General features: G+C 57.7%; 54 protein-coding genes and 1 pseudogene. 34 read left to right on the top strand and 21 right to left on the bottom strand.

Features of this window, described 5'->3' with window-relative positions:
- A partial coding sequence (locus D1841_RS18695; protein ID WP_207709208.1) for a hypothetical protein occupies positions 1-277 on the top strand: 277 nt, incomplete at its 5' end.
- Here D1841_RS18695 and D1841_RS08000 read toward each other — a convergent pair.
- Both D1841_RS08000 and D1841_RS19095 read right to left on the bottom strand, forming a co-directional pair.
- Positions 228-676, bottom strand: a pseudogene (locus D1841_RS08000) (recombinase family protein); the annotation flags it as partial. The gene D1841_RS18695 and the pseudogene D1841_RS08000 sit on opposite strands and share 50 nt — an antisense overlap.
- Positions 677-820: 144 nt before the next feature.
- The gene (locus D1841_RS19095) at positions 821-892 is read right to left on the bottom strand and encodes a hypothetical protein (protein WP_237076263.1); all 72 of its coding nucleotides are present in this window, start codon (positions 890-892) and stop codon (positions 821-823) included.
- Positions 893-972: 80 nt separating this feature from the next.
- Here D1841_RS19095 and D1841_RS07990 point away from each other — a divergent pair, with 80 nt between their 5' ends.
- Positions 973-1,329, top strand: coding sequence for a DUF6551 family protein (locus tag D1841_RS07990; RefSeq protein ID WP_160642758.1), 357 nt, complete (start codon positions 973-975; stop codon positions 1,327-1,329).
- Positions 1,330-1,381: 52 nt separating this feature from the next.
- Here the strand turns inward: D1841_RS07990 and mobC are convergent, their stop codons facing one another.
- Positions 1,382-1,711 carry a plasmid mobilization relaxosome protein MobC gene (gene mobC / locus D1841_RS07985; RefSeq protein ID WP_160642759.1) on the bottom strand — a complete coding sequence of 110 codons (330 nt, stop codon included), beginning with the start codon at positions 1,709-1,711 and terminating at the stop codon, positions 1,382-1,384.
- Entirely contained in the window at positions 1,708-1,884 is a 177-nt protein-coding gene (locus D1841_RS07980) for a hypothetical protein (protein WP_166554241.1), read from the bottom strand. The genes mobC and D1841_RS07980 overlap by 4 nt, the downstream gene beginning before the upstream one ends.
- A gap of 31 nt (positions 1,885-1,915) precedes the next feature.
- On the opposite strand from D1841_RS07980, the gene D1841_RS07975 reads away from it, so the two are divergent.
- Complete coding sequence (locus D1841_RS07975; RefSeq protein WP_237076261.1) at positions 1,916-2,755, top strand: recombinase family protein; 840 nt, start codon at positions 1,916-1,918, stop codon at positions 2,753-2,755.
- A 298-nt stretch (positions 2,756-3,053) separates the two neighbouring features.
- On the opposite strand, the gene sigK is transcribed toward D1841_RS07975, so the two are convergent.
- The 13 genes from sigK to D1841_RS07910 all read right to left on the bottom strand — a co-directional run bounded on the left by sigK (position 3,054) and on the right by D1841_RS07910 (position 16,692).
- Complete coding sequence (sigK, locus tag D1841_RS07970) at positions 3,054-3,749, bottom strand: RNA polymerase sporulation sigma factor SigK (RefSeq protein ID WP_347563966.1); 696 nt, start codon at positions 3,747-3,749, stop codon at positions 3,054-3,056.
- A 175-nt stretch (positions 3,750-3,924) separates the two neighbouring features.
- The gene (locus tag D1841_RS07965) at positions 3,925-5,859 is read right to left on the bottom strand and encodes a thioredoxin domain-containing protein (protein WP_160642761.1); all 1,935 of its coding nucleotides are present in this window, start codon (positions 5,857-5,859) and stop codon (positions 3,925-3,927) included.
- 112 nt (positions 5,860-5,971) lie between these two features.
- Entirely contained in the window at positions 5,972-6,232 is a 261-nt protein-coding gene (locus tag D1841_RS07960; RefSeq protein ID WP_160642762.1) for a carbon storage regulator, read from the bottom strand.
- The gene (gene fliW / locus D1841_RS07955; protein WP_201751265.1) at positions 6,204-6,683 is read right to left on the bottom strand and encodes a flagellar assembly protein FliW; all 480 of its coding nucleotides are present in this window, start codon (positions 6,681-6,683) and stop codon (positions 6,204-6,206) included. Before fliW ends, D1841_RS07960 begins: the two co-directional genes overlap by 29 nt.
- Positions 6,684-6,689: 6 nt before the next feature.
- Positions 6,690-7,304, bottom strand: a complete 615-nt coding sequence (locus tag D1841_RS07950; RefSeq protein ID WP_160642763.1) for a DUF6470 family protein — start codon at positions 7,302-7,304, stop codon at positions 6,690-6,692.
- Between the two features lie 52 nt (positions 7,305-7,356).
- Entirely contained in the window at positions 7,357-8,760 is a 1,404-nt protein-coding gene (locus tag D1841_RS07945; protein ID WP_160642764.1) for a flagellin, read from the bottom strand.
- 29 nt (positions 8,761-8,789) lie between these two features.
- Entirely contained in the window at positions 8,790-10,808 is a 2,019-nt protein-coding gene (locus D1841_RS07940) for a flagellar hook-associated protein FlgK (RefSeq protein ID WP_160642804.1), read from the bottom strand.
- 33 nt (positions 10,809-10,841) lie between these two features.
- Entirely contained in the window at positions 10,842-11,288 is a 447-nt protein-coding gene (gene flgN / locus D1841_RS07935; protein WP_160642765.1) for a flagellar export chaperone FlgN, read from the bottom strand.
- A 3-nt stretch (positions 11,289-11,291) separates the two neighbouring features.
- Positions 11,292-11,591, bottom strand: a complete 300-nt coding sequence (locus tag D1841_RS07930) for a flagellar biosynthesis anti-sigma factor FlgM (RefSeq protein ID WP_160642766.1) — start codon at positions 11,589-11,591, stop codon at positions 11,292-11,294.
- Positions 11,592-12,009: 418 nt separating this feature from the next.
- On the bottom strand, positions 12,010-13,056 hold the full coding sequence (locus D1841_RS07925; RefSeq protein WP_160642767.1) for a chemotaxis response regulator protein-glutamate methylesterase: 1,047 nt from the start codon (positions 13,054-13,056) through the stop codon (positions 12,010-12,012).
- A gap of 112 nt (positions 13,057-13,168) precedes the next feature.
- Complete coding sequence (locus D1841_RS07920; protein WP_160642768.1) at positions 13,169-13,975, bottom strand: protein-glutamate O-methyltransferase CheR; 807 nt, start codon at positions 13,973-13,975, stop codon at positions 13,169-13,171.
- Positions 13,976-13,994: 19 nt separating this feature from the next.
- The gene (locus D1841_RS07915; protein WP_160642769.1) at positions 13,995-14,486 is read right to left on the bottom strand and encodes a chemotaxis protein CheW; all 492 of its coding nucleotides are present in this window, start codon (positions 14,484-14,486) and stop codon (positions 13,995-13,997) included.
- A gap of 109 nt (positions 14,487-14,595) precedes the next feature.
- A complete protein-coding gene (locus D1841_RS07910; protein ID WP_160642770.1) occupies positions 14,596-16,692 on the bottom strand; it encodes a chemotaxis protein CheA in 2,097 nt (698 codons plus the stop codon).
- A gap of 322 nt (positions 16,693-17,014) precedes the next feature.
- On the opposite strand from D1841_RS07910, the gene D1841_RS07905 reads away from it, so the two are divergent.
- From D1841_RS07905 to D1841_RS07835, 15 genes are all read left to right on the top strand, one after another.
- Positions 17,015-18,427: a hypothetical protein gene (locus tag D1841_RS07905; protein ID WP_160642771.1), complete on the top strand. Its 1,413-nt coding sequence runs from the start codon at positions 17,015-17,017 to the stop codon at positions 18,425-18,427.
- Positions 18,414-18,803: an EscU/YscU/HrcU family type III secretion system export apparatus switch protein gene (locus D1841_RS07900; protein WP_160642805.1), complete on the top strand. Its 390-nt coding sequence runs from the start codon at positions 18,414-18,416 to the stop codon at positions 18,801-18,803. The genes D1841_RS07905 and D1841_RS07900 overlap by 14 nt, the downstream gene beginning before the upstream one ends.
- Positions 18,800-19,429 carry a PilZ domain-containing protein gene (locus D1841_RS07895; RefSeq protein ID WP_160642772.1) on the top strand — a complete coding sequence of 210 codons (630 nt, stop codon included), beginning with the start codon at positions 18,800-18,802 and terminating at the stop codon, positions 19,427-19,429. Before D1841_RS07900 ends, D1841_RS07895 begins: the two co-directional genes overlap by 4 nt.
- 94 nt (positions 19,430-19,523) lie before the next feature.
- Positions 19,524-24,578, top strand: a complete 5,055-nt coding sequence (locus D1841_RS07890; protein WP_160642773.1) for an S-layer homology domain-containing protein — start codon at positions 19,524-19,526, stop codon at positions 24,576-24,578.
- A gap of 133 nt (positions 24,579-24,711) precedes the next feature.
- Positions 24,712-25,167 carry a PTS glucose transporter subunit IIA gene (locus tag D1841_RS07885; RefSeq protein WP_160642774.1) on the top strand — a complete coding sequence of 152 codons (456 nt, stop codon included), beginning with the start codon at positions 24,712-24,714 and terminating at the stop codon, positions 25,165-25,167.
- Positions 25,168-25,299: 132 nt separating this feature from the next.
- A complete protein-coding gene (locus D1841_RS07880) occupies positions 25,300-26,067 on the top strand; it encodes a nucleoside phosphorylase (RefSeq protein WP_160642775.1) in 768 nt (255 codons plus the stop codon).
- A 36-nt stretch (positions 26,068-26,103) separates the two neighbouring features.
- On the top strand, positions 26,104-26,928 hold the full coding sequence (locus tag D1841_RS07875) for a sugar phosphate isomerase/epimerase (RefSeq protein ID WP_160642776.1): 825 nt from the start codon (positions 26,104-26,106) through the stop codon (positions 26,926-26,928).
- Positions 26,929-27,218: 290 nt separating this feature from the next.
- Positions 27,219-29,519, top strand: a complete 2,301-nt coding sequence (locus tag D1841_RS07870) for an ATP-dependent Clp protease ATP-binding subunit (protein WP_160642806.1) — start codon at positions 27,219-27,221, stop codon at positions 29,517-29,519.
- A 344-nt stretch (positions 29,520-29,863) separates the two neighbouring features.
- Positions 29,864-30,403, top strand: coding sequence for a phosphoribosyltransferase family protein (locus tag D1841_RS07865; protein ID WP_160642777.1), 540 nt, complete (start codon positions 29,864-29,866; stop codon positions 30,401-30,403).
- A gap of 3 nt (positions 30,404-30,406) precedes the next feature.
- On the top strand, positions 30,407-32,584 hold the full coding sequence (locus tag D1841_RS07860) for a ComEC/Rec2 family competence protein (protein ID WP_160642778.1): 2,178 nt from the start codon (positions 30,407-30,409) through the stop codon (positions 32,582-32,584).
- 1 nt (position 32,585) lies between these two features.
- Complete coding sequence (gene holA / locus D1841_RS07855) at positions 32,586-33,644, top strand: DNA polymerase III subunit delta (RefSeq protein ID WP_160642779.1); 1,059 nt, start codon at positions 32,586-32,588, stop codon at positions 33,642-33,644.
- On the top strand, positions 33,641-34,279 hold the full coding sequence (locus tag D1841_RS07850; protein ID WP_160642780.1) for a toprim domain-containing protein: 639 nt from the start codon (positions 33,641-33,643) through the stop codon (positions 34,277-34,279). The genes holA and D1841_RS07850 overlap by 4 nt, the downstream gene beginning before the upstream one ends.
- On the top strand, positions 34,266-34,628 hold the full coding sequence (locus D1841_RS07845) for a DivIVA domain-containing protein (RefSeq protein ID WP_160642781.1): 363 nt from the start codon (positions 34,266-34,268) through the stop codon (positions 34,626-34,628). Before D1841_RS07850 ends, D1841_RS07845 begins: the two co-directional genes overlap by 14 nt.
- A gap of 12 nt (positions 34,629-34,640) precedes the next feature.
- Positions 34,641-35,171: a GNAT family N-acetyltransferase gene (locus tag D1841_RS07840; protein ID WP_160642782.1), complete on the top strand. Its 531-nt coding sequence runs from the start codon at positions 34,641-34,643 to the stop codon at positions 35,169-35,171.
- A 40-nt stretch (positions 35,172-35,211) separates the two neighbouring features.
- The gene (locus D1841_RS07835; protein ID WP_160642783.1) at positions 35,212-35,781 is read left to right on the top strand and encodes a uridine kinase; all 570 of its coding nucleotides are present in this window, start codon (positions 35,212-35,214) and stop codon (positions 35,779-35,781) included.
- A 47-nt stretch (positions 35,782-35,828) separates the two neighbouring features.
- On the opposite strand, the gene D1841_RS07830 is transcribed toward D1841_RS07835, so the two are convergent.
- Positions 35,829-36,449 (bottom strand): Crp/Fnr family transcriptional regulator, encoded by a 621-nt coding sequence (locus D1841_RS07830; protein WP_160642784.1) that lies wholly within the window; start codon positions 36,447-36,449, stop codon positions 35,829-35,831.
- A 152-nt stretch (positions 36,450-36,601) separates the two neighbouring features.
- Between D1841_RS07830 and D1841_RS07825 the strand changes: the two genes are divergently transcribed.
- The 15 genes from D1841_RS07825 (at position 36,602) to D1841_RS07755 (ending at position 52,836) form a co-directional block, all read left to right on the top strand.
- Complete coding sequence (locus tag D1841_RS07825; RefSeq protein WP_160642785.1) at positions 36,602-37,708, top strand: Gfo/Idh/MocA family protein; 1,107 nt, start codon at positions 36,602-36,604, stop codon at positions 37,706-37,708.
- Positions 37,709-37,911: 203 nt separating this feature from the next.
- A complete protein-coding gene (gene recA, locus D1841_RS07820; protein ID WP_160642786.1) occupies positions 37,912-39,084 on the top strand; it encodes a recombinase RecA in 1,173 nt (390 codons plus the stop codon).
- Positions 39,084-39,695 (top strand): regulatory protein RecX, encoded by a 612-nt coding sequence (locus D1841_RS07815; protein WP_160642787.1) that lies wholly within the window; start codon positions 39,084-39,086, stop codon positions 39,693-39,695. The genes recA and D1841_RS07815 overlap by 1 nt, the downstream gene beginning before the upstream one ends.
- A gap of 58 nt (positions 39,696-39,753) precedes the next feature.
- Positions 39,754-40,629, top strand: coding sequence for a sugar phosphate isomerase/epimerase (locus tag D1841_RS07810; RefSeq protein ID WP_160642788.1), 876 nt, complete (start codon positions 39,754-39,756; stop codon positions 40,627-40,629).
- 612 nt (positions 40,630-41,241) lie between these two features.
- Positions 41,242-41,688, top strand: coding sequence for a low molecular weight phosphatase family protein (locus tag D1841_RS07805; RefSeq protein ID WP_160642789.1), 447 nt, complete (start codon positions 41,242-41,244; stop codon positions 41,686-41,688).
- Positions 41,667-42,137 carry a ribosomal protein S18-alanine N-acetyltransferase gene (gene rimI, locus D1841_RS07800; protein ID WP_237076262.1) on the top strand — a complete coding sequence of 157 codons (471 nt, stop codon included), beginning with the start codon at positions 41,667-41,669 and terminating at the stop codon, positions 42,135-42,137. The genes D1841_RS07805 and rimI overlap by 22 nt, the downstream gene beginning before the upstream one ends.
- A 4-nt stretch (positions 42,138-42,141) precedes the next feature.
- Positions 42,142-43,164 (top strand): tRNA (adenosine(37)-N6)-threonylcarbamoyltransferase complex transferase subunit TsaD, encoded by a 1,023-nt coding sequence (gene tsaD / locus D1841_RS07795; protein ID WP_160642791.1) that lies wholly within the window; start codon positions 42,142-42,144, stop codon positions 43,162-43,164.
- A gap of 220 nt (positions 43,165-43,384) precedes the next feature.
- On the top strand, positions 43,385-43,837 hold the full coding sequence (dtd, locus tag D1841_RS07790) for a D-aminoacyl-tRNA deacylase (protein WP_160642792.1): 453 nt from the start codon (positions 43,385-43,387) through the stop codon (positions 43,835-43,837).
- Positions 43,838-43,858: 21 nt separating this feature from the next.
- Complete coding sequence (locus D1841_RS07785; RefSeq protein ID WP_160642793.1) at positions 43,859-44,770, top strand: acyltransferase domain-containing protein; 912 nt, start codon at positions 43,859-43,861, stop codon at positions 44,768-44,770.
- 245 nt (positions 44,771-45,015) lie between these two features.
- Entirely contained in the window at positions 45,016-45,873 is an 858-nt protein-coding gene (locus D1841_RS07780; RefSeq protein WP_160642794.1) for a sugar phosphate isomerase/epimerase, read from the top strand.
- A gap of 22 nt (positions 45,874-45,895) precedes the next feature.
- On the top strand, positions 45,896-46,900 hold the full coding sequence (locus D1841_RS07775; RefSeq protein ID WP_347563965.1) for a Gfo/Idh/MocA family oxidoreductase: 1,005 nt from the start codon (positions 45,896-45,898) through the stop codon (positions 46,898-46,900).
- A gap of 131 nt (positions 46,901-47,031) precedes the next feature.
- Positions 47,032-48,093, top strand: a complete 1,062-nt coding sequence (mutY, locus tag D1841_RS07770; RefSeq protein ID WP_160642795.1) for an A/G-specific adenine glycosylase — start codon at positions 47,032-47,034, stop codon at positions 48,091-48,093.
- A gap of 250 nt (positions 48,094-48,343) precedes the next feature.
- A complete protein-coding gene (locus tag D1841_RS07765; RefSeq protein ID WP_160642796.1) occupies positions 48,344-50,017 on the top strand; it encodes a polysaccharide biosynthesis protein in 1,674 nt (557 codons plus the stop codon).
- Between the two features lie 45 nt (positions 50,018-50,062).
- Positions 50,063-51,574, top strand: a complete 1,512-nt coding sequence (locus D1841_RS07760; protein WP_160642797.1) for a phosphomannomutase/phosphoglucomutase — start codon at positions 50,063-50,065, stop codon at positions 51,572-51,574.
- A 20-nt stretch (positions 51,575-51,594) separates the two neighbouring features.
- Complete coding sequence (locus D1841_RS07755; RefSeq protein ID WP_160642798.1) at positions 51,595-52,836, top strand: glutamate-5-semialdehyde dehydrogenase; 1,242 nt, start codon at positions 51,595-51,597, stop codon at positions 52,834-52,836.
- A 152-nt stretch (positions 52,837-52,988) separates the two neighbouring features.
- On the opposite strand, the gene D1841_RS07750 is transcribed toward D1841_RS07755, so the two are convergent.
- The 3 genes from D1841_RS07750 to D1841_RS07740 all read right to left on the bottom strand — a co-directional run bounded on the left by D1841_RS07750 (position 52,989) and on the right by D1841_RS07740 (position 54,260).
- Complete coding sequence (locus tag D1841_RS07750) at positions 52,989-53,336, bottom strand: hypothetical protein (protein WP_160642799.1); 348 nt, start codon at positions 53,334-53,336, stop codon at positions 52,989-52,991.
- 128 nt (positions 53,337-53,464) lie between these two features.
- Positions 53,465-53,959, bottom strand: a complete 495-nt coding sequence (locus D1841_RS07745) for a hypothetical protein (protein ID WP_160642800.1) — start codon at positions 53,957-53,959, stop codon at positions 53,465-53,467.
- Between the two features lie 40 nt (positions 53,960-53,999).
- Positions 54,000-54,260, bottom strand: a complete 261-nt coding sequence (locus D1841_RS07740; RefSeq protein ID WP_160642801.1) for a hypothetical protein — start codon at positions 54,258-54,260, stop codon at positions 54,000-54,002.
- Positions 54,261-54,342: 82 nt separating this feature from the next.
- On the opposite strand from D1841_RS07740, the gene D1841_RS07735 reads away from it, so the two are divergent.
- Positions 54,343-54,872, top strand: a 530-nt coding sequence (locus D1841_RS07735; protein ID WP_160642802.1) for a YfcE family phosphodiesterase, incomplete at its 3' end; no start/stop codon positions are given.

Below are 54,872 nucleotides of genomic sequence, written 5' to 3'. Positions count from 1 at the left end.
GGTACTTGGATTTGTGGTGAAACCATTGTACCAGAAGGGCTGGCGGGTCTTCAACTTTCATTTTAGTTTACAGTACGTAAAAGAACTAGGGGAGTTAAAGCGGCTGGCAGAAGAGCTGGAAGCAGAGATCGAGGGCTTGCAGGACGCCATAAAGGCCGAAATGACGGCCCAAGATGTGGACACGCTCACCGGGGCCGACTGGAAAGTGACGTGGAAGCCGGTCACCAGTATTTGTCGTTGGGGTCTTTTCGGTAGCCGTAGATGGCGCAGTTGGTAGTGGGCTTGCCCGACTCGCCCTTGACCCGGATAGCGATGCGCTGCTTGCGGCTCAGATCCCGCAAATACCATTCCGACATGATGTTGACGAAAGGAGCGAATTCGCTTGAACTGGGATCATCGCTGTCGATGCTGTTGCCAATGGCGATGAAGCAGACTCCAAATTTGCGAAAGAGAACCTCGTGTAAAATCCTTTCTGGAGGTAATCTCTACCGATCCTGCTCATGTCCTTTGCGAGTACCAGAGCCACTTTCCCGGCCTCAATGTCGGCCACCAGCCGTTTCCACGCCGGCCTGTCGAAATTGCCGCCGGACCATCCGTCATCGATATAGTGGACGATATTGGGAAAACTATGCTGGGCAGCGTAGCCCTCCAGGTGTTTTTTCTGATTTACGATGGAAAGGAGGTACACACCATGAAAAAGCAGACAGAGAAAGACAAACTCACCGCCCTATACGAAAGGCTCTCCCATGATGATGAGAAGTCAAAAGGACGTAAAGCCAAGTTATTTTTTTTGGCATCCATAAGGGATGCCGTTTTTCTATTATTGGATAGCCCCGACAAATTTGTAGTAGATAGTAATGCGCTTTTCCTTTCCCTTGCGGTAGCGCCCCATACCCGGCGTTTCGTAAATCGTAATCCGGTCAATCAGTTCGTGAAACAGTATATCTCAAAGATCGAGGGAGGACACACAGAATGAACACGAAAAATCTCTTTTGTCGGGAAGTCGTGCTGGACAGCCGGGAGCTGGTGATCCCCCGCACTACTTACCAGCGCATCTTGAACGAGGATCGGGTCCGCAGGATCACCGCCGAGTTCGATGAGCGCATCGCCAACGAGCCGAAGGTCAGCAGCCGGGGCGGGCGCTACTATGTCTTTGACGGCCAGCACACCATCGCCGCCCGGAAGTTCCTGAACGGCGGGAAGAACCTGCCCATCCACTGCAAGGTGTTCTATGGCCTGACAGAGAGCGATCGTGTCCCGTCCTTTCCTGTTTCCTGTATACAGTTTACCGCGCCGGCCCGCTGTCCGGCAAGGATGCCGCCTATGTAAAGGGTGCGGACTGCTCCGCGCCCCTTTGCAAAACTTTTGAAGCCCCCAGCCGCTATCGGATGCTGGCAAGGCGGGCAAGGGACTGTCTGGACAGCTCCCATATCTCGTCCAGCCGGGAGCGCAGATCCTCGATGTCCGCCGCATAGACGCTCCCAGTCTCGTTCGCCCGTTTCGCGTACTGGTTCAGGTTGGTGCTGCACCGCTGGAGCAGGACAATGAGCTGGCGCACATCCGTTAAATCCAGCCTCACACAGATACCGTCCAGCGCCATCTTGCGGACATAGGCGCTCATGTTCAGGATGCCGGCCTCCTCCATCTTGGAGCGGATGCGCTCCTTATCTTCAGGGGAGATACGCACCTTCAGTTCTTCCTCTTTCTTCATCCGCGCTCCGGCTCCTTTCCGGGCTTTTTGTCCGGGGGTATCTCCGCCGCCCATTTTTTCAGATCCTCCAGAACAGAGGGCCGTTCGCCCTCACCGACCTCCTCACTGACCTCCGCCTCATCCTGGGAGATGCTCTCGTCCATACTGAGGGCGGCGTCCAGCTCCGCAATCAAAGCTGTTTTCAAGTCCAGGATGGAAAAGGGCTTGCGCTGCTCTGGCAGTGTCTGCTATGGCTACCGCGCTTCCAAAGAAGAAAAAGGCGAGTGGTTGGTTGACGAGGAAGCCGCCGTTGTGCGCCGCATCTTCCAGAGCGTCCTTGCCGGGGAAACCATAGCTAGCATAGCAAAGGCACTCCGCGCCGAGAAAATCCCTATCCCGTCTGAGCATTGGAAGCGGACAGGCGAGCCAGTCCGGGCGGCAAAATACACAGACCCCTACGCATGGTCAGCGACCACTATCGGCTACATACTGAAACGCCCGGAATATACAGGGCGCAAGGTATTGGGGAAAACCGTATGCGAGAACTATAAGACCAAAAGCACCCGCAAGACCGCACCGGAGGAACAGCACGTTTTTGAGGGCGCAATCCCCGCCATTGTGGACGGGGAAACGTGGCAGATCGTACAGAAGATACGGGAAACCGTGCGTCGCGCCCCAAAGCGGCAGAACGCCCCTAACCGCTTGACCGGGCTTCTCTACTGCGCCGACTGCGGTTCAAAACTCACACACCGCTATAACCTTGTGCAAGGGAAATGGATTGAGGACGCTTTCATCTGCTCCGGCTACCGCCATTTAATCCATGACTGCACCATGCACCATATCCCCACGGCTAAAATTGAAGCCGCTAACCTTCCCGTGTGCAAGCTGTTGCAAATCGCATCTAAAGTTAACCCCAACTATGATTATGACTTTGCCTCTGAAATGATGGAGTGCTTTGAGCTGGATGGAAAGAAGAAATTTAACCATCTCTCCCTTGGCATGAAAACCATGGTATCTACGATTATCTGCCTGGCAAGCAAGCGGAAAAGGATGTTGCGTTATTAGAAATTTGTGCTTTGACCTGATGCGCCTGCCCACTACCGACCCAGCTAATGCTAAGGCCATCAACGTGGAGCAGGTTGATTTCGGCGCAGCAAAGGATTGGCATCGCCTGCGGACAGTGCGAAGATATATACCCACAGCATTTTAACAGTTAATTGTAGTTATAAAAGGGCCGATGAATTTATCCTCCGACCCTTTTCTTAACCCCAACCTGCACCAAAATTTCAATGCCTTAATCACAGAACTCTTCATAATAACCGCTATTCAAATTTGATTATATTCCCATATACAATAATATACCCTAATATTCTCCCTCTCCGAACTCTGCCCGCAGCTTTTCCAGAGCTTTTTTCTCAATGCGCGACACGTAGCTCCGGGAAATCCCCAGCCGCTTTGCCACCACCCGCTGGGGCATGGCGGTGTGTCCCAGCAGGCCATACCGCATGCAAACAATATCCTTTTCCCTTTTGCTCAGGGCGCAGTCAATAAACCCATACAGTTTTTCGCTTTTCATGCGCACGTCAATGTTGTCGATAATGGTGTCCTCCACTGCCATGGTATCCATAATGGTCAGGGAATTGCCGTCCTTATCCGTGTCAATAGGTTCATTGATGGAAACATCCTGTGCGCTCTTTTTGCCGCTGCGGAAAAACATAAGAATTTCATTTTCAATACATTTAGACGCATAACTGGAAAGGCGGATCCCTTTCCCCGGGTCAAAGCTGTCAATGGCCTTAATAAGGCCGATGGTGCCGATGGAGATTAAATCTTCCTGGTCGTTCTGGCTGGCGTAATATTTCTTGACAATGTGGGCCACCAGCCGCAGGTTATGTTCAATCAGCGTGCGGCGGGCGCTTGCGCTGCCTGCCGCCATCTCCTCCAGGCATTTTTTCTCCTGGGCGCCGGTAAGCGCCTTGGGAAAAGTGCCGTTTCCCGTGACATGCAGGAACAGGTAAAAAATGTTGGACAGAAAATCTAGTAGCTGTGCGAAAAACACGGCTGCCACCCCCTTTTGTTTCTCTTTGATTTTATGTCCCCCGCTCCATAAAACTGCCTGTACAGCCGGCACATTTAAAAAATCCCTTCCTTCAGAAAAGAAACTGAAAGGGCGTGCCCCTTCGCCTGAGACACGCCCCATTGAAAAACTGTATTTCCGCCGCGGGAAAACCCTTTTACTCTGGCCACCTGTTGGACGGCGGCAGGCACTGGCGCCCCCGGCACACATAGAAGGTAGTCCTGCCCCCTTTCAGGGGATACCCCTGGCCTGGCTCCCGCAGGGTGACAACAGCTTCCGCAGGAAGCGCCAGCGGCAGCTCCTGCCTTTTACGCCTGTCAGCCAGCACTACAGTAGCCTTGGGCGGCGGATCTGTGTTGTCCAGCAAGGCCAGCAAAAACATGGCAAAGCCTGCGGGATACCGCTCTGCCTCTGCTGCCAGGAAATCCAGTTGGCGCTCTGCCAGCCGGATAATCCCCTCCTCCCCGGCAAGCTGCCCCAGCCGCACCAGATTCCAGGCCATCAGGGAATTCCCGCTGGGCATAGCCCCGTCATAGGTTTCCTTGGGCCGGAGGAACAGGCCTTCCTGCTCCTCTCCGTAAAGGGAAAATCCGCCCTTTTCCTTGTCCCAAAACTTGGAAACAGCCTTCTGGCAGAGCATCTCTCCCTGGGCAAGATATTTCCCCTCCAGTGTTGCGCCATAAAGCGCCAACTGTGCGAACACGCCGGCGGCATAGTCATCCAGAAACCCTTTTGCGCCTCGGCGTCCCGCCCGGAAGCTGACATACAAGGATTCCCCATCCCACAAGTGCTCCCAGAGGAAGCGGTCTGCCTTCTTCGCCGCCTCCAGGTATTCCTGCCTGCCGCTGGCCCGGTACAGACGGCACAGCGCGGCAATCATCAAACCATTCCAGGCCGTCAGATGCTTGTCATCCAGGTGGAGGTCATATCGCTCCCTGCGATAGGCATACAAGCGCTTCAAGGCCCCATCAAAGGCGCGATCCAGCGGGTCGCTGCCCAGCAGGTTGGGAATACTTTTCCCCTCAAAGTTTCCGGCTGCTGTGATGTCAAAATGGCTGTTAAACCGTTCCCCCTGTTCCCGTCCCAAAACGCGGATAATCTCCTCCGGCGTAAAAAGGTAATATTTCCCCTCTTCCCCCTGGCAGTCCGCGTCCTGGGCGCTGTAAAAGCCCCCTGCATCCGCAGTCATCTCCCCCATCACATAGTCCGCTGTGCGCCGCGCTGCCAGCAGATACACCTCTTTCCGGGTTATCTCATAGGCTTCGCAGCAGGCTAAAACCAGCAGGGCATTGTCATACAGCATCTTTTCAAAATGGGGCGCTAAAAAGCGCGCGTCTGTAGAGTATCGGCAAAAACCGCCGCCAATATGATCAAACAGCCCGCCCCGGTACATTTGCACAAGGGTCTTTTCCGCCATCTCCAGGCATTCCCTGTCCCCCCGCCTGCGATAATAGGCCAGCAGGAAAAGCAGGTTATGGGGCGAGGGAAATTTGGGCGCGCTGCCAAAGCCTCCATGTTCCCGGTCAAAACTGTGCTTATATTCCCGTACAGCCGTTTCCAGCAGCCCCGGCTCCGCCTTGCCGGCCGCCTGCTCCTGGCGCTTCAGCAGCGCCACGGCTTTCCTGGCATTGTCCAGCAGGGCCGGACGATCCCGCTCCCACTTCTCATGGATCAGCTCCAGCAGCTCCTGGAATCCCACCATGCCGCCCCGGCTGCGCTTGGGGAAATACGTCCCCGCAAAAAAAGGCTCCTTTCCCGGCGTTAAAAAAAGGCTGGCAGGCCAGCCGCCGCTGCCGGTAAAGGCCTGGCAGGCCGCCATATAAACGCTGTCCAGGTCAGGCCGCTCCTCCCGGTCAACCTTGATGCTGATAAACCACCGGTTCAGCAGCCGGGCTGTTTCCGCGTCCTGAAAGCTTTCCCGGGCCATCACATGGCACCAGTGGCAGGTGCTGTACCCAATGCTGAGGAAAACGGGCTTGTCCTCCTCCTTGGCCCGGCGGAAAGCCTCCTCCCCCCAAGGATACCAGTCCACCGGATTCTCCGCGTGCTGAAGCAGGTAAGGGCTTGTCTCATTTTGCAGATGGTTTGCCATAAAAACCCTCCAATATGCGTGCTGTAAAATAGCAGCCTGACTATAGGATAATCCGCAGCAAGGGGGATTATGCAAAAAGAGCGGCGCTTCTCCGCACCGCTCTTTCCCATTTTTATTCTGTTTTTTCTGAAGGCTCCGGGGACTTGTGCTGCAACTGGGTGAGCATAGCCAGCAGCTCCTGGGGCTGGGACTGCTCCTCGGCAGCGTCCCGGTTTTCCTCCATGGCGTTGTACAGCTCACTGCGCAGCACAGGGACTTCCTTGGGCGCGTCAATGGCTATCTGGGCCTCGCTGTCCTTAGTGGACAGCACTGTAATGGTAATATCCTCCCCAATGCGGAAAGACTCACCGCTTTTCCTGCGCAGGATCAGCATCCGCTCCCCCTCCTTCCCCAAACTCGGAAAGCAGGTGGCGCATGCCGTAATCTGTTCCCTCCAATATCACCTGCATCCCCTGCCTAGTTTCATCGTGAATGGCAATGGGGCACTTCAGGTTTACCGTGCTGCTGGAAACCGGGTTCTTCACCACGCACAACACGTAGTAGCACAGCTCCCGGCTGTCCTCCACACCCATAACCTTCAACTCTTCCGGCTGCAAAACAGGCGCATAGCCGCCGTTAAAGGAAAAGGGATTGATGCAGACAAAAGCCAGCTCCGGCGTTTCCACGCTTTGCAGGCACAGCAGGGTGCCGTCGCTGCCGGAAAAAGGCAGCAATAAAAATTCTTTTTCCTCTTCAAAGGCAAAAAGGCCTTTGGGGAAGGACAGCACATCCTCCCGCTCAAAGTCGATTTCACCGAAATATTTGGTGGAAAGCTTCACACTCATACCTCGTTATGCCTGTACGTCTACGTAATTCGGATCTGCCGAAGGCGGCACATACATGCGCCCGCCTACGTATTTGATAATGACCTCAGGGCGCTGCACCACGGAAATTTCAATGTCTCCAGGCTCAAACTCAAAGCCCACGCCGCCGGTTTTCCAGTCAAAGTTCAGTTTATCCATCTCATAGCGGATTTGCATGGTGCCGTCTTCCCACTCCATGTTCACGCCGCCCTTGGGGATGAAATCCAGGCCAAAGTTATTGGGATCCCCTGCGATAAGGGTTTTGTCAAAGTCCTCCGCCGCAAACTGGGTGATAAACTCCTGGCCCAGCTTGGCATTCATACAGATCTGCCCCCGCTGGGCATACGTAGCCGTAGCCTCATAGACAGCCTGTTTGCCCTTCTGCGCGGACTGCTGGATGCTCTGGGGAGCAGTGGGACGGATAGAGCTTTGGGCTTCAAAGGAATCCATCTTCACCTTGATGGGGCGGCTTTTAATGTTCAGCCCGCCCTTGTCCCGGCTAATCTCCACCTCGGCACTGGCATTGTTATACACCAGCCGGGCATTCTTCGTGCGCATTTCAATTTCAATGGGCACAGTTTTTATTTCAATCAACGGTCCCATAGTCCACGTGCTCCCTTCCTCTAAATCTCCGTTTTAGTACATAATAACCCTTTTAGCTCAAATAGTCAAGCAAAGAATTAGATAAAATGCCATTTCCTATTTTCAGCGCGGCATTGTAGGAATACTGCGCCCACATCAGAGCGGTAATGGACTCAGCCGGATCCATATCCTCTGTCCCCACAATCTGATCGTTCAGGGTATCATCCAGCGCTTTCAGGCGGTCTTTATTGCTCTTAAGGAACGCCACATCTGTATCCAAATCCACATGGGTCAGGCTGACCTTGCCCAGCGCGTCCTGGATTTTCTTGGTAAGGCGGTCCATATCCGCCACATTTTCAATTTTCTCCCAGTCGCCGGTATCCTGGTCGGTATTATAAAGCAGCTCGCCTGCCTTTTTCAGCAGTGTGACGAAGTTTCGGGGATCCCCGTCCTCGTCCAGGCCATAGCCGCCATACACGTCCTGGCTGTCGCTGCCGCCCAGATATTTCAGGCCGCACAGGGCAGAGTTAAAGGCTGTGGCAGGCTTGATTTTGCCGTCCGAACCCTCTTCCATACCCATGCCCAAGTCCACGAAAGTGGTCTCGCCCAGCATCTTCTTAATGGCGTCCTGGGCTTCCTTTGCTGCCGCCCGGCCGTCTACATCCTCGTCTTTGCCGGCATTTATAACCTTGCTGCCTGTGGGCTGGCCCGCCGTATTTTGCGCCCCGCCCAGTTTGCCTGCCTGCTGGGCCGTAAAGACAATGCCGTCTCCAGCAGCGTTTACAGAGGCCGTCCAGCCCTGCACATTGGTGTTGTAATCCGCCGCAAAATCTGCCAGGATATCTTTTAAATCTTTTGTCACATCCGCAACAACAAAGCTATAGCCACCTACGTTCATCGTATCACTATTGCTTGCAGGCTTAGGAACCGGCGCAGTTTCGCAAACAGCTTTTTCGCCGTCAAACCGCGGATCATTGGGGTCTGTGTCCACCTTAATGCCCCGGAAGGTCAAATCCCCGTCATCGTCCCAGGCAAAGGGGGCGCGCAGGCCGTCTGCCCCGGCAAAGATGTATTCATCGGCATACTTAGAGTTCATGGTAAACACGATAGACTCCGCCGTAGCCATCAGAGACTGGCCCAGGGCCTTGCGCCCGGAAGCCGTAGAATCGGTTTTGCCGCGGAGGACGGAATATTCGCCCAGTTCCCGGCCCAGATCATTATAGACCTTCTCCAAAGCGTCCCAGCCCTGGCTGAACTTGCCGGAAACCGCGTCGTTGTTGCTTATCTGGGCCTCTGTGTTCCACCGCGCCCGGCGAAGCTGGAAAGCCCGGCTGGCGGCGGCAGGATCCTCAGAATAAGAGTTGAACCGCCGGTTTGTCATCATCTTGTTGCTGGCGTCAGCAAGCCCCCGGTACGTGCGCTGGAGGGTAGATTTATAGCTGTACATTGTGCCGTTTGTTGTTATGCGGCGTACCATATTGAAACACCTCTTTCAGTTAGAATTTTTTATCTGCCCGCAATGCCTGTGCCGGTAACAAGCCTCTCCAGCATCTCGTCTATTGTGGTAAGCAGGCGGCACGCCGCCGTATAAGATTTCTGATACTGCATCATGTTCACTGTCTCATCGTTCAGATCCACGCCGGAAACACCTTGCCGGGCCAGATACAGATCCTCGGAGGCCACGCTGTAGTTGTCCAGGGATTCCTCCGTAGCTTTCTTATCAACACCCAGCGTGCTGTTTATTTTGTTCTGCATCCCGAAGAAAGTCCCCTCAAAATATGCCTTGTCGCCGTCATATGCCTCCGGGTTATCAACAATATCGTTGGGCTTGAACTGGAACTTCTGTTCCATCATGGCTACAAAGTGGTTCAGGTTGTCGTTGTTAGTGGTCTGGTTAAGGATCGCGTCCGGATCCTTGGTGTTCACAATATGCACCGCATTGGTAGACCAGCTCTTGGAAATAGACAGGTTTTTGGCGGTAATACCCTCCGTGTCGTCGCCCTCGCCGCTGTTGCTGAACAGCACGCCGGCCTTCATGGCAGCATATTCCTTTTCATATTTCGGGTCAAGCCCAACGTTATCCATCCAGCCCTCATTTTTTTGGTCAATAGCCGGAGGGTGCGGGACGGCATCAGGATCGCTTGCATAAAAATCATAAATAGGGTTCCCGTCTGCATCTATTCCCACCTCTTTGTGCCAATAGAATTCCGGGTTCCGCAGGGGATCAACCGTATTCGCGTCATTCATCCACTTGGCAAAAATATTTGCCAGATGGTCGATAGCCTTTTCATAATAGGGGATGCCCCGCTTGGTGGTGCAGTCCTTGTCAATTGCCACGTCAGCGTCAGTGGAATATTCGCCCTTCTCCGTCAGGATCTCCCTGGTGGACTGGAGGGAGCCATACATATAGTTGTCGCCCACAGCGGTATAAAATTCCCCGTCCTGCTCAATATGGGTAAGATCATCCTTAATCCTGTCCACATCCCCAGGCTTAATATGATCCCGGCGGTCTTTCAGCACAGAAACCTGCAGGCGGTACAAGTCGTCCTCTTCGGCAGGATCCACTGCCTCCATAACAGCAATCGGGTTGCCGTCTTTATCCAGCGCTGCCTGCGTTTTGTCCGTTATCTCATTGCCATCCTTGTCATACCACAGAGGATCGCCATTCGCAGCCTTTTTCTGCTCCCGCAGCTGCTGGATGGAAATCTGCGCACCATAAATGCCGTCAATGAGGGGAATGCCGCCCATGACGCTGTTCTTATCCGCCATCTCAATCTTCAGCTTTTCCACAGTCATGCCCGCGCCGATGTCCTCATCGGTATAGGTAACGTGGATGCGCATATATCCGGAAAGCTCGTCAATCAGGGCATTGCGCTCGTCTTTCAGTTCCAGCGCGTCGCCGCCATGAATCTGTTCCTTGCGGATCTGCTCGCTTAAATCCCGGATGCCAGTAAGTACCTTGTTTACCCTGTCCACGTCCTGGCGGTATGCAGCCGCGTGGTTCTTCTTCAGTACCTCTATCTGATCCGCGTAGTCATTGAACCACCGCACCACAGCTTCCGCCGCGCCGCGGGTGATGCCGTCATACTCATCCCGGCCCGCGCCGGAGGTGTTCAGATTCTGGAGCTTCTCGAACAAGTTGTTCATGGCCAGATACAGCACGCCGTCCTTATTTTCGCCCATGCCCACCTCGTCAAAGATGCCGGCAAGCTCCTGCAGGCCTGCCAGCTTGGCGTCAGCGGCGCCCACGTTGGACATTTCATTGCGGTAGCGGATGTCCAGGTATGGATCCCGAAGCTGGGAAACGCCGGTGACTAAAGCGCCTGCGCCCACCCGCACGTCGGAACTCATGGTGTAGTGATCCACGCCGCCTACATGCAAAGCCTTCTGGTTCAGCACCTGCCGGGTGTAATTAGGCGTATTGATATTGGAAATATTGTTGCCCACAACCTCCAAAGCCTTCTGGGAAGCGTATATGCCCAGCCTTGCGGTGCCGAAAGTGCCAAAGGTCGATATATTGCTCATGTTTTGTTTTCCTCCTTGCCTGCTGTGCCGGGCCTATGCCCGGATATCCGTTCTCATGTTCGGGGGGGCTTCCCCCGGGGCCGGGGCCTGGTTTTCCGGCATCATCTTCTCGATGTCCCGCAGCGCCCCTTCCATCACTGTGCGCGCGGCAGTTGCCGCGCTTTGATACCGGGTAAACTGTATTTGCAGCGCTTCCACGGCTTCCTTTGCCTGGCGGTGCATATCGTCCGGATAGTGCTGGTAAAGCTGGTTCAGCGGCACATCCTGCAAGCCCATTTCCGCCAGAAGCTTTCCCCGCTTCAGCTCAATGCCCCGCAGGGACAGGGCCAAAACCTGCTCCCGCTTCATGCACTGGTCTAAAACCTCCAAATCGCCCTTGCGGGTCGAGTCAACCTTTTCCCGGGCGATGTCCGCAAGCTGGCTGAGTTTGCCTGCCAGCTCCTCCAGCAGCTTGAGATACTCCCCATGGGGTTCCTTCACAGCCTAAACCTCCCCCAGCAGCAGCATTTTCCGGGCAATGTTCCCGGCGTCTATTTTATATTCCCCTGCCTGCACCTGGTCATGGAGCGCGCTGATCTCGCCTGTAGTGGTGGCGGTGCGCACATCCTGGGCTATGCGGCTTTTCATTTCCATCATAAAGGGGTCGTTCTCGTGGGAGCTGATGGTCACGCTGTCATATTTTCCACCCGCCTGGCCAGCGCGCGCTGCCGCGGCCGGGCGAACGCGCCCAGCCCTTACAGGGCCGCCTACCGGGGCTATGCCGTTTCGGGAAATTTCTATCATATACGTCCCTCTTTTCTGCCTGTTATAGCCTGGTTTCCCGCATATTCTTTCCGCAGTCTGTTTTCTGTCTATATAAAACATCGGATAGCCTTTTGGAAAAATTAAGGGCTATCCGATAATAATCTTCCCTGTATATGCCTGAAAATGCCTTGCAAGCCATAAAACTTAAAAATCCCCAGGTTCTGTCCCGCCCCCGCTTTTCAGGCGGGATGCCGCCTTTTAAGCCCTGCGTTTTCTTTCTGAAAGCGGCCGGCAAAAGCCCCTGCAAACAAGCGTATTCCCTGCCTTCCAGAAGAAAACAGGGAATACGCTTGCAAAAATTTTTGCCAATTTCCAAGAAGGAAATACTTTTTATTATCATATAATTCGCAGCGCAAAAGCAGCACTGAACAAACTGCGGGCTACAGGAAAACAAGCCTTAGTGCGCGCTCATTTTCAACCGGCGCATCAGCACGCCGGCAATATTCTCGCAGGAAGCCTGTTCGCACACCCCGCCCTTTTCATAGGCCACAGCCGGCATCCCGTACACCACGCTGGATTCTTTATCCTGGCCAATGGTATAAGCGCCTTTTTTCCGCATGGCCAGAAGGCCTTCCGCGCCGTCTGCGCCCATGCCTGTCATAATGATGCCTACCATTTTGCAGCGGACATTTTCCGCCATGGAATGGAACAGCGCGTCCACAGAGGGGCGGTGCCCGCTCACCCGTTCCCCCTGGGTGCAGGTGACGAAATATTCCCCTCCTGCTGTGCGGTTCACCCGGCACTGCAGGTCAGCCGGGGCCACCAGGGCCACGCCCTTCTGGATCCGCTCCCCGTTTACCGCCTCCCGCACTTCCATGCGGCACAGGCGGTTCAAGCGCTCCGCATACATTTTGGTGAACCCTGGGGGCATGTGCTGGACAATCACCATGCCGGGAATATCCTCCGGCAGGCGCTTCATCACCTCCAGGGTGGCCTCCGTCCCTCCGGTGGACGCGCCCAGGCCCACAATGTACTGGGGGGCCATGCCCAGCAGCACCGGGGGGGCCAGGGGCACATCCGGCTCTTTGATAAGCCGGGGGCGGCGCACCTTGGCGCTGGCCGCCACAACCACCTTCTGCACCAGGGACATGACAAACTGCTCTTTGCTCTCCGCGCCGTCAGGCTTGCGCACAAAGTCTACAGCCCCAGCGTGGAGCGCGTCGAACACCTTCAGGTTCAGCGACGAAACCAGCACCACTGGCAGCGGGTGTTCCGGCAGCAGCTTCTTCAAAAACTCTATCCCCGTCATGCCGGGCATCTGCACATCGCAGGTCATCACGTCCGGGTTTAACTGTTCCACTTTCCGCTGGGCGTCCATAGCGTTGATGGCATAGCCCACCACTTCCAGCCGGGGCGAAGCCTCCAGGGCGTCTATAATGGTTTTTCTGGCTACAATGGAGTCGTCTACCACCAGGACCCGGATCTTTTTTCCCAATGCGTTCATCCTCTTCCTCCTTACGCGGCGACGCCCGCCGCAAAATAAAATGCCAAAAAGCGCAAAGCGCCCTGCCCTGCTCCCACATTCCGGAGACAGGGCCTGCGCACTGCGCTGTATGCTATTTTTTTCTGAATATGGAAGTTGCCACCCGCCCGTAGGGGGTGTCAGGAGACAAATTTTCCGCCTTGCTGATGACCAGATAGCCGCCGGGCACAGTGGCGTCATAAAACCTTCGCACTAAGGCGTCTTTGGTGGGCTGGTCAAAGTAGATCATCACATTGCGGCAGAAAATCAAGTCAAACTTGCGCCGGAACTGGATGGGATCCATCAGGTTGAACTGCCGGAAAAGCACGTTCTGCTTTACCTTGGGCGCTACAGTATACTGATCCGTTTTCCCTTTCACTGGCACAAAATACTGCTTGCGCCACTTCTCAGGGATGGTGTCCGGCAGTTGGTATACGCCGGCCTTGGCCTTGTTCAGGGCCTCCAGGGAGAGGTCGCTTGCCAGGATGCGGGTATCCCACTGGCTGTACTGGGAGCCGAGATAGTCCATGATATACATGGTCATGTTATACGGCTCCTCCCCGGAGGAGCACCCCGCGCTCCAGATGGAAAGGGTTTTGTCCCGCTGGTGCGCCCGCACCAGCTCCGGCAGGATGGTGCCTGTGAAATAGTCGAAAGACTCCACTTCCCGCATGAAATAGGTATAGTTGGTGGTAAGGCGGGAGAGCAGGGCATTGATATCGTCCCCGGTGCCGCTTTTCAGCAGGTAGTCCACATATTCCGTAAAGCCCCCAAAGCCCATGCCTTTTACAGTGTTCGCCAGGCGGCTGGTGATAAGCTGCTTTTTCTCGTGCAGGTCTATCCCGTATTTCTGCTTTACGAAGCTGACCAGACGGTGGAAGTCGGCCTCGGAGATAGCCATGGCGCCGGGAGCTGTTTTCTTAGAGCTGACCATTGAACAGCAGGGAGCAGTCCAGCACCATCAGGGTGCCGTTCTGATTGGGCAGGGTACACATGCCGGAAACCAGCTTGTTGTCCCCCGCGGTCTGGGAGGGAACCGGCAGGATGCGTTCCTGCTCAATATCCACCGTCTGGTCCACCTCATCCACCATAATGCCTATCTGCACGCCGCCGCTGTCCAGCACGATGGTGCAGGACTTCTCCCCAGGCTCCTGGCCCAAAAGCAGGCGGAAGTCCAGGATGGGCACAACCGCGCCCCTGAGGTTTATCACCCCCCGGATATGGGGGGGCAGCATGGGCAGCCAGGTAATGGAGATTTCCGTCAGGATAGTCTCAATATACCGGGTGTTCACACCGTACAGCACGTTTGCGGAGGAAACCACCAGATATTTTTCCGTATCCACCTGGGGGGTTTCATCCACCCTCTCGCTCTGCTCGTCAACCCTGGCGAACAGTCCGTTTTCCTGTGACATAAATACACAAGTCCTTTCTCTACTGGAATTAGGGGCTGTGCCGGCAGGAGCGGCCCAAAGGCTTGCGCCGCGGCCTGCTGGCATGGCTCCTCAGGCTTGCCGCCTGGGTTTATCTGGCATAGCTCTGGGCCATGGCGTAAATGCTGGAAACCTCCAGGATAATGCTGATGCTGCCGTCGCCCAAAATAGTGCAGCCGGCTATGCCATAGTCCCTGATGCCGAAGTCTGTAACATAGCTGGGCAGGGGCTTCACCACCACCTGCTGTTCGCCTATCAGCTCATCCACGAACAGGCAGAAGGAGGTTTCCCCGCTTTCCACCCACAGCAGGATGCCGTCCTCGAAATCGTCCACGCCGCCTTCCATCTGGTAGAATTCCTTGGCGCGCACAATGGAATAGAAATTGTCCATCAGCTCTATCATCTCGCCCCGGGCCGCGTCGTGGATAATCTGCTCCTCTGTTACCCGGAAAATCTGGCGTATGTTCTGGATGGGTACGGTAAAGGCGGAATTCCCCACCCGCACTTCCATGCCGTCCATAATAGCCATGGTCAGGGGGATTTTCAGGGTGGTGGTCATGCCCTGGCCCTTTTCGCTGCTGATGGTAACAGTGCCGCCCACGCTTTCCACGTTGGACTTCACCACATCCATGCCCACGCCGCGGCCGGAATACTCCGTAACCTCGGTGTTGGTGGAGAAGCCGGGCATCAAAAGGAAGTTCAGGATGTCCTTATGGGAATAGTCCGCCCCCGGCTGGGCCAGGCCCTGGCGGATTGCCTTATTCAGGATGGCGTCGTCATCCGCGCCCGCGCCGTCGTCAATCACCTGGATAATAACCTCGCTGCCGGTGTGCCGGGCAGAGAGGATGATGTTGCCCACCGGATCCTTTCCGGCCCTGATGCGGTCTTCCACGTGCTCCTCAATGCCGTGATCCATGGAGTTGCGCACAATATGCATAATGGGGTCGCCAATGCTGTCCACAATGGTCTTGTCCACTTCCGTGTCCTCGCCCTCTAAAGTCAGGGTGACTTCCTTGCCCAGCTTCTTGCTCATGTCCCGCACAATGCGGCGCATTTTCTGGAAGGTGGCGGATACGGCCACCATGCGCAGGGACATGGACACGTCCTGAAGCTGGTCGGTCAGGGAGCGGAGCTGTCGGGCGGCCTGGGTGAAGCTGTCCAGCTTCAGGCCTTTCAAATCCGGAGAAGCCGTGACCATGGATTCGGTAATCACGATTTCCCCCACCACAGCCTGCAGCTCGTCCAGCTTAGAGAGGTTCACGCTGATAAGGCTTTCCTTGTTGTGGCCCTGGCCCTGCTGTGCCTGGGCGGGCTGCTTGGTCCCGCTGTTTGCGGCAGGCTGGGCAGCCGCCTGGGCAGGGGCGGCGGGGGCCGCCTTTGCTTCTGCCTGGGCAGGCTTTTCCTCCTGGGCAGGGGCGGCGGGCGCATGGTCAAAGGATGCATACTCCTGCACAGAGCCGGTTTCCGCCACAATGGGCATGGCCAGATCCCGCAGCTCAGGGGTTAAAAAGCGCAGGAAAAACCCTTTTTCCGCCACAAAAGAGGCGCTTTCCGGGTTTGTCTCCACATCGGCAGGCCAGCAGTCCATCTGCCCCGGCTCGCACAGATCCTTTACCGCGTTGAGGACCATGAAGGAGCGCAGGTTCTCCATGCCGCAGCCCTCGTCGAAGAACACCCGGATGCCATAGGGGAACTGGTCGCTGCCAAACATTTCCTCGCCGCCGGAAGCGGGAGCGCCCTGGGATTCCGCCTGGCCGGCAGGCTGCTCTTCTTCACCTTCACCGCCGCCTTGAATTTTGTTTGAAAAGCTCTTAATATTAGCGAGTATGCTGTCGATATCTTCTGTGAGGGGTTGATCATTTTCAAGCTTCTCAATTTCCCCCCGGAAGAAGTCAATGGAGCGGAAAACCAGCTCGAACAGCTCGGGCCGCAGATTCTCCGAAACCACTTCCATGCCCTTGTCCCGGATAATGAAGAACATATCCTCTATGCGGTGGGCCACTGTCATGAGGGTGTTGAACTCCATCATGGCGGAGGAGCCTTTGAACGTATGCATGATGCGGAAGATTTCATTTACATCCTCTTGGGAGAAGGTTTTCGCCTCCTCGGCAGCCAGCACGATGTCGTCAAGCTGCTCCAGAAGCGTATTCATTTCGTACAGATATGCTTCCATCATATCGTTGCCCATATCGTTTCCACCTTTTCTAGTAAGAATTAGGGATTCATGTCAGGCAGGCCAGGCCCAGACGGCCCGGCGTCCGCTCCTCTCAAAATTTCAGCAGAGAGGGCGCTTCCGCGGCAAAACGCGGTTCCCTTAATTAGTTTATCGGCAATCTTCCATGGAAAATAAGACTGCGGCGCGAGGATTTTGCTTTTCCGGCTTATTTTTCTGGCAGTATATCCCATAAGCCACGCAGACCGCCGGGCCTTTTAAAAGGTAGCCCGGGGGCCTGCGCACCACTATGCGCGGAAGGAGGCCTCCCCTCCCTCTGCCCCAAGGAGTCGATACCATGCCCGAAATTTTGCGGCCTACAAACCCGGTGCCAAATTATGACAACGCCAATGTACGCAGCCAGCCTATTACCCCCAATGACACCCATATACAGAACGTGGTGGATCCCTCCCGGGTGACCCGGGCGGACCAGCGCACAGAACAGCAGCAGCCCGGGGACGCGGCCCAGAAGCTGCGGTATGATTCCAACTTCCTCACCTTTGTCCAGCGCCTGAAGAACGCCCCGGACCCCGCCCAGGCCTTCATCCAGCTTCTGGGCCGGGGGCTGCAGGTAAGCTCCGGCATCAGCGAGGGTCTGGCGGCGGAAATGGGGCAGTTCCTGGAATATTTGCAGATGGACGAGGGGAAGCTCCTGGATTTCCTCAAGGGCCAGCTCCAAAGCGGCAGCCGCTTCGGGGGGGCGCTTTTCCAGGCCCTGCACACAGCCTTCAACCGTTCCGGCTCTGAAATGCTGCGCACGGAAATCCTCCAGTTTTTAAGGCAGTACAGCGACTTTTCCTCCACCGCCCATCTGGAAGGGCGCATGGTGCGCACCCTGTACGATATGACCCAGTCCCTGCCCTCCCACTGGTCCAGCCGCCTGCTGGATACAGCGGCCCAGCTTGAAAACGGGGTGGCGGCAGGGGACCGGCAGGGGAACCTGCGGCTTCTCCGGGAGCAGGTGTTCCCCCTTATCTCCAACTATGTGAGCCAAACCCACGACCATGGCAGGGCCAGAGGGCTTTTGTCCATGCTGACCCTGGACATGGTGCGGTATGAGAACGGCAGCGAGCAGGAAATGGTGGCGGCTTTCCGGCATTTAAGCGGCTACGGCATTTTCCCCGGGGACATGAGCAAGCTTTCCGACGAGGACATCCTGCGGCTGCTGAAAAGCACAGACTATTCCAAAGCCTCCCTGTCCGACAGCTTTGCCGACCGCCTGACCCAGCTTACCGCCAGGGCCTTGGGGGGCGAGGCCAACATGCAGACCCAGGAGGCGCTGCGCAACATCATGCTTTCTATCCTGGTGAATGAAAGCGTGTACATGCCTTTGAAACACCTGCTGCTGCCTTTCCAGTGGGAGGACAAGGCGGTATTTTCCGAGATGTGGGTGGATCCGGACGAGGAATCCGGCCAGGGGGGCCAGGGGAAGTCCTCCCGCATCCTGATTAAAATGGATATAGAGGGCCTGGGGGCCTTTGATCTTTTAATTGACAGCAGCGCGGGCCGCACCTCCATGAACGTTTCCTGCCCGGAAACCGTGGCGGCCCACGCAGGGGAAGTCAGCCGGTCGTTAAACGGCATTCTGGAGCGCAACGGCCTGAAGCCCGGGGACATCCGGGTGGGGCCTCTGCGCAAGCCCCTGAACATTTCCGACGCGTTCCCAAAACTATTTGAAAGGGTGATGACAGGTGTCGATGTCAAGGTCTAGCGAGCCGGATCCCCGTCCCGCCGCCAAAAGGGCTGTGGCGCTGCAGTATGGCGTGATGGACCAGGCCCCGGTGGTGGTGGCGGCAGGCATGGGATATCTGGCGGAAAGGATTGTGGACGTGGCAGGCGAAAGCGGCGTGCCGGTTTATGAGGACAATTCCCTTGCCACCATCCTGTCCCAGCTCAACGTGGGGCAGGAGATCCCGGAGGAGCTGTACCGGGCGGTGGTGGAGATATACGTATACTTTTTGAATTTTGACCCCAACGACCCCGGCAGGCGGGGGCAGAAGCAGCAGGCAGCGCCTCCTTCCGAGGCGGCCGCGCCGGCCCCGGAGCAGCCGGAGGAAAACACCCAGGCAAAGGAGGAAACGCCATGATAGGGTTCGGAAAGAAAAAGAAGGAACAGAACACCTGCATGATTATGGACAGCCTGTCCAAGGTGCTTGCAAAAGGGCGGCTGGAAAAGCCCCAGGGGGACGGCTTTTTGCGGGTGAAGGTGACCGAAGGCAGCATACGGGACGTGCTGCGCACCAACAAAGTGCAGATTGTCCCCTCCCAGGAGGATCAGCCCGCAACTTTGGGCCGGGTTGTAGACTGCGACGACAACGATGTGATATCCTTCACCCCCCTGCGGGAACTGAAGGGGGAGGAGGCGCGCACAAACCTGCGCATGCCTGTGGATTTTACCAGCTATGCCTATCCCCTTGGCACAGCCGACAAAACCCGCTCTGCCATCCGGGCCAACGACCTTTCCGGCGGCGGCATCGCCTTTTACTGCGCCCGGGAATTTGCCCCCGGGGATCAGTTGGAGGTGGTCATCCCCATTACGCGGACGGCCCCCCTGCTGTTAAAGTGCCAAATCCTGCGCAAGGGCGGCGCCAACGGGGAATACACCCTGTATGCCGCCAAGTTCCTGGACATTATCGACGAGGAGGAGAGCCTGGTGCGGGAGGCGGTTTTCCGCGCCCAGCTCCAGCATATCCGGGATCGGCAGGCTTCTTAAAAGGCCCGCAGCCTTGACCTTTTGATGCTTCCTTTTCAACCGGGCACAGCGCCCGCATCCATAAAGACTCCACAGCAAAGAGAGGGATTTTACTATGAACACCTTGAAACGCACCGGCAAACGGGCGCTGGCCATGCTTTTATGCATGCTGCTGGCGGTTTCCGTTTCTCTGCTGCCCAGCCAGACGGCTTCCGCCGCAAGCTGGGTAACGCCCTATCTGGAAAAACTGAAGAGCTGGGACGTGGTGAAGGGCGATCCGGGCGGCAATATGCGCCCGGACTCCCCCATCACCCGGGCGGAATTTGTCGCCATGATGAACCGGGCCTACGGCTATACGGATTTAGGGCCTATCCCCTTTAAGGACGTGCATCCCAAGGACTGGTTCTATGAGGATATCTGCAAGGCCTACACCGCAGGCATTTTCAAGGGCCACGACAACGCCACCGCCGCTCCCAACGCGCCCCTCACCCGGGAGCAGGCCATCACCCTGCTGGCCCGGAACATGCGTCTGGACGAAATCCCCGGGGAAGTGATAGACTTCACCGACGGGCGGGATTTCAGCCCCTACAGCCGGGGCTATGTGCGGGCCGCCATCCTGGCAGGCATTATCGACGGCTATGCGGACGGCACCTGCCGGCCCCAGCAAAACGTCACCCGGGGCGAGGCCATGAAGATGCTGTGCGTAGGCATCGGCTCCCTGATTAACGAACCTGGCGTCCATGCCCCTGGCGGCGTGTTCGGCAGCCTGACCATCAACTGCACCAACGTCACCCTGCGGGACACTATCATTACCGGGGATCTCTACATCAGCGGCGGCGTCAGCCTGGGTGATGTGGTGCTGGAAAACGTGCAGGTGCGGGGCCGCATTATCATAGCCGGCGGCGGCTCCAGCGAGCTGGGCAAAAACAGCGTCCTGCTCCGGGGCGTGGACACCAGCACGCTGATTGTAGACGCTCCCACCGGGCAGTATATTTCTGTGCTCACCGAGGGCCGCACCCATATCACCAACGGCCTGTTCCGCTCTGACGCTTTCCTGGAGGACGGCTGCCGGGACGGCTACGGCATTTTGAACGTATCCCTGGAGGGATCTTCCGGAGACAGCTTCACTCTGGCAGGGAACCTGGAAAACGTGGTGAACCGCACCCCCAATTCCACCTTGATCCTGGGCGACGCAGACGCTTCCCGGGTTACCATTGACGAAAAGGCCACAAACTCCACCCTGCGCCTGGAAGTAAACGCGGCGGCTGACGAGGTGAACCTGGATGTGGGCACCAAGGTGGAGGGCACCGGGGACATCGGCCATCTGACCATCAACTCCCCCGACTCCACCACCACCATGCTGCCGGACAAGATAACCATCCGGCCCGGCCTGGACGCGGAGATTTCCGGCGAGAACATGGATGCCTCCCAGGCCCAGGAGTATTCCCAGGAGCCCCGCATCTTAAACGGCTATCCCAAGGTGGCAAACGTGGCCCCCACTGAGGCTGACGGCATTGCCTCCACCAACAAGTCCGGCACTGTGTACTGGGGCCTGACCACCGCTGCCATGGGCCCTGTGCCTGATACCACAGAAGGCCAGGATAAGCTTATCAACCCCTCCTATGGTTCCGGCTTCCTGCTTTCCGGCAACTATAAGTCCGAATCCTCCAACACAGAGTTTGTATTCCCCGAAAAGCTCAAGGGCCTCACCTCCAGCGGCACCTATTATGTTTCCGCCGTGCTGGTAGACGCCCGGGGGCACAAAAGCCCTGTGTACAGCGAGCGCTTTGAAACCCCGGACAACATCACCCCCGCCTTCAACCCGGAGTATCCCCGGATGCTGGAGGTGGAAACAGAGGAGTCCTGGGTCACAGTAATGGCAAACAAGAAGTGCGACCTTTACTATGTGCTGCTGCCCAAGGGCAGCACCCAGCCCACCCAGAACGAGTTCCTGTCCTTCGGCTTTGTGGATCCCCTGGGATACGGCCGGGTGGGCCTGGGCAAGAACAAGACAGAGTCTGTGCAGGTGAACCGGATTATCTATCCCAACTCCACCCAGCCGGATAAGGTGGTAGAGCTGGAAGAGCAGGCCACCTATGATCTGTACCTGTGGCTGGCAGATGCCGACGGCATTAAAAGCTCCAGCATTACGAAGCTGCAGTTCACCACCCGGGACAAAACCCCGCCGGAGTTCACCACAGATATGCAGCAGACCACCATGGGCGCCACCAATGTGGGCGCCGAGTGCATTATCAACGAGCCGGGCACGATTTACTGGGTGCTGGTAAAAACCGGTGAAAACTTCCCCACGCCGCCTAAGGGCCACGATCCGCCCTGGACCAACACCACCGAGGAGTTCCTGCGGGACGACTCTGCCAAGATACAGATCCGCAATGCCCAAACCGCGGACGGCGGCAAGGTTATAAAGCGGGGCAGCATGAAGGCCGAAGCCGGCGTGCCGGCTTCCACCAATATCACCGGGCTGCAGAAGGAAACCATCTATGATATGTATTATATCGCGGTGGACAATGCCACGCCTACAGGGAACTACTCGGACATCGTGAAGAAAATCACCGTGTATACCCTGGACAGCACCCCGCCCACAGCGGAGGTCACCTTCAGCAGATCGGCCACAGGCGTGGACAACAGGCCCCAGCCCTATGCTGACGCGGATGTACACATTGAGTTCAGCGAAAATATCCTCTACGAGCCTACCAGCGCCGAGCCTCTGGCCCTGTACAACACCTGGAAGAGCAAGGATTCCACTATATCCGGCGCGCAGCAGCAGGCGGCCCGCCAGGAACTGCTGCGTATTCTGCCGGAGATGATCCAGATGTATCAGGTGACAGGCGGCAATGCCACCAAGGTGAATATTAACTTTGAAAACGCCAAGCTGGAGCTGGACCGCAGCGGCAAGATGATCCTCACCCTGCCCAGCGGCACGGAAGATACCGACGCCATCAATATGGGCAGTGGCTCCACCTACTATTTTGAATTCCGGAATATCATAGACGCCTCCCCGGCCCAGAACCGCATGGAACAGGACAGAACGGAACGGTTTACAACGGTTTCGGCGCTGGCACAGATGAACGAAATTACTGCCACAACTTTGCAAGGCGTCTCGGATGGCAGTGGCGGCAACAAGGCTCTTGACATTGGCTTCTCCATTACGCCTGAAGCCACTAACAGCGCCAGCCCCGGCACCTACTGGGACATGATTATGTGGCTGGACACCACCTCCAGATTCGAGCTGTACCGCCGCGAACTCGACCCAGGCGAAGATTCCAACACCAGCACAACGGCATGGAGAAGAATTGGCACAGAACAGAACGTACTGGTGTCTACCGACATGACAGAGGCAGGCGTTGGATTGGTACGCATAGATAAATCGGGCCAGAATCCCTTGCCATATCTCTTAACTGGCGATTCTGACGAAGCTTTGAAAGAAGGCGTAGTATACGAGTTCGCCCTCCACTTCACAGAAATGAATAACAACCGCGACCGGGATACCTTTAACGGCGATATAAACTGTGAAGTTACCGTTCTGGCTGGCAGGGCCAACAACCTTTCCAACATTTACGGCGGCCTGTATAAAAACAGCATCATGGCAGATGTGAAAAACGGGCTGTTTACGGATATTACGAATCCTAACGGCTTCTCCGTGGTAAAACGCTTCTCCGATATGACAGCACCTGAGCTGAACAATGAGCAAGTTACCTTCACCCCAGGTGACAGCGGCGTGCGCATGACACTGGCACTAAAAAACAACCGCATTGGCAGAGTGCATTATGTAATACTCAAAGAAGGTATATTTGATCCTATCGGCACTGACGGCAGCAAGCTGTCTATTAGACCAAACCCCGTCGTTGACGGCGTTGGCATGCCTGAAATGTCAGATCCCACTCATTATTATGAGGATGATGTAATGCGCTCTCCTAATGTCAACAACATTATATCGCCTTCTACCATGGGCGGCGCGGCAAGCATTGCCAACGGCACGGTGTCCAATGTAGGCAGCGCTACCATGCCTGTGGAGATAGAAGGGTTGCAGGCTGACACCAACTATTACGCATACTTTGTCACCCAGGGCGGCTCTAACCGCTATTCTGAAGGCGTGTATGTCTATAAATTCAAAACATTGCCCATCACCCGCCCAGTGCTTACCCTGCAGCAAAGCGGTTCTAACATCACAGTAAAAACAAATTTGGCCTCTACCACCAATATTAACTACATTATCGTGCCTTATTCCTCACAGATGGGTTCAGAACTGTTCAGCTATCTCAAAGCGAGTACAACTCCTGGTCAAACAGACAAATACGACAGTGATCCAACAACCGGTAGCTCTATTAATGACAAAACATATCGTGTCTTTGAATCCATGGGCACCAATGCAAGCCCGCAGACAGACGGTTCCCTGTTCGACCAAAAGGCCAGTACAAAGCTGAAAGAAAGCCTTTCCGACTATATCCGCACACAAGGCGTTAACAACACATCCATTCTGGCCAACGGAAGTGGCGATGCCACAGCCAGCAGAAACCTTGTGGTGGATTGCAGCAAGAGTGAATTCAAGCTGTCATACAACCAGGAATACTGCTTTATTGCGGTAGGTAAGAGTGCGCTGAGCAGTGCCTCAAACCCGGAAAGCTATGCATTCCGTGCTGTATATCCCTTCATGCTGGATGACACACAGCCGCCTAAAGTAACTGACGCAACCGCCAATGTGCCGGAAGATAGCAGACCAAATCTTCAAAATGGCGTTTTCACTGGCACTGTAACCCTTAATTTTGACAAACCTCTTTATATGATTTACGGCACAGGCCAGAACCGGAAGCTTCGCACTGTTACCACACGTACTAAAGACTTAAGCGCCACAAGTACAGATAATTTCATCAGCGCAGAGTACATTTTGGACAATGTGGGAACAGGCAATGTTACAGTCGTAACAGACTCCAGCAAAGACCCGCAGACAACCACTTCTCTTACCCTTAATTTTTCAAACGCAACAGATAACACCACTGTTACATTTGATGCCAACTTATGTAATTCATCTTGGCATACGGGCAGAACGCCATTGACAGTTAAGGTAAACATTGTTAAAGCCAACACTGAATACGGTTACGATGTAAAAGTGACCATACCATCTGCCTGGCAAGCTACCGCAACAAGATAAGCCCACAGCCCCCGCCTCCCGGCGGGGGCTTCTTTTTGCTTTTTTTGCAGGCGAAATGGGGAAACCTATTGCTTTTTGTTTATACTTGGGGTATAATGCAGGCAAAGAGCTGCCCTTGAAAGGAGGTTCACCTATGGCTGTCCCTTCTGTCTTTGCAAGCCCTGTCTCCGGCAGTGTGCTGCCCCTCTCCCAGTGCGAGGATCCCTGCTTTGCCCAGGGCCGCATGGGCCGGGGCGTGCTGCTGCTGCCCTCCACCCACACCCTGCTGGCCCCTGCTGACGCCCAGGTGTATTTTGCCTTTTCCACCGGGCATGCCGTGGGCCTGCAAACCTCCCTGGGCGAGCAGTTTATCCTCCACGTGGGCCTGGATACCCACCGGCTTCAGGGCCGGGGCTTCCAGCTTCACGTCTCCCGGGGGGACATGGTGGCGCGCGGGGAACCTTTGCTCACATTCGACCCAACGATACTTACCCAGTCCGGCTTTTCCCTGGCAATGCCTATGGTCTTTTGCAACTGCGCCCAGCGCCGCCTGCGCATTTTAAAGCTGGGCATGGTTGCCGCCGGGGAAGATCTGGTCATGCTCTATTAAAGCGTATTGGAAAGCATAGGGCGGGCGCGCCATTTCCCGTAAATGGTGCGCCTGCTTTATTGTTTCCCTTGACAGAAAATAGCCTTTCTGTTATAATAAGACAATTTTATATTGTAAAGGAGGCATGCGGCAATGTTGTGCAATGAATTCGACCCCAACCCGGTGGCCATCATCAATCCCTCCCACCAGGAGCCAATCCCGGACTTTCCTGCCATATGCGTGGGCATATTCTCTAAAACTATTGTGGACGAGCTTTTGGAAAAGTATAGCGGCGAAGTGCTGGGCTACAGCAAATTCTGCACAGGCTGGGTGCCCATCTACCGCGTGCATGCTTTTGAAACGGATGTGGCCCTGTTTTTGCCCCATGTGGGAGCGCCGGCGGCAGCGGGCTTTGCGGAAGATATCTGGGCCTGGGGCGGCAGGCATTTTGTGTTCTGCGGGGCGGCGGGAACCTTGCGCCGGGATATCGCCCACGGGCATTTGATTGTCCCCACTGCCGCCATCCGGGACGAGGGACTTTCCTACCACTACCTGCCCCCGGCGGACGAGATAGAGCTGCAGCCCCGCTGTGTAAAGGCCTGCCGGGAAGCACTGGACAGCCTCCATTATCCCTACATAGAGGGCAAAACCTGGACGACAGATGCTTTCTTCCGGGAGACAGAGAAGAAGGCCCAGCGGCGGCGGGAACAGGGCTGCGTCAGCGTGGAGATGGAGTGCGCGGGTCTGGCGGCTGTGGCCCAGTTTAGGAACGTGGACTTTGCCCAGTTTTTCTATGTTACCGACACCCTGGACGGCCCGGAATGGGATGAGGGCATTTTACCCCAGGGCGGCGCGGGCCTTACGGACATCTGTTTCAGAGCCGCCGTGGAGACAGGCAAACGTCTGGCGGCCCGTACATAAAAGCCGCAAAACTGACAAAAGAAAGGACTGCCCATTATGCAGCTTGCCACTTTTTACGATCACATGAAGGACATGGCCCGGGAGGAAAAAATCGGACTGACCGAAGCCCTCCAATACATCAAAAGCCTGGGCATCACCCATATGGAGGTATCCCAGAACAACCTGCTGGGCCGGGAGGACGAGGTGGGCCGGGAGCTTAGCTTTGTGGGCCTGGAAATCTCCTCCATCCCCGCTTATTTCGATTTTGGCAGGGACGATAACGTGGACAGGCAGAGCCAGCCTGTCCTGGAGGCCGCCCGGTATCTGGGGGCAGGGAAAATCCTTGTCATCCCTGGGTTTTTCCAGGAAGGGGATTCCCCGGAGGAAAAAAGCTGCCAAATGGAAAGCATGGCCCAGTGCCTGAACCGCCTGGGGGAAAAGGCGGCGGGATACGGGGTGTCCCTGGTGATGGAGGATTACGACAGCCTGCTGGCCCCCTTCTCCACAGCGGAGGGCCTGGAATACTTTTTAAGCCGCTGCCCCGGCCTTTCCTGCTGCTTTGACACAGGCAATTTCCGCTTTGCGGGGGAGGACGAGCTGGCAGCCTATGAGAAGCTGAAAAGCCGGATTTCCCACGTCCACCTGAAAGACAGGGCTTATTCCCCCCAGTGGGGGGAGCACGCCGCCGCTGCCGCCGATGGGCGGCTTTTATACCCCGCCCCGGTGGGCAAGGGGGAAATCCCCATAGCCGGGCTTTTGTCCCGGCTGGCGGCAGACGGCTATGAGGGCGTCTGCACCATCGAGCACTATGGCGCGAAAAGCATGCGGGCCGCTTTGCGGGAGTCTGCCGCATGGCTGCGGGAAAATTTTCCTTTTGCGTGAAAAAGCAAACTGCGCCCCATTTCCAAAAGTTTTCACCCCTATGCCCCGTATCTGCGTTTTTGCGGGGCATACTATGCTTTGTCCCCTCTTTTCACAGCTTTCCCAATTGAAAATGTTTTGTTAATTTTTGGACTTACCCCCACAATGTACTTGCGTGGGGGCCTTTTCGTTAGTATAATGAAAGGTGCGGCGCTGCGCCGCGGCAATCAAGGAGATTTACCAGCCGGCCTGCTTCCGGTTTGGCGCATGTAAGGCCAAAGCAGAAAAAACAGAAAGGAACAAACGCCATGATGATGTGTACGCGATGCCACAAGCGTCCGGCCACCGTATTTGTTTCCCAGGCGATGGACAGCAAGGAGATAAAAGGATATTGCTTTGTGTGCGCCAAGGAACTGGGCATACAGCCTGTCAACGACTTTATGAACAACATGATGTCCAGCTTAAAGGAGCAGACGGGCATGAGCGAGGAGGAATTTGCCGAGGCCACCGAGCAGATGGCCCAGATGCTGGGCATGACCGGAGGCGACGGGGAGGAGCAGGGGGAGGAAACCAGCCTGTTCACTCCTGGCGGCGCTCAGACCCTGCCTGCGGAGATGATGCTGGGCGGCGCTCCCGGGGAAAATGGGGGGCGCACACAGCGCACCCGGGAGAAGCGGGAGAACGTCCACAAGAAAAAGCGCAAGCACATCCAGAATTTCTGTACGGATCTCACTGCCAAGGCCCGGGCAGGGGAGCTTGACAATATTATCGGCAGGGAAAAGGAAGTGCAGCGGGTGGTGCAGATCCTCTCCCGCCGCACCAAAAACAACCCCTGCTTAATCGGTGAGCCTGGCGTGGGCAAAACCGCCGTGGCAGAAGGCCTTGCTTTGCGCATTGCCCAGGGGGATGTGCCCGCCAAGCTCCAGGACAAGGAAGTGCAGCTTCTGGATTTAACCGCCCTCATTGCGGGCACCCAGTTCCGGGGCCAGTTTGAAAGCCGCATTAAGGGGCTTATCGACGAGGTGAAGGCTGACGGGAACATCATCCTGTTTTTAGATGAAGTCCATAACCTGGTGGGCACCGGGGACGCGGAAGGCAGCATGAATGCCGCCAACATCTTAAAGCCCGCTTTGTCCCGGGGGGAAATCCAGATGATTGGGGCCACCACCTTTTCCGAGTACCGGAAATATATTGAAAAAGACGCGGCCTTAGAGCGCCGCTTCCAGCCTGTCACTGTGGCAGAGCCTTCCCTGGAGGACGCGGCGGAGGTGCTTCTGGGCATTAAAAAGTATTATGAGGATTACCACCGGGTCACCGTCTCCGATGCCATTGCCCGGCGGATGGTGGTGCTTTCCGAGCGGTATATCAGCGACCGCTATCTCCCTGACAAGGCCATCGACCTTTTAGACGAGGCCTGCGCCTGCGCTGCCCTGCGCAACAAGCGCCTGGAGGAATATGAAAGCAAGGAGCGCGCCCTGCAAAAAGAGCGCGTCCGGGAGCAGGACTTGACCGCCCCCACAGGCATGCAGATAGATTACGAAGAGCTGGCCAAAACCCATTACCGCATTGCCACCCTGGAGGAGGGCCTGGATAAGCTGCGGCAGGAAGGTGTTTTCTCCGCGGTGGAGGAGCAGGACTTGGCCTATGTGATAGAGCTTTGGACGGGTATCCCCGCCGCCCGGGTGGAGGAAAACGAACTTTCCAAGCTTGCAAACCTGGAGGAAGTGCTCTCGAAAAAAATCCTGGGCCAGGAGGAAGCCATTGGCGCTGTGGCAGCGGCTGTGCGCCGCAGCCGGGTGCAGATAAGCCCCCGCAGGCATCCGGCCTCCTTCATCTTTGTCGGCCCCACAGGCACCGGCAAAACAGAGCTGGTGCGGGTGCTGTCCCAGGAGCTTTTCGACGCCCCGGAAACCCTCATCCGCCTGGATATGTCGGAATTTATGGAAAAGCATTCCGTATCGAAAATCATCGGCTCGCCCCCGGGCTATGTGGGCTATGACGAGGCGGGGCAGCTTACGGAGAAAGTGCGGCGCAGGCCCTATTCTGTGCTGCTTTTAGATGAAATTGAGAAGGCCCACCCGGACGTGCTGAACATCCTTCTGCAAATCCTGGACGAGGGCCGCATTACAGACGCCCATGGGCGAACCGTAAACTTTGAAAACACGGTCATCGTCATGACCTCCAACGCGGGCAGCGACAAAAAGGAAGGGGCTTTGGGCTTTGCCAAAACTACAGCGGATCTAAGCCGGGAAAAGGCCATGAAAGCCCTCACCGATTTCCTGCGCCCGGAGTTTTTAAGCCGTATCGACGAAGTGGTGGTGTTCCGGCCCCTGGACGTGGAGGATTATAAGAAAATCGCGGCCTTAATGCTGGACGAATATAAAGGCTCCCTCAAGGAAAAGGGCATCGCCCTCGCCTATGACCAGGCGGCCTGCGCCCTGCTTGCGGAAAAATCCATCCATGGGCACAGCGGTGCCAGGGATCTGCGCAACAACCTGCGGCGCATGGTGGAGGATAAGCTGGCCTCCCTGTTGGTGCAGAAGGGGGAGGGCGCTATTTCCGGCATCGCCCTGTCGGCTAACGGGGAAGAGCTTACGCTGGAAACCCTGTGAGGGAGGTTTCCGGCGTAAGGCCGTGGGGTTTTGCCTCCGGCGGCTCAGGGGCTTTGAGTCTCGCCTGCCGGCTCGGTCGGTCCGCACATGTGTGCCACTGGCACACGCTCACCCCCTGAGAACCCCACAACCCTTTTTTCAAAGAAGGGCAAACATTCCCTTTGGGAATGTTTTGATCCAAAAACTAATTTTATAAATTATTGGTTTTGGGCGCTTCCTTCCCAGGGGCTTCTGACAGGGAGAGAGTGAAAGTTTTTGCGGATTTTTAAGGGGCTTTTTTCAAAAAGCCCCTTAAAGCAGGTACGGGCGGCAGCCCGTCCAAATAAAGAAAGGATGTATGGGAAATGAGCAAAACATACGACATGGAGATAGCAGGCTGCAAGCGGTCGCTGCCTATCTGCCCTATCGACGAGAAGCTGGACATAGCGGGGTTTGTCATGTTCAGCGACGTGGAAATCACCGAGCGGACGGCAGCGGAGCTGCTGAAAAAGTGCCCGGCCCATGATGTTATCGTCACGGCAGAGTCCAAGGGCATCCCCCTGGCCTATGAGATGGCCCGCATTGGCTGCCGCAATTATGTGGTGGCCCGCAAGGGCGTGAAGGCCTATATGGAGGATCCCATCCACGTGGAGGTGAAGTCCATCACCACCGACCACGTGCAGAAGCTGTACCTCTCCAAGGCAGACTGCGAGAATTTAAAGGGCAGGCGCATCCTCATTGTGGACGATGTAATTTCCACCGGGGAGTCCCTTGCCGCCATGGAGGAGCTGCTCCACACCATTGGCGGGCAGGTGGTGGGCAAGGCCTGCGTGCTGGCTGAGGGCGACGCCAAGGACAGGGAGGACATCATCTTCCTGGAGCCTCTGCCCCTGTTCTTCAAATAATCCGTGGGCAGGCCCTTTGCCCTGTGGGGCTTTTCCGTTTATGGCGCGCTGGCGCTGGCGGCCCTGAGCGGGCCAAAGGCCGCCGGGGCGCTGCTGTGGATCTGCCTGGGGCTGGGGCTTTGCGCCGGGCTTCTGGGCTTTTGGGCGGCAAAGAGGCAGGCTGCCCCGAGGCTTTCGCTGCCCGCAGGGGCGCTCGGGGAACGGGCGCCCTTTTTCGCGTGCGCGTTCCTGCTGGCGGCCTTGGGCCTGTCCCTGTTTTTGTCCCGGTATGAAAGCCAGACGCTGCCCTCAAAGCAGTGGGCGGAGAAAAAGGCGGACATACAAGCCCTGGTGCTGGATTATCCGGAAAAGCGCTATTCCCGGTATTATTACCGCCTGCGGGTGGAGCAGATAGACAAAATGCCGGTAAAGCCCTTTATCCTGCGGCTTTCCGCCGCCAGCCCCCTGTATTGTTCGCCATACGACCGGGTGGAGTGCCCCGTATCCTTTTCCACCTTTCCAGAGGGCGGGCTTTATTCCCAGCGGAACAGCCTTTTAGCAGACGGCTATCAGTTAGGAGGCTACCTTGCCGGAGGCGGGGCCAGGCGCATCCCCTGCGAAGGGAACCCGCCAGGAAAGGCCCTGGCTGTATTCCGGCGCGGGCTTTCCCGGGAATTTGCCCGGCTGCTGCCCCAGGAGGACGCGGCCCTTTTGCAGGCCATGCTGTTAGGCAGGCGGGACGGCCTGCCGGAGGATGCCAATGAAAGCTTCCGGCTGGCAGGCTGCTCCCACCTGATGGTGGTTTCGGGCCTGCACATGGGGGCAGTGGCAGGGCTTATCCAGGTATTGCTGCGGAAAACCCGCTTAAAGCGCCTGCCCCAAAGCCTCCTCACAGCAGGCGTTTTGCTTTTATACCTGTGCCTGATTGGCTTTCCCCCTTCGGCTGTGCGGGCCTATGTGATGTATGCCGCCTATCTGCTGGGCGGGTGCCTGGGCCGCAGGGCCGACGGCCTGAATTCCCTGGGGCTGGCCCTGGTGGTCATCTGCCTGCAAAATCCCTTTTCCGGCGGGGATCTAAGCCTGGCCCTTTCCGTTTTCGCCACCCTGGGCATCCTGGTGCTGGCCCTGGGGATAACCAAAGCCCTCCTGCGCCCCTTCGGGAAGCGCCCCCGGCTTAAAGGGTTTTTCACCCCTGCCGCCGGGGTGCTGGGGGTCACCTTTGCCGCTCTGGCAGGCACTGCCCCCTGGCAGATCTGCGTGTTCCGGGGGCTTGCCCTGCTGTCTCCCCTGGCGAATCTGCTCCTGTCCCTCCCCTGCACCCTGCTATTGTACTGCGCCCTGTTTGCGCTCCTGTTTTCCCTGCTGCCAGGATTGGGGCCTTTGGCGCAGCCCTTTGCCCTGTGGGCGGGATGGCTCAGCCGGCTTGCAAGAAGCATAGCCAAAGCTTTGGGAAGCCAGCCGGGTGTCTATATCCATCTGGGACAGGCGGAAATGCTGGCCCTTTTAGGCGTGCTGTGCCTGCTGGCCTTTCTGTCCTTCCCAAAGCTTACGCCCCTTTGCCGTCGGGCAGGGGCGGGGATTCTGCTGGCCTTCATCCTGGGAACCTATGGCTTTTCCCTGTACAGCGGGCAAGGCTTTGCGGTTCTGGCAGTGCAGGGGGAAGGGGAAACCGCCTGCGCCGCTTTCATACAGGACGGCAAAGCCGCTGTGCTGTGTCCCGGCGGCAGGGCCGGGGACTGCGTAAGCCTTCTGCGGCGCAATAACGTCCGGGAGGTTTCCAGCCTGTTTCTGCCAAAAGCGGACAGCCGGGAAAAGCGCAGCGCCAGGAAAATCCTGGAGTCCTTCCCGGTGGGGGAAACCCTTCTGCCAGAGGGGGCTTACGCTGGCCGGGAGCTTTCGGGAACCGTCACGTTCCTGCCTTCCGGCAGCGCCTATCAGGCCCTGCCGGGAACAGAAATCCGGTACAGCCCCCTGGGCACTTATCTGGGCTTTACGGTAAACGGCGCGGCCTTTCAGGCAGAGTTTCAAACAGACGGCCTGCGGATACACTGCCTCCCCAGGGAAAATTCGGGATTTACTGTTGTGCTGTCAGGTGATATAATAGATGAAACGCCAGGGACATACCTTCTGCCCAGGCGGGAGGATGGCCTGGGGCTGGCGGTAAGCCCCCAGGGCGAAGTGACGGTGAGGGAGGGAAGCTAAGGTGGCCCGGATAACGGAAGCGGAAGCAAAGCGGCAGTTGGAGGAGGGCGGCCTTTCCTCCCTGTACGTGGTGGCGGGAGAGGAAAAGCACATGGTGCGAAAGGCCGCCCAAAAGCTTATCACCCAGGCGGCGGGGGAAGCCTTTCCCGAGTTTAACCGGAACGAGCTGGACAGCGGCTGCGATATAGACGCCCTGTGCGACGCCTGCGTGGCTCTGCCTTTTATGGCAGAACACAAGTGCGTGGCTGTGCGGGATTTCGATCTGTTCGGGCGGGATCAGCGGGAACTGGACAAGCTTTATGAATTGATGGAAGCCCTGCCGGAAACCACCACCCTGGTGTTGTGGTTTCCCACCCTCTCCCCTGGCGGCAGGCAGGCCCCGCGCTGGAACAGCTTTTTAAAGAAAGCGGAAAAATGCGGCAGCGTGCTGCTGCTGGGCAGGCGATCCCCCGAAGAACTGCGGGGGGAGCTTGCAAGGCAGGCAAAAAAGGCAGGCTGCACCCTGCCCCCCAAATCCCTCCGGCTGCTGCTGGACTATGGGGGCCAGGATATGAACCGGCTGCTGGGGGAAATGGAAAAGCTCTGCGCCTACACCCTAGGCATGGGGGAAACAGAGATAACTCCCGCCGCCATAGAGCGCCTGGTGCCCAAAAGCACGGAAATCACAGTGTTCCTTATGGTGGATGCTTTGGTGGAAGGGAATTACCAGCAGGCATACAGCCTTTTGGAAAACCTTTTCGCCCAAAAGGAAAAGCCCACCATGATTCTGGGGGCCATGGCCTCTGCCTATGTGGACATGTACCGGGTGCAGGGCGCTTTGGACAGCGGCCTGCAGGCAGACGCCCCCCTCGCTTACGGGGACTATAAGGGCAAAGACTTCCGCCTGCGCCGGGCCCAGAAAAACCTGCGGCGCATCAGCGGCCCCACCCTCTGCCAGTGCCTTTCCCTGCTGCTGGAGGCGGACCTTTCCTTAAAAAGCTCCCGGCTCCAGGACAGGCTGGTGTTAGACGGGCTTATTGCCCGGCTGCTGCTGTGCTGCACCCAGGGGGCGGACAGATGATGCGGGTGCGGGAGGCCATCGTGGTGGAGGGCCGGTATGACAAAAGCCGCCTTTCTTCCCTGGTGGAAGGAGTTATTATAGAGACAAGGGGCTTCGGCATTTTCCAGGACAAAGAGCGGCTGGCCCTTTTGCGCCGGATGGCCCGGGAGCGGGGGCTTATCGTGCTCACAGACAGCGACGGGGCCGGGTTCCTCATCCGCTCCAAGCTTTCCGCCTGCATCCCCCCAGAGCAGATAAAGCATGCCTATATCCCCGACGTGTACGGCAAGGAGCGCCGCAAGGCAAAGCCCTCCAGGGAGGGCAAGCTGGGGGTGGAGGGCCTGCCCCTGCCGGTGCTGCGGGAAGCCCTGCTGCGGGCAGGGGCGCACATTGCCGGGGAGGAACAGGAAAGCCCCTCTGGGAAGGAGGGGCCTGTAACCAAAGGTGATTTTTACGATTTAGCCCTAAGCGGCGCCCCGGACAGCGGGGAAAGGCGCCGGGCACTGCAAAAGAAGCTGGGCCTGCCGGAGCGGCTTTCGGCAAACGGCCTGCTGCAGGCAGTAAACGCCCTGTACGGGCGGGAGGAATTTACCCGGCTGGCCCGGAAGACGCTGGCCGCAGGGGAGAAGGAGGACGCGGAAGATGGAGCTGACTAGACAGGTGCTGGACGACGTAAAGTTTGAGACAAAAGGCCGCTGGTACAATGCCGACCAGGTGGACGAGTTTTTGGAGGAGCTGGCGGAAAGCGTGGAGCAGGCCCAGGCCGAGGTGGCCCGGCTGCGCCAGGAGGTGCGGGGGTTAAAAAGCGAAATCCGCACGGTGCGGGCGGAAAAAAGCCAGTTGGAGCACCGCCACGATTACGAGCTGGAACGGGAGCAGGCCCGGCTTTTAGAGGACGTGAAGGCTTTAAAGCAGTTCCGGGAGCAGTTCAGGCGGGCAATAGAGCAGGACGCCCGGCAGGTGCTGGATCAGGCGCGCTCCATGGGCTCCGACAGGCTGCTGTAAGGAGGGAAGCTTATGCCCATTGAAACAGAGCGCCTTATCCTGCGCGGGCCGGAGATGGCAGACGCTCCTGCCATGCTGGAAATCCGCAACAGCCCTTATGTGCTGCGGTATAACCCCATGAAGCCCTGGGAGCTGCCCCGGATGGAAAAGCAGGTGGAGGAGGAAATAAAGGCCCAGCGCACCTTTTACATAGAGGAAAAGGGATCCTCCGCCCTTTTGGGAGGGGTATGGCTGGAGCCGGACGATCTGCGCTATGGCCTTGCCTCCTTCACCCTGTCCTATTATCTGGCGGAATCCGCCGCCGGCAAAGGCTATATGACCGAAGCCCTTTCCGCCCTCATCCCCTATATCTTTCAGGAGATGGGGGCGCAGGTGCTTGCCGCCCGGGTTTTTTCCGAAAACAGGCCTTCTGCCCGGCTGCTGCAAAAGCTGGGCTTCACCCATGAGGGCACCCTGCGCCGGGCCGTGGCCACACCCAGGGGAGAAATCTTTGACGACATGATCTTCTCCCTTTTGCGGGAGGAGGCACAGCCGCCCCGATAAGGGGAATTTGCCCATTTTCAAAAGAGAGGAATGTATTGCGATGAGCAAGCCCTATGTTGTGGCTATTGCCGGGGGCACCTGCAGCGGCAAGTCTACCTTGACAGACCGCCTGGAGGCTGTCTTTTCCCCCAGGTGCAAAACAGTGGCCTTCCACATGGATTCCTATTTCAAAAAGGAGCCGCCCCATACCATTGCCCCCATCACCCGCAAGGAGTATGTGGAGCACAACCATCCCGACACCCTGGAGCTGCCCCGCATGTATGAGGACTTCACCCGCCTTACGGCCGAGGGCAGCGATGCCCAGCTTGTGCTGGCGGAGGGCCTTTTTGCCCTGTACCTGGACGATATCCGGGAGCGGGCAGACTTGAAAATTTTCGTAGATCTTCCCAGCGACGAGCGCCTGGCCCGCCGGATTATCCGGTTCATGGCCTGGGGCCAGACCTTTGAGGAGGTAACAGAGCGGTATCTGGACACTGTGCGCTTTCGGCACAACGAGCTTATCGAGCCTACCCGCTGGCACGCGGATCTGGTGGTAAACGGCACCCTGGACAGCTCCCAGGCGGTAGACGTGGCCGCCTGCTTCATCGAAAAGAAGGCCGGGCTGCTGTAAGCGCAGCCTTCCCCCTTCAGAGGCGTTTCCCTCCGCGGCGGAAGCGCTTACCGCAGTTGATATTTCCCCTTCCCCACCTTCTTTAAAACCCCGTCCTCGCACAGCTTTCTCACCACCCGCTGAAGCTGCCTGCGGCTGCAGCGGAACTGCAAAAGCCCCGCGTTAATGCTGTGCAGGGTGTGATCCGGCTGGACGTCCCGGAGAAAGGCCACCACCTTCTCCGCCAGGCGCTGCCCCGGGCGCCCCGCCATAGCGGACAGCATAACCAGCCGCACAGAATACTCCAGCAGGCGCCGCAGGAACAGGCTGTCCTTTTCCAGGACAGCCCTGTTTTTTTCTATGGGCAGCGCTATGCAAAGGGTGTCCTCCAGGGCCTCCGTATAGAGGGCAGGCTGGCTTTCCCGCACAAACTCCATCATGCCCAGCATATCCTGCTCCGCGCCCTGGGCCACGGAATAATCCCCGCCGTCCTCCCGCAGGCCGTATACCCGCACAGAGCCTTCCAAAATAAAGAGGAAGTCTTTCAGCGGGCGGTCGGGGGCTGCCAGCAGCTCGTGCTTTTTGTAGCCCACCAGCCGGAACCCCTGGGGGCTTCCGGAAAAGAACCCCCCTATACCTTTTTCCTCCATCAGCCGTTCCAGCAAAGCCTTATCCCGGATTTGTTCCATATGCCCGCCGTCCCTTTCCCTATATATTTTTGCACAGCCCGGTAAATTTTTTCTTATTGTGCCATATGACACAATAAAAGTCAAGGCAGATATGGTATAATTTCCCTGAGAATACGGGTACGCGATACCCATCCCTACAGGAGGAGCAAATTATGAGCAAAAAACTGAAAATCGGCATTGTAGGCTGCGGCGGCATTGCCAACCAGAAGCACCTGCCCGCCATGAAGGCAAACAGCGACCTGTGCGAGGTGGTGGCTTTCTGCGATATCATCCCCGAGCGGGCAGAGAAGGCCGCCAAGGAGTATGGCACAGAGGGCGCCAAGGTCTACGAGGATTACCATGACCTGCTGGCAAACCCGGAGGTTGAGGTTGTCCATGTGCTGACCCCCAACGTGGCCCACTGCCCCATCACAGTGGCTGCTTTTGAGGCTGGCAAGCATGTCTATTGCGAAAAGCCCATGGCCCATAACACCGCCGACGCGGAGAAGATGATCGACGCCTGGAAAAAGTCCGGCAAGCAGTTCACTATTGGCTACCAGAACCGCTTCCGCCCGGAAGTGCAGAACCTGAAGAAAGCCTGCGACAAGGGCGAGCTGGGCGATATCTATTACGGCAAGGCCCATGCCATCCGCCGCCGGGGCGTGCCCACCTGGGGCGTGTTCCCGGACAAGTCCAAGCAGGGCGGCGGCCCCCTCATCGACATCGGCACCCATGCCCTGGACATCACCCTGTGGTGCATGAACAACTATGACGTGGAAAGCGTCACCGGCTCTGTGTTCTACAAGCTGGGCGGGCTGGAGCAGGCCACCGAAGGCAACCTCTTCGGGCCGTGGGATCCCAAAACCTTTGAGGTAGAGGACAGCGCCATGGGCTTTATCCGCATGAAGAACGGCGCAGCCATCTCCCTGGAGTCCTCCTGGGCCATCAATATGCTGGAGTCCCGGGAAGCCAGCACCACCCTGTGCGGCACCCTGGCAGGCGCGGAAATCCGCTCTGGCATGAGCTATGCCAAGGACGAGCTGATTTATAACCGGGGCCGCAACGGCCAGCTTATGGAGGAGAGCATTTCCTCCGCAGGGGCTATCGCTTTCTTCGACGGCGCCGCCGGCAGCGCAGGCGTTGCCGATAACCGCCAGTGGCTGGAAGCAGTCCTGAACGGCACCCAGCCGCTGGTGAAGCCTGAGGAAGCCCTGGTGGTCACCAAGGTGCTGGAAGCCATCTATGAGGCCGACAGGACAAAGCAGGAAATCCGTTTCTAAAAAGCGGGAAATCCGTTTCAGCAAAGAAGGGCCGGGAGGGCATTCCTCTTGGCCTTTTCATTTTGCCCCATATTGCCGTCCAAGGGGCAGGAGGGCTTCTGCTTAAAACATTTGTTCGTGAATTTTCCGGAAACACATTGCTTTTGGAGGGAATATGGAGTATAATCAGCAGTAGAAATCAAGACAGAGGAGTGTTTACGCATATGGCAGAAAAAAAGCAGGCGCCCATCAGCACCCGGGCCTCTGACGTAAAGCCGGAGGAAAAGGCCAAGGCCCTGGAAACAGCCCTGGCCCAAATTAAGAAGCAGTTTGGGGAAGGGGCTGTCATGCGCCTGGGCCAGGACAGCGAACTGAACGTGGAGGCCATCCCCACCGGTTCCCTGTCCCTGGATTTGGCCCTGGGGATAGGCGGCCTGCCCAGAGGGCGCATCATCGAGATGTACGGGCCAGAGTCCTCTGGCAAAACCACCCTGGCCCTGCACTGCATTGCCGAGGGCCAGAAAATGGGAGGCAACGCCGCTTTCATTGACGTGGAGCACGCCTTGGATCCTGTCTATGCCGGGCACCTGGGGGTGGACGTGGAAAGCCTGCTGGTGTCCCAGCCGGACACCGGGGAGCAGGCCCTGGAGATTACGGAAGCCCTGGTGCGCTCCAATGCCATCGACGTGATTGTGGTGGACTCTGTGGCGGCTCTGGTGCCCCGGGCGGAAATCGAGGGGGACATGGGCGACACCCATGTGGGCCTCCAGGCCCGGCTTATGAGCCAGGCCCTGCGCAAGCTGGCAGGCGCCATCTCCAAATCAAACTGCGTAGCTATCTTCATTAACCAGCTCCGGGAAAAGGTAGGCGTGGTGTACGGCAACCCGGAGGTCACCCCTGGCGGCAGGGCGCTGAAATTCTATGCCTCTGTGCGGGTGGAGGTGCGCAAAGGCGAGGTCATTAAAAACGGCACAGACATGATTGGCGCCAGGACAAAGGTGAAAGTGGTCAAGAATAAAATCGCCCCGCCCTTCCGCACAGCGGAGTTCGATGTCATGTACGGTACAGGCATTTCCCGCACAGGGGAGCTTTTGGATATTGCCGTACAGCTTGAAATCGTCCAGAAAAGCGGGGCCTGGTTCTCCTATAACGGGGAGCGCATCGGCCAGGGCCGGGACAAGTCCAAGGACTACCTGGCAACCCATCCGGAGGTGTCGGCGGAAATTGAAAAGCTGGTGCGGGAAAATGTCAGCAAGCTGTACGACAACGGCCCTGCAAAGGGCGGCGTGAAGCCGGTGGCGCTGCCGGAAGCCCCTGCCCTGGAAGCGCCACCTCCGGCCCCCGCCGCTAAAAGCGCCCCGAAAAAGCCCAGCATTGACATTACGGTGGACGACTGATGGAATTGACAGCAGCAGAACCCCGCCGCCACCGCCTGACCCAGCTTTACATAGACGGAGAGCAGGCCGTAAAAGTGGATACGGAAACCTTCCTGCGATCCGGCCTGCGCCTAGGGGATGAGCTGGACGACGAAGAGCTTCACCAGTTGATACAGGCTTCCGATGCCCACAGGGCCAGGGAAAAGGCCCTGTACCTGCTGGAGCACCGGGCGCACTCTAAAAAAGAGCTGACGGAAAAAATTGCCCGCACCGCCGCCAGCCGAGAGGCCGCAGAGGCCGCCGCAGACCGCATGGAGGAACTGGGGCTTTTAAATGACGAGGAATACGCCCGCCGCTACGCCCAGGAGCTTTTCACCCGCAAGCGGTACGGCGTTATGCGGGTAAAGCAGGAATTGCGCCAAAAGGGCATAGACCCAGAGCTGATAGGGGAGCTTCTGGCGGAATATGCAGACGAGGACGCGGCCCTGGAGAACATGCAGGCACTGCTCTTTAAAAAATATCCCGGCTGGCAGGAGGACGAAAAGGTGCGCCGCCGGGCCTTTGCCGCCCTCCAGCGGCTGGGATACGCTTACACCGACATCCGCCGGGCCATGGAGATAGAGCCAGAATAAAGCGGCCCCCGCCCCAAAAACCACGATACACATGTATGATGAAAGAAGGGATTCAGCCATGATATTATCCACGCAAACCGATTTCCTGGGCCGCGCCTATGGCGAGGCAGAAGCCATCCGCATGCTGGCAAAGGCAGGCTTTGACGCCTATGACTTCAGCTTTTTCCCCATGTTTGAAAACCCCGAGTACCCCATAAACGGTCCGGACTTCCGGGAATATGCCCAGTCCCTCCGGGCTGTGGCGGAGGAAGCCGGCATTGCCTGCAACCAGGCCCACGCCCCCTTCGCCTCCTCCACCGGCGACCCCGAGGACGACGACCGCCGCTTTAAGGCCATTGTGCGCTCTATGGAGGCCGCTTCCATCCTGGGGGCCAAGGTGATTGTGGTACACCCCAAGCACCACCTGCCCTATATCACCCACGCGGCAGAGCTGCAAAAAATGAACGAGGAATTTTACAAACGCCTTGTGCCTTACTGCGAAAAATTCGGCGTCAAAGCAGCCTGCGAAAACATGTGGCAGGAAAACCCTGTGGCAAACCGCATTATCGACAGCGCCTGCTCCCGGCCCCAGGAGTTCTGCGCCTATATCGACCAGGCAGACAGCCCCTGGATAGTGGGGTGCCTGGACGTGGGCCACACTGCCCTGACAGACGAGGACTTAGGCGGCTTTATCCGGGCCATGGGGCCGAAGCGCCTGCAGGCCCTCCATGTCCACGACAACGATTTCCTGGAGGACTCCCACACCATGCCCTTCACCTGCAAGATAGATTTCTCCGCCCTGGTCACAGCCCTGAAGGAAATAGGCTATGAAGGGGACTTCACCCTGGAGGCAGATCACTTCCTGGAAAAATTCCCCCTGCCTTTGGTGCCCGACGCCCTTGCCCTGCTCTATAAAACCGGGCGCTTCCTGGCAGACCAGTGCGAAAAGCCTTAAGGCAATACCGCATAATTCTAAGAGGTATATCGCGGAAGAGATTTTTTCGTCAGAGGGCATAAAGGCTGCGCAGGCAAGCTGGCGCTTGGCAAGCAGGCTTTGTGTGCTATGACGGAAAAATGGCCCGCGAGATGCCGCTTAAGACGGTAGTCGTGAATTGTGCGGTGTTGCCTTAAGGCAGCACCGCACAATTCCCCGCTTCCGCCTTAAGCGGTATTGCCTTAACAGCAGTAAAACCAATTGCGCACCACAGGCATTTATCTGTAATTTCAGAGCAAAGCCGCCTGCCGGGACGAAGCCTGGCAGGCGGCTCTTTCTGTCTTAATTTTTAAGAGGATATGGAAATGCATGGCTGGATATGGTATAATGTGTTCTGACGAACACTTGGGAGTATCCCTCTCGCGCACAGCGCTCGCCCCCTGCTTCGCAGGGGTATCGGGAACTCCGGATAAGGTTATGGTATAATAGCTGTAAGCTATTATATTTGATTATAAAATTGCCCCGCCCGGTTCTTTCCTCCGGTCAGACGGGTGACAGGCATATACCAACGCGCTGTGCGCATACAGCAGGAAGCACGTAAAAAACAAGGCTGAATAAAGGAAACAAAGCGGCATGATAAAAATCTTATTCGTATGCACAGGCAACACCTGCCGCAGCCCTATGGCGGAAGGGCTGTTCCGGCAGATGGCAGAGCAGTCCGGCACAAAGGGGCATGTACTGTGCCAGAGCGCGGGGCTTTCCGCGGTGGAGGGGGAACCTGCGGCGGAAAACGCGGTGCTGGCCTGCCAAGAGCTGGGAATAGACATTTCCGGCCACAAGGCCCGGCGGGTTTCCGGGGAGGAGATCCCCATATGGGACGTGTTCTTCACCATGTCCAAAACCCACGGGTACATTTTAGAGCAGGCCGGGGCGCTGCCGGAGCGGATATACGTCCCCGGCTTTATTGCCGATCCCTTTGGGCAGGATCTGCAGGTTTACCGCCAGTGCCGGGACAAGCTGCGGGACGAGCTGCAAAAGTTCTGGGGCAAGCTTGCCCCTTGGATAGAGGACAGGCCATGAGCCTGGAGGTGCGCCCTATGGAAAAGGGAGACTTGGAAGCTTTGGCGGCCTTGGAAGCCCTGTGCTTTTCAGAACCCTGGAGCCAGGAATCCCTGGGAGAGGAGCTTTCCAACCCCAACGCCTGTTTCCTGACGGCAGCAGAGGGCGGGGAAGTTTTGGGCTATGGGGGAATGCACTTTGCCTGCGGGGAGTTTTACCTGGACAATCTGGCAGTTTTCCCCCAGCACAGGCACAAAGGCGCGGCCCGGGCCATCCTGCTGGCCCTGCGGGACTTCGCCCTTGCCCAAAAGGGCAGCTTCCTCACCCTGGAGGTGCGTCCCTCCAACGCCGCCGCCATCGCCTTATACACAGGGCTGGGCTTCCGGGAGACGGGCAGGCGGAAGAACTTTTACACCCGCCCGGCAGAGGACGCCCTGCTTTTGCAGTTGGATTTAACAGGGGAGGCATAGGCATATGATTCTTTTAGGCATTGAAAGCTCTTGCGACGAGACTGCCGCCGCTGTAGTGGAGGACGGCAGGCAGATACTTTCCTCGGTGGTGGCCTCCCAGATTGAGCGGCACCGGGTGTTCGGCGGCGTGGTGCCGGAAATCGCCTCGCGGCTGCACAGCGAAGCCATCACAGGGGTGGTGCAGGAGGCCTTGTCCCAAAGCGGGAAGCAGCTTTCCCAGATAGACGGCATAGCCGTCACCTGCGCCCCGGGGCTTATTGGGGCACTGCTGGTGGGGGTGAATTTCGCCAAGGGGCTGGCCATTTCCGCCGGGCTGCCCCTTGTCCCGGTACACCACCTGCGGGGCCATGTGGCCTCCAATTACCTCACAAGCCCCGGCCTTACGCCCCCCTTCCTGTGCCTGGTGGTGTCAGGAGGCCACTCCCACATTGTGGCGGTGGAGGATTACACCCGCCTGCGGGTGCTGGGCCGCACCCGGGACGACGCGGCAGGAGAGGCTTTCGACAAGGCGGCCCGGGCCATGGGCATCCCATACCCTGGCGGGGTGGAGCTGGATAAAATCGCGGAGGGGGGCAACCCCCAGGCCTATAAGCTTCCCCAGCCCCATGTGGCGGGCGCGCCCCTGGACTACAGCTTTTCCGGGTTGAAAACAGCGGTGCTGAACCTGCTGCACAACGCCAAACAGAAAGGGGAGGAAGTCAGTATCCCGGATCTGTGCGCCAGTTACAGGCAGGCGGTGGTGGCCAGCCTGACAACAGCCTTTATGAAGGCGGCAGAGCAGACGGGCATGAAGAAGCTGGCTGTGGCTGGCGGGGTGTCTGCCAACCGCCTGCTGCGGCGGGAGCTTGAGTCCCTGTGCGGGAAATCCGGCCGGGAGCTGTACCTGCCTGCCCTGCCCCTGTGCGGGGACAACGCGGCCATGATAGCCAGCCAGGGCTACTATGAATATCTGGCGGGGAACCGGGCGGGATCTGACCTGAACGCCTCCCCCAACATGCCCATAGACTTTCCGGCGGGACAGCCGTAAGGCCTTTGGGACAGCCCCATTTTGCAGGACGGGGCTGGGTTTCTTGCAAAACCAATTGTGAACAAAGTGTTAAAACTGGTAAAATAAAGCAAAAACCTGCTGTTTTGTAAACAAATTGTCACACCTGTAACAGGATTGTCCCTTGACAACAAGCGGCAAAAATCCAGAAACCAGCGGGGGATTTTTCCCGGGCAGCCGGGAGCAAAAAAGGGGGATAAATATGCGGGTTGTATTGCAGCGGGTAAACCGGGCAGTCCTCACAGTGGAGGGCCTAAGCCCCCGGAGCATCGGGGAGGGCCTTGTAGCCTTTCTGGGGGTGCTGCAGGGGGACGGGGAGTCCCAGGCAGACTTCCTGGCAGAGAAAATCTGCGGGCTGCGGATTTTCAAAGACGAGGCGGACAAGATGAACCGTTCCCTGCTGGACGTAGGCGGGGAGCTGCTGGTGGTGTCAAACTTCACCCTGGGCACAGACTGCAAGCGGGGGCGCAGGCCCTCCTTCGACATGGCGGCCCCGCCGGAGCTGGCAAAGGCCCTGTATGAGCGGGTGGTGGAAAAGGCCCGGGCTTTGGGGGTGCGGGTGGAAACCGGGGAATTCGGGGAGCACATGCACGTGCTGGTGGAAAACGACGGGCCGGTGAATATCATCATCGACACAGAGAAAATAGGAAAATAAAACTTTTCGGGAGGTACTTGCGTGAAAAACTTGGATTTGGATTTTATGGCGCTGCTTATGGACAAAACCGGCTTTCCCCAGGAAGCCAAGGCAAGCCTGCTGGAAAGCGCCCGGGCAATGGAGGACAAGGGGCAGGCCCCGGCCCTTTTAGAGGCCCTGGACGCTTTTTACCAGAACGGCTTTTCCACAAAGGATGCCCAGCCCGCCATTGACGCCATGGCGGAAAAGGCAGCTTTAAGCCCTTATACCGTTTGGATGCTTTTCCTCATGCAGGGGGCCAGGCGTGCCAAAGGGGACTATGAAAAGAAGGGCGTGGGCGAGGACATTTTCTGGGCCACCTTCTCCGACTTGCGCTATAAGGCATTGGAGTGCAAGGAAAACCACGATGTGTGGGGCACCTTTGTGGCCTTCTGGTATCCCATTTTCTATTCCTGCGACATTGTGAAGCTGGGCCGGCTGGAGTATGAAAACCGCGCCTACGACGGCCCTGCCTATGAGAAAAACGGCTTTTCCCTGCGCCCCGGGGACAAGGTGAAAAGCATCCACATCCCCTCCAGCGGCGAGCCGTTTAACAGGGAGGCCCGGATGGACTCCTACCGGCAGGCCTATGCCTTTTTCAAGGAAGAGCTGGGAGGGGGGCCGCTTTTGTGCGTGTGCCATTCCTGGCTGCTGTACCCGGAGTATAAGAAAATCCTGAAGCCCGGCTCCAATATCGTAGATTTCCAGTCTGATTTTGACATCATCAAGGCGGACGCAGAGGAATTCGGAGACGCCTGGCGGGTGTTCGGGCCTCAGCACACCCTGCCTGCCGCAGATCTTCCAGAGGACACCTCCATGCGCCGGGCCTTTAAGCAGCACCTGCTTTCCGGCGGCACCACCGGGGAGGGGCTGGGGATCCTGATTTTTGACGGGGAGAAAATTGTGAACGTGTAAGACCTCGGGGCTGTCTCGCCTGCCGGCTCGGTCGGTTCGCATCTTGTCTGCCACTGGCAGACGCTCACCCCCGCACCCCTGCAAGCCTTTTTAAAAGAAAGGTAACCATTCCCCAAGGGAATGGCTGACCGAAAAACCGAGGAAGGGCATTCGCGTGAAAAATACAAAGAAAGGAACGATACCGGGCACAAAAGGTTGATATTTCATCTCTTTTTGTGCGTATTCTGTATCGCATGGCGATTTTAATGGAAAAAATTATTTTGTCCGGATTTTCAGATGAGATTGCCCCGGGCTTTGACCAGCAGCTTGCGGCTGTGAAGGAATTTGGCCTGGGCTACATAGAGCTGCGGGCCGCGGACGGCATCAATGTTTCCGATTTCACCCCGGAGAAGCTGCGGGAGGTGAAGGGGAAGCTGGCGGAGGCCGGAATCAAGGTGTCCTCCATCGGCTCGCCCATTGGGAAAATCAACATAGCGGACGATTCCCAAGGGCACATGGAAAAGTTCAAGCGCACCCTGGAAATCCAGAAGGAGCTGGACGCGCCCTTCCTGCGGATGTTCAGCTTTTACCTGCCGGAGGGGAAATCTCCGGCAGACTGCAAAGAGGAGGTTTTCAGCCGGGTGGGCGCCCTTGCGGAGGAAGCGGGACGCTGGGACGCGGTTCTGCTCCACGAAAACGAAAAGGAAATTTACGGGGACACAGCCCCCCGGTGTTTGGAGTTGATGAAAGCCTTTTACGGGCCGCATTTTAAAGGGATTTTCGATTTCTCCAACTTTGTGGAGGTGGGCCAGGACACCCTGGAAGCTTACCAGATGCTGAAGCCCTATATTGCCTATATCCATGTGAAAGACTGCCTGGCAGAAGAAAAACGGGTGGTGCCCGCCGGAAAGGGAGACGGGCACGTGAAAGAAATTTTGTCTGATTTGATTGCTGGGGGCTTTGCGGGCTTCCTCTCCCTGGAGCCGCACCTGACAGACTTTATGGGCCTTGCCGCTCTGGAGCAGCACGCCCAGAAGCGGGAGGAAACCGACGGGAAGGTCGCCTGGAAAACCGCCTTGGACGCGCTGCGGGGTATTTTACAGGAAATACCGGCGGCGCAATAATGGAAAACGGGAGGGACAGCTTGTGGAAGGAAGCTTGAAAAGCGCGGTTATCGGCTGCGGCGGCATTGCCCAGGTGCATGGGGCTGTGCTGCGGGACATGGAGGAAGCGGAGCTGATTGCCTGCGCAGACATCATCCCCCAGCGGGCGCAAGCCTTTGGGGAGAAATTCGGGGCCAGGGCTTATGGCTCTTTAGAGGAACTGCTGGAAAAGGAGCAGCCGGAGGTGGTGCATCTGTGTACCCCTCATTATCTGCACACCCCTATGGCAAAGCTTTGCGCCCAGCGTGGCATCCACGTTTTCACGGAGAAGCCCCCGGTGATAGACCGGGAGCAGTGGCAGGCATTTTCCAGCCTGGGGGACATCCCCGGCGTGCGCGTTGGCGTGTGCTTCCAGAACCGCTACAACCCAAGCGTCCGGCTGCTCCGGGAGCTGCTGGAAGGCGGCAAACCGGGAAAGCTTTTAGGCGGCAGGGCTTTTGTCACCTGGAGCCGGGACGCGGCCTATTATACGGAAAGCGGCTGGCGGGGGAAGCTTGCGACAGAAGGCGGCGGCGCGCTGATTAACCAGTCTATCCACACCCTGGATTTACTGGTGCAGTTTTTCGGCAAAGCCAGCGGGGCGGAGGCCTCCATGGCAAACAGGCACTTAAAGGGCGTTATCGAGGTGGAGGATACCCTGGAGGCTGCCATCGACTTTAACGGGCGCACCGCCCTGTTTTACGCCACCACCGCCTATTGCGCCAATTCCCCTGTGATGCTGGAGCTGGCGTGCGAAAACGCCACCCTGCGCATGGAGGAGGAGAACGTCACCCTGCTTTGGGCAGACGGCCGGACAGAGCACCGCTCTTTCCCCCAGGGAGGCGGCCCCGGGGCTGGCAAGGCCTATTGGGGCAGCAGCCATGGGCTGTGCATTGGGGATTTTTACCGCTGCGTGCAGGCAGGAGAGCCTTTCCCCAATGACATCCCCGGGGTGCGGGACACGATGGAGTTGATGCTGGCGGTGTATCAGAGCGCCCGGGAAGGATAGAACCGGGCCGCAAACCGCCGTTTTTTCAAAACGGCGCCGCGGCAAAGGCGCGGAGAGGGGGCATGGAACCATGCCCCCTCTGTTTGCGGGCCGGACGCGGCGGGCAGAAGGTTGGGAAAGGAGGGGCAGGGATGGAGGATATACTGGGGCAAGCGCCTGGCCTGCTGCTTGCCTGGTATGAAAAAAATGCCAGGGCGCTGCCCTGGCGGGAGGACCCAAGGCCTTACCGGGTGTGGGTGTCGGAAATTATGCTGCAGCAAACCCGGGTGGAGGCGGTGAAGCCTTATTTCCAGCGGTTTATGGAGGCGCTGCCCACAGTGGAGGCACTGGCAGAGGCCCCGGAAGAACAGGTGCTGAAGCTATGGGAGGGGCTGGGATATTACAGCCGGGCCAGGAACCTCCACAGGGCGGCAAAGCTGGTGGCGGAGCGATATGGCGGGGAAGTCCCCGGCACTGTGAAAGAGCTGCTGGCCCTGCCGGGGGTGGGCAGCTATACGGCGGGGGCTGTGGCGTCCATTGCCTTTGGGGTGCAGGCCCCGGCAGTGGACGGCAATGTGCTGCGGGTGGTATCCCGGCTGCTGTGCCGGGAGGAGGACATCCTGTCCCCTGCGGTGAAGAAAAAGACGGAGCAGGAGATAGCCGCCATCCTGCCCCAGGGCCGGGCAGGGGATTTTAACCAGGCCATGATGGAGCTTGGGGCGCTTATCTGCCTGCCGGGAGGGAACCCCGCCTGCAAAAGCTGCCCCCTGGAAGGAATTTGCAGAGCCAGGGCCTTGGGGGTGGAAGGCTCCCTGCCGGTAAAGGCCCAGAAGAAGCCCCGGCGGGTGGAGGAGCGGACGGTGTTCCTGCTGGTTTGCGGGGGCCGGGCCGCCCTGCGCCAAAGGGACGAAAAGGGGCTTTTGGCGGGGCTGTGGGAGCTGCCGGGCGTGCAGGGGAGGCTTACGGAAGAGGAGGCCCGGGGTGTCCTGCTGGAGTGGGGCGCGAAGCCCGGGGCGCTTTGGAAGCTGGGCAATGCCCAGCATGTGTTCTCCCACCTGGAGTGGCGCATGACAGCCTGGGCCGGGGAGACGGAAAGGCCCTGCCCAGGGTTCTTCTGGGCGTCAAAGGAGGACTTGCGGCGGGACATCACCCTGCCTTCCGCCTTCAAAGCGTACCGGGGGGAGCTTTTCCGGCTGCTGGGAGAGGAGCCATAAAACCCCCGGGCGCGGAGGGGGCTGGCCTTCCGGATAAAGGCGGCGCATGCTTCCCGCCGCTTTTAGGGCTGCATCCCCTTTCCGGCAGGCTTTGGGAAAAACTATCCTGCCCTGCAAATTTTCCGCTTCCCTGCGAAAACTAATCCCATAAAGATTGACCTTTTTCCAGGTTTGGGGTACAATATATCCAATGCAAACACAAGTCCAGCGCAAGATTTGGGCGCAACCCTTTAAGACGGCAGGAGACTTTATGGCACAGGAGAAGAAACAAAGCTTCATGAAAGGGGCGGCAATTTTGTCTGCCTCTACTTTGCTTGTAAAAATATTGGGGCTTTTGTTTTCCATTCCCCTGGCGAATATCATCGAGCCTTCCGCCATGTCCTATTTCTACACAGCCTATGATATTTTCGCTGTGTTTCTCATGCTTTCCACCGCGGGCCTGCCTATTGCCGTTTCCCGCATGGTGGGCACAGCCTATGCCCAGGGCCGCAAAAGGGAGGCAGACCGGGTGTTTGCCGTAGCCTTCTGGCTGTTCTTCTCCATCGGGCTGCTGGGCGCCCTGCTGATGGTTTTCTTTTCCAACCAGATAGCCGGGTTCTACAACAACCCCCGGGCCAGCTATACCATTGTTGCCCTGGCCCCCACCCTGTTCTTCCTGTCTATTATGTCCGCCTTGCGCGGCTATTTCCAGGGGCGCTCCAACATGGTGCCCACAGCCATTTCCCAGAGCATTGAGGCCATTACCAAGGTGATTATCGGCGTGGGGCTGGCGGTGTTTATCCTCCGGCAGTATGACTCCCACATGTGGGCGGCAGTGGGGGCCATTGTGGGGGTTTCGGTCAGCGCTTTTTTAGGGATGCTGTACCTGGTGTTTGCCAAAATCCGCCAGAAGCGCCGGGACAGGGAGGCTTTAAGCCAGGACGATTCCCCTATGCGCTCCCGCAAGGAGCTGCTTATCCTCCTCACCCGCTTTGCGGTGCCCATCACCTTAGGCTCCTGCTTTTTAAGCGTGCTGGACTCTGTGGACTCTGCGGTGATTATGGACAGGTTGCAAAACGCGGCGGGCTTCACCCAGGAGGCCTCGGAGAGCCTGCGGGCCATGCTGGGCCATGCCCGGAAATTTTTCGATTTGCCCGGGGCCTTTGTTATCCCCATTGCAAACTCCCTGCTGCCTGCCCTTTCCGGGGCCATTGCCTCTAAGGACAGGCGGTCGGTGGATTTGATTTCCTCTGTGTCCATGCGGGTGACCCTGCTGATTTCCATTCCCGCCAGTGTGGGGATGGCCATTTTCGCAGAGCCTATCTGCGGCCTGCTTTTAGCCGGAAGGCCGGAGACGGCCGCCGCCACAGCGCCGCTGCTTTCCATGCTCAGCGTGGCTATCGCCTTTAACGCCACCCTGTATACGGGCAACGCCATTTTGCAGTCCTTTGGCAGGCCTGTTATCCCGGTGCTGAACATGGCGGCAGGCGGCATTATCAAGATAGCCCTTTCCTATGCGCTGGCAGGCATCCCGGAGATTAACGCCATGGGTTCCGCCATCAGCACAGCGGCGGCTTACTTTGTGATGATGGTTTTAAACTTCATTGCCATTAAGGGAAGCCTGCCCAACATGGACAGCGTGATTGGCATCTCTTTGCCCATCCTGCTTTCCTCCGCTGTGATGGGCCTTGTTTCCTATGGCTGTTATTATGGCCTGTGCCTGCTTGTAAGCCCCCGGATTGCTTTGCTGCCAGCCATTATGGTGGCTGTGGGGGTATATGTCCTGTGCATTGTGGCGTTCCGGGCGGTGAGTTATGACGACGTGGCCATGCTGCCCAAGGGGGAAGCCCTGGCCCGGATGCTGAAGGTGAAAAAGAAGGTGCGGCCCCGGCACATGCGGCAAAAGCCTGCGAAAGGCCCCAGGGGCGCGCGGCATGGGCAGTGAGGGGATGCAAGGCCCCAAGGTCTTACAGGAAAAAGGAGGTTCCATATGGAATACAGTAAACTGAAAAGCGGCACAGACATCCGGGGGGAGGCGTGTGAAAATCCCCAAGGGCTGCCTGTCACCCTGACAGACGAGGTAGTGGAGGCCATTGCCGGGGCCTTCCTCATGTGGTGCGAAAAGCGCCTGGGCCATCCGGCAGAGGGCCTGCGGATAGCGGTGGGCCGAGATTCCCGGATTTCCGGGCCGCGGATATTGGAGGCGCTGAAAAGGGTTTTCATCCGGTATGGCGTGCAGGGATTAGACTGCGGCCTTGCCTCCACCCCCTCCATGTTTATGGCGGTGAAAAACCTTCCCTGCCACTGCTCGGTGCAGATAACCGCCAGCCACCACCCCTTTTACCGCAACGGCCTGAAATTCTTTACAGAAGAAGGGGGGCTGGACAGCCCGGACATTTCGGAAATCCTGGCGTATGCCCAGCAGGGCCTGTGCCCGGAAAAGGAGTGCCCTGGCGCCTGGAAAGGGGTTTGCCACATGAAAACCTATGCCCAGGGCCTGCGGGAGCAGATTAAGCGGGAGGTAAACGGGGAGGACTACGATCATCCCCTAAAGGGCCTGCACATTGTGGTGGACGCAGGCAACGGGGCCGGGGGCTTTTATGCCGGGGAGGTGCTGGAGCCTTTAGGGGCGGATGTTTCCGGCAGCCAGTTTTTAGAGCCGGACGGCATGTTCCCCAACCACATTCCCAACCCCGAGGACAAGGAGGCTATGGCGTCCATTTCCCAGGCTGTGGTGCGGGCAAAGGCAGACCTGGGCGTGATATTCGACACAGACGTGGACAGGGGCGCGGCAGTGGACAGCACAGGGCAGGAAATCAGCCGGAACCGCCTGGTGGCCCTTGCTTCCGCCATAGCCCTGGAAAAGGCCCCGGGGGGCACCATTGTCACTGATTCCATCACCTCCGACGGCCTGAAAACCTACATTGAGGAAACCCTGGGGGGACGGCACCACCGCTTTAAGCGGGGCTATAAGAACGTGATAAACGAGGCCCTGCGCTTAAACAAGGAGGGCACAGACTGCCCCCTGGCTATCGAAACCAGCGGGCACGCCGCCATGCGGGAAAACTATTTCCTGGACGACGGGGCCTATCTGGTGACGAAAATCATCATCAAGCTGGCGGCTTTGCGCAAAGAGGGGAAGGATTTGAAATCCCTGCTGGCCCCTTTGCGGGAGGCTGTGGAAGAAAAGGAAGTGCGCCTGCCCATTCTGTCAGAGGATTTCCGGGCCTGCGGCCAGAAGCTGATTGACAGCCTGGAGGCATATGCCAAGGCCCAAAGCTGGCAGATTGCCCCGGACAGCCGGGAGGGCCTGCGGGTTTCCTTCCCCAAGGGGGAGGGGGAAGGATGGTTTTTGCTGCGGCTTTCCGTTCACGATCCCATCCTGCCCCTGAACATAGAGAGCGACGCTTCCGGCGGCACAGAACAGATAAAGGAGAAGCTGTTAGGCTTTTTCCGCTCCCATGGGGAGGGTGTTGATATATCCCCCCTGGAGCGGGCGTGAACCGGCAAGGAGGAAAGCGGATGACAAAGTTGGAGGAAATGGGGGCGCTGGCCAGGAAAGCCGCCCACACCCTGGCAGTTTTAGGCCCGGAAAAGGAAGCGGCCCTGCACAAAGCCGCCCAGGCGCTGCTGGCCCATGAGGAGGAAATCCTCATAGCAAACCGGGAAGATTTGGCGGCGGGGGAGGAAAAGGGCCTCACCCCCGCCCTTCTGGACAGGCTCCGGCTGACCCCGGAGCGCATCGCCTCCATGGCGGCGGCTATGGAAGAGGTGGCAAAGGCGGCGGATCCTATCGGGCAGGTGCTTTTAGGGGAAAAGCGGCCCAACGGCCTGGAAATCCAGAAAATTACCGTCCCCCTGGGAGTGGTGGGCATTATTTATGAGGCCCGGCCCAATGTGACCAGCGACGCCTGCGCCCTGTGCCTGAAGGCGGGAAACGCCGTTATCCTCCGGGGCGGCAAGGAGGCCCTTTGCTCCAACAAGGCCATTGTGCGGGTGCTGTGTGACGCCCTTACAGGGGCAGGCCTGCCTTTGGGCAGTTTGCAGCTTGTGGAAGACCCGGGCCGGGAGGCGGCAAAGGAACTGATGGGCCTTACCGCCTATTTGGACGTGCTTATCCCCCGGGGCGGTGCGGGGCTTATCCGGGCTGTGAAGGAGCAGGCAAAGGTGCCTGTGATTGAAACCGGGGTGGGCAACTGCCACGTGTATGTGGATGAATCCGCCAACCTGGACATGGCTGCGGAGATTATTTTTAACGCCAAAACCTCCCGGCCCTCGGTGTGCAATGCCATTGAAACTGTGCTTGTCCACAGTGCCATTGCGGACAAGGCCCTGCCCCTCATGGCCCGGCGGCTTTCCCAGAAGCAGGTGGAGCTGCGGGGCTGCCCCCGGGTGCGGGCTATCCTGCCGGAGGCTTTGGCTGCCACAGAGGAGGACTGGGCCACAGAATATCTGGACTATATTCTGGCTGTAAAGGTGGTGGATTCTTTGGAGGAAGCTCTTGACCATATTGCGGCGTATTCCAGCGGGCACAGCGAGTGCATTGTCACCGAGAGCTATGCCAATGCCCAGCGCTTCCTCCAGCAGGCGGACAGCGCTGCCGTATATGTAAACGCCTCCACCCGCTTTACGGACGGGGGCGAATTTGGCCTGGGGGCGGAAATCGGCATTTCTACCCAGAAGCTGCACGCCCGGGGGCCTATGGGCCTTCAAGCCCTTACCTCCCACAAGTTCCTCATTCGGGGAAGCGGGCAGGTGCGGTAATCTTGCTGGGGCGCGCTTTTTTGCCTCTGGCGGGCAGGGGCCAGGCCCCTGCACCCTGCCAGAGGGCCAAAGGCCCTCTGGACTCCCGCGCTGCGCTTACCGCGCTCTGGCTGCGTGCTGTGGGGACATATCTGCCCGCGCCGCTGGTTTTTTCACATGAGCAGGAACAGCAGGGCAAACAGCAGCTCCTGATTTCCCTCCTCGCTGCCCAGCAGGATCAGCAGGGCCAGGATGATGGTGCGCTCTTTATCCTTGAACAGATTTTCCAGCAAGCTGTTTGCCCCCTCTGCCTGGACAGGCCGGCCTTGGGGGGCAGGGGGTGGTTCAGGTGGCGGGGGCGCTTCCGCCGGGGCCTTGGGCGGCTCTTTGGGGGATTCTTTTGAGGGCCTGCCCTCTCCCTGGGTGTGCCGGGGCTGGGGCATCCGCGCCCGGGACTGCATTTCCCTGGCCCGCCGGGCCGCCTCCTCCTGCATCCGCCTCATGTCAAATTCACCGGGCATAGCCCCTCACCTGCGCTTTCATTGGAAATTTTATAAAAAGAAATGAAGGAACATAAAAGCTTCCTGCCATGCGCTAGTTTCTGCGTACAGGGGCGCAGAAAGGCCTTTGAAGATTGGTAATGCGCCCACTAGATCAGCCCGGAGAGCAGGCCGGAAAACACGCCGCTCTCTTTTAAGAGAGGCAGCAGCCGCATCATTTGCAGGATTTTCAAAGCTTCGTCCACCTTCTTCTGGCGCTCTGCCCCCAGGAGCGGGCGCAGGGCATAGAGCAGGCGGGTGGAGTCATCCTCCTGGTTCACCTGGCTTAAAAGGGGCGCAAGCTTTGTGAGCATGCTCAGCATTTGGGTGTTGTTCCCAAGGCCGCCCAGGTTTGCCAGAGCGTTTTGGGGCTGGCTCTGCTGGCTGCCTGCGGCCTGATCATTGCCCAGCGCCCCCAGCATTCCTGCCAGGGCAGAAAGGTCTGGCGTACTGCCAGCGCTTCCTGTGGCTGGCTGCTGAGTTGGCGCCTGCTGCTTTTGCTGCCCGGTGTCCCCCAGCCCCAGGGAACTGATGACGCTTTGTATCTGCTGCATACTGTTGGGGTCTGACAAAATACTGTTAATCTGCTGGGAAAGATCTTCCACAGGGACGCCTCCTTTCCTGCCCCGGTTTTTCAGGCTGCTTTTATTTCTGTTTCCCGCCGCCTAAAAGGTTTAAAAGTGCCTGCGCCTGGGGCGTGGAAAGCAGCTTTTTTGCTGCCTCCGGATCGGTGAGTACTTTTTGCATAGCGGCGCTCTCCTTCGCGCCCATGTTCCCCATCATCCGGGACAGGTCGCCGTTCTGGGCGGCGGTTTTTAAATCCTCCGGGGTGGTGCCCATGCGCTGGGCTGTAACCCGCAAAAGGTTTTCCAACTGTTTGTTTTGCGTATTGCGGGGCTTATCCATAAGCCTTCCCTCCTTTCCCATACTTTCTATACTATGCGCGGGTTGGGAAATTGATGAATTTCAAGTGAAAAGGTGTGACGTTATGCGTGTTTTAGTAGTATCAGACTCCCACGGGGACAGCATCTCCCTGCGCCGGGCTATCCTTGCCCAGCCCAAGGCGGAAGTGGTTATCCACTTAGGAGACGGGGAGGTGGAGGCGCAGCGGCTTAAAGCCAGCTTTCCGGAGAAGATGTTTTTGCAGGTGCGGGGCAACTGCGACTGGGGTTCTGAACTGCCTGTAACCGGCCTCTGGGAGTTTGAGGGTGTAAAGGTCTTTTATACCCATGGACATGCCTACGGGGTGAAATCCGGGCTTTATAACGCTGTGTGCGCCGCCCGGGAGCAGAAAGCCCAGGTGCTGCTGTTTGGCCACACCCACCGCGCCTTGACTGACTATGAAGAGGGGCTGCATATTATGAATCCCGGCTCTCTAAGCGGCTGGCAGGCAAGCTACGGCACCTTGGACATTACCTCCCAGGGAATTGTGACAAACCTTATAAAGTACAGTTTACAAGGGACTACACAAGGTAACGGTCTGACGGGCGCTGATATGCCCGTCAGATTTTCCATGTG

Source organism: Neglectibacter sp. X4 (genome assembly GCF_009917365.1).
Taxonomy (GTDB): Bacteria; Bacillota; Clostridia; order Oscillospirales; family Acutalibacteraceae; genus Acutalibacter.
Note: the sequence above shows the minus strand (reverse complement) of the source record. Positions and strands in the feature narration are given on the sequence as shown.

What these genes read in the sequence shown, in the direction of transcription:
- recA (WP_160642786.1), top strand. Translation starts at nt 37,912, where the DNA reads ATGGCAGAAAAAAAGCAGGCGCCCATCAGCACCCGGGCCTCTGACGTA.
- D1841_RS07750 (WP_160642799.1), bottom strand. Translation starts at nt 53,336, where the DNA reads ATGCCCGGTGAATTTGACATGAGGCGGATGCAGGAGGAGGCGGCCCGG.
- D1841_RS07950 (WP_160642763.1), bottom strand. Translation starts at nt 7,304, where the DNA reads ATGGGACCGTTGATTGAAATAAAAACTGTGCCCATTGAAATTGAAATG.
- D1841_RS07845 (WP_160642781.1), top strand. Translation starts at nt 34,266, where the DNA reads ATGGAGCTGACTAGACAGGTGCTGGACGACGTAAAGTTTGAGACAAAA.
- D1841_RS07760 (WP_160642797.1), top strand. Translation starts at nt 50,063, where the DNA reads ATGGAATACAGTAAACTGAAAAGCGGCACAGACATCCGGGGGGAGGCG.
- tsaD (WP_160642791.1), top strand. Translation starts at nt 42,142, where the DNA reads ATGATTCTTTTAGGCATTGAAAGCTCTTGCGACGAGACTGCCGCCGCT.
- D1841_RS07930 (WP_160642766.1), bottom strand. Translation starts at nt 11,591, where the DNA reads ATGATAGAAATTTCCCGAAACGGCATAGCCCCGGTAGGCGGCCCTGTA.
- D1841_RS07810 (WP_160642788.1), top strand. Translation starts at nt 39,754, where the DNA reads ATGATATTATCCACGCAAACCGATTTCCTGGGCCGCGCCTATGGCGAG.
- D1841_RS07765 (WP_160642796.1), top strand. Translation starts at nt 48,344, where the DNA reads ATGGCACAGGAGAAGAAACAAAGCTTCATGAAAGGGGCGGCAATTTTG.
- D1841_RS07895 (WP_160642772.1), top strand. Translation starts at nt 18,800, where the DNA reads ATGATAGGGTTCGGAAAGAAAAAGAAGGAACAGAACACCTGCATGATT.
- D1841_RS07825 (WP_160642785.1), top strand. Translation starts at nt 36,602, where the DNA reads ATGAGCAAAAAACTGAAAATCGGCATTGTAGGCTGCGGCGGCATTGCC.
- D1841_RS07865 (WP_160642777.1), top strand. Translation starts at nt 29,864, where the DNA reads ATGAGCAAAACATACGACATGGAGATAGCAGGCTGCAAGCGGTCGCTG.
- mutY (WP_160642795.1), top strand. Translation starts at nt 47,032, where the DNA reads ATGGAGGATATACTGGGGCAAGCGCCTGGCCTGCTGCTTGCCTGGTAT.
- dtd (WP_160642792.1), top strand. Translation starts at nt 43,385, where the DNA reads ATGCGGGTTGTATTGCAGCGGGTAAACCGGGCAGTCCTCACAGTGGAG.
- D1841_RS07835 (WP_160642783.1), top strand. Translation starts at nt 35,212, where the DNA reads ATGAGCAAGCCCTATGTTGTGGCTATTGCCGGGGGCACCTGCAGCGGC.
- D1841_RS07830 (WP_160642784.1), bottom strand. Translation starts at nt 36,449, where the DNA reads ATGGAACAAATCCGGGATAAGGCTTTGCTGGAACGGCTGATGGAGGAA.
- D1841_RS07840 (WP_160642782.1), top strand. Translation starts at nt 34,641, where the DNA reads ATGCCCATTGAAACAGAGCGCCTTATCCTGCGCGGGCCGGAGATGGCA.
- D1841_RS07815 (WP_160642787.1), top strand. Translation starts at nt 39,084, where the DNA reads ATGGAATTGACAGCAGCAGAACCCCGCCGCCACCGCCTGACCCAGCTT.
- D1841_RS07875 (WP_160642776.1), top strand. Translation starts at nt 26,104, where the DNA reads ATGCAGCTTGCCACTTTTTACGATCACATGAAGGACATGGCCCGGGAG.
- D1841_RS07805 (WP_160642789.1), top strand. Translation starts at nt 41,242, where the DNA reads ATGATAAAAATCTTATTCGTATGCACAGGCAACACCTGCCGCAGCCCT.
- mobC (WP_160642759.1), bottom strand. Translation starts at nt 1,711, where the DNA reads ATGAAGAAAGAGGAAGAACTGAAGGTGCGTATCTCCCCTGAAGATAAG.
- D1841_RS07755 (WP_160642798.1), top strand. Translation starts at nt 51,595, where the DNA reads ATGACAAAGTTGGAGGAAATGGGGGCGCTGGCCAGGAAAGCCGCCCAC.
- D1841_RS07910 (WP_160642770.1), bottom strand. Translation starts at nt 16,692, where the DNA reads ATGGGCAACGATATGATGGAAGCATATCTGTACGAAATGAATACGCTT.
- D1841_RS07925 (WP_160642767.1), bottom strand. Translation starts at nt 13,056, where the DNA reads ATGAACGCATTGGGAAAAAAGATCCGGGTCCTGGTGGTAGACGACTCC.
- D1841_RS07905 (WP_160642771.1), top strand. Translation starts at nt 17,015, where the DNA reads ATGCCCGAAATTTTGCGGCCTACAAACCCGGTGCCAAATTATGACAAC.
- D1841_RS07900 (WP_160642805.1), top strand. Translation starts at nt 18,414, where the DNA reads ATGTCAAGGTCTAGCGAGCCGGATCCCCGTCCCGCCGCCAAAAGGGCT.
- D1841_RS07880 (WP_160642775.1), top strand. Translation starts at nt 25,300, where the DNA reads ATGTTGTGCAATGAATTCGACCCCAACCCGGTGGCCATCATCAATCCC.
- D1841_RS07940 (WP_160642804.1), bottom strand. Translation starts at nt 10,808, where the DNA reads ATGAGCAATATATCGACCTTTGGCACTTTCGGCACCGCAAGGCTGGGC.
- D1841_RS07920 (WP_160642768.1), bottom strand. Translation starts at nt 13,975, where the DNA reads ATGGCTATCTCCGAGGCCGACTTCCACCGTCTGGTCAGCTTCGTAAAG.
- D1841_RS07780 (WP_160642794.1), top strand. Translation starts at nt 45,016, where the DNA reads ATGGAAAAAATTATTTTGTCCGGATTTTCAGATGAGATTGCCCCGGGC.
- D1841_RS07870 (WP_160642806.1), top strand. Translation starts at nt 27,219, where the DNA reads ATGATGTGTACGCGATGCCACAAGCGTCCGGCCACCGTATTTGTTTCC.
- D1841_RS07965 (WP_160642761.1), bottom strand. Translation starts at nt 5,859, where the DNA reads ATGGCAAACCATCTGCAAAATGAGACAAGCCCTTACCTGCTTCAGCAC.
- D1841_RS07885 (WP_160642774.1), top strand. Translation starts at nt 24,712, where the DNA reads ATGGCTGTCCCTTCTGTCTTTGCAAGCCCTGTCTCCGGCAGTGTGCTG.
- D1841_RS07850 (WP_160642780.1), top strand. Translation starts at nt 33,641, where the DNA reads ATGATGCGGGTGCGGGAGGCCATCGTGGTGGAGGGCCGGTATGACAAA.
- D1841_RS07740 (WP_160642801.1), bottom strand. Translation starts at nt 54,260, where the DNA reads ATGGATAAGCCCCGCAATACGCAAAACAAACAGTTGGAAAACCTTTTG.
- D1841_RS07915 (WP_160642769.1), bottom strand. Translation starts at nt 14,486, where the DNA reads ATGTCACAGGAAAACGGACTGTTCGCCAGGGTTGACGAGCAGAGCGAG.
- D1841_RS07990 (WP_160642758.1), top strand. Translation starts at nt 973, where the DNA reads ATGAACACGAAAAATCTCTTTTGTCGGGAAGTCGTGCTGGACAGCCGG.
- D1841_RS07890 (WP_160642773.1), top strand. Translation starts at nt 19,524, where the DNA reads ATGAACACCTTGAAACGCACCGGCAAACGGGCGCTGGCCATGCTTTTA.
- fliW (WP_201751265.1), bottom strand. Translation starts at nt 6,683, where the DNA reads ATGAGTGTGAAGCTTTCCACCAAATATTTCGGTGAAATCGACTTTGAG.
- D1841_RS07960 (WP_160642762.1), bottom strand. Translation starts at nt 6,232, where the DNA reads ATGCTGATCCTGCGCAGGAAAAGCGGTGAGTCTTTCCGCATTGGGGAG.
- D1841_RS07945 (WP_160642764.1), bottom strand. Translation starts at nt 8,760, where the DNA reads ATGGTACGCCGCATAACAACAAACGGCACAATGTACAGCTATAAATCT.